At 70.8% G+C, this 57,671-nt stretch carries 46 protein-coding genes (1 of these 46 running past the window's edge); 34 read left to right on the forward strand and 12 right to left on the reverse strand.

Translation table 11 applies throughout. The annotated features are described in order from the left end of the window. Positions 1–157: 157 nt before the first annotated feature. Positions 158–1,558 (reverse strand): protoporphyrinogen oxidase, encoded by a 1,401-nt coding sequence (hemG, locus tag HG543_RS08020; protein ID WP_169344102.1) that lies wholly within the window; start codon positions 1,556–1,558, stop codon positions 158–160. A 159-nt stretch (positions 1,559–1,717) separates the two neighbouring features. Here hemG and HG543_RS08025 point away from each other — a divergent pair, with 159 nt between their 5' ends. Then, on the forward strand, positions 1,718–2,407 hold the full coding sequence (locus HG543_RS08025; protein WP_169344103.1) for an SDR family oxidoreductase: 690 nt from the start codon (positions 1,718–1,720) through the stop codon (positions 2,405–2,407). A gap of 16 nt (positions 2,408–2,423) precedes the next feature. Here HG543_RS08025 and pdxH read toward each other — a convergent pair whose 3' ends face one another. Further along, entirely contained in the window at positions 2,424–3,053 is a 630-nt protein-coding gene (gene pdxH / locus HG543_RS08030) for a pyridoxamine 5'-phosphate oxidase (RefSeq protein ID WP_343073300.1), read from the reverse strand. 33 nt (positions 3,054–3,086) lie between these two features. Between pdxH and glgA the strand changes: the two genes are divergently transcribed. Genes glgA through HG543_RS08045 form a run of 3 tightly spaced genes read left to right on the forward strand, consistent with a single transcriptional unit; the run spans position 3,087 to position 5,964 of the window. After that, a complete protein-coding gene (glgA, locus tag HG543_RS08035; RefSeq protein WP_169344105.1) occupies positions 3,087–4,520 on the forward strand; it encodes a glycogen synthase GlgA in 1,434 nt (477 codons plus the stop codon). Between the two features lie 35 nt (positions 4,521–4,555). After that, positions 4,556–5,473 (forward strand): protein kinase domain-containing protein, encoded by a 918-nt coding sequence (locus tag HG543_RS08040; RefSeq protein WP_169344106.1) that lies wholly within the window; start codon positions 4,556–4,558, stop codon positions 5,471–5,473. Beyond that, positions 5,473–5,964, forward strand: coding sequence for a hypothetical protein (locus HG543_RS08045; protein WP_169344107.1), 492 nt, complete (start codon positions 5,473–5,475; stop codon positions 5,962–5,964). The genes HG543_RS08040 and HG543_RS08045 overlap by 1 nt, the downstream gene beginning before the upstream one ends. A gap of 7 nt (positions 5,965–5,971) precedes the next feature. Here HG543_RS08045 and HG543_RS08050 read toward each other — a convergent pair whose 3' ends face one another. After that, entirely contained in the window at positions 5,972–7,375 is a 1,404-nt protein-coding gene (locus HG543_RS08050; protein WP_169344108.1) for a hemolysin family protein, read from the reverse strand. Between the two features lie 54 nt (positions 7,376–7,429). On the opposite strand from HG543_RS08050, the gene HG543_RS08055 reads away from it, so the two are divergent. Together HG543_RS08055 and HG543_RS08060 are read left to right on the forward strand one after the other, a co-directional pair. Next, the gene (locus HG543_RS08055) at positions 7,430–8,188 is read left to right on the forward strand and encodes a pilus assembly protein N-terminal domain-containing protein (RefSeq protein WP_169344109.1); all 759 of its coding nucleotides are present in this window, start codon (positions 7,430–7,432) and stop codon (positions 8,186–8,188) included. 66 nt (positions 8,189–8,254) lie between these two features. Further along, a complete protein-coding gene (locus HG543_RS08060; RefSeq protein ID WP_169344110.1) occupies positions 8,255–9,259 on the forward strand; it encodes a hypothetical protein in 1,005 nt (334 codons plus the stop codon). Positions 9,260–9,314: 55 nt separating this feature from the next. Here HG543_RS08060 and HG543_RS08065 read toward each other — a convergent pair whose 3' ends face one another. From HG543_RS08065 to sitA6, 4 genes are all read right to left on the reverse strand, one after another. Continuing rightward, the gene (locus tag HG543_RS08065) at positions 9,315–9,497 is read right to left on the reverse strand and encodes a hypothetical protein (protein ID WP_169344111.1); all 183 of its coding nucleotides are present in this window, start codon (positions 9,495–9,497) and stop codon (positions 9,315–9,317) included. Positions 9,498–9,615: 118 nt separating this feature from the next. After that, positions 9,616–10,071: a hypothetical protein gene (locus HG543_RS08070; protein ID WP_169344112.1), complete on the reverse strand. Its 456-nt coding sequence runs from the start codon at positions 10,069–10,071 to the stop codon at positions 9,616–9,618. A gap of 32 nt (positions 10,072–10,103) precedes the next feature. Then, positions 10,104–10,826 carry a SitI6 family double-CXXCG motif immunity protein gene (gene sitI6, locus HG543_RS08075; RefSeq protein ID WP_169344113.1) on the reverse strand — a complete coding sequence of 241 codons (723 nt, stop codon included), beginning with the start codon at positions 10,824–10,826 and terminating at the stop codon, positions 10,104–10,106. A 6-nt stretch (positions 10,827–10,832) separates the two neighbouring features. Then, complete coding sequence (sitA6, locus tag HG543_RS08080; protein WP_169344114.1) at positions 10,833–11,498, reverse strand: SitA6 family polymorphic toxin lipoprotein; 666 nt, start codon at positions 11,496–11,498, stop codon at positions 10,833–10,835. A 201-nt stretch (positions 11,499–11,699) separates the two neighbouring features. Here sitA6 and HG543_RS08085 point away from each other — a divergent pair, with 201 nt between their 5' ends. Then, complete coding sequence (locus HG543_RS08085; RefSeq protein WP_169344115.1) at positions 11,700–12,008, forward strand: hypothetical protein; 309 nt, start codon at positions 11,700–11,702, stop codon at positions 12,006–12,008. Positions 12,009–12,022: 14 nt separating this feature from the next. Here the strand turns inward: HG543_RS08085 and aat are convergent, their stop codons facing one another. Together aat and HG543_RS08095 are read right to left on the reverse strand one after the other, a co-directional pair. Continuing rightward, positions 12,023–12,727, reverse strand: a complete 705-nt coding sequence (gene aat, locus HG543_RS08090; protein ID WP_169344116.1) for a leucyl/phenylalanyl-tRNA--protein transferase — start codon at positions 12,725–12,727, stop codon at positions 12,023–12,025. A 12-nt stretch (positions 12,728–12,739) separates the two neighbouring features. Continuing rightward, on the reverse strand, positions 12,740–13,582 hold the full coding sequence (locus tag HG543_RS08095) for an LEA/WHy family protein (RefSeq protein WP_169344117.1): 843 nt from the start codon (positions 13,580–13,582) through the stop codon (positions 12,740–12,742). Positions 13,583–13,637: 55 nt separating this feature from the next. Between HG543_RS08095 and HG543_RS08100 the strand changes: the two genes are divergently transcribed. The 8 genes from HG543_RS08100 to HG543_RS08135 all read left to right on the forward strand — a co-directional run bounded on the left by HG543_RS08100 (position 13,638) and on the right by HG543_RS08135 (position 21,524). After that, the gene (locus HG543_RS08100; protein ID WP_169344118.1) at positions 13,638–14,276 is read left to right on the forward strand and encodes a hypothetical protein; all 639 of its coding nucleotides are present in this window, start codon (positions 13,638–13,640) and stop codon (positions 14,274–14,276) included. Positions 14,277–14,383: 107 nt separating this feature from the next. Next, a complete protein-coding gene (locus HG543_RS08105; protein ID WP_169344119.1) occupies positions 14,384–14,569 on the forward strand; it encodes a hypothetical protein in 186 nt (61 codons plus the stop codon). Between the two features lie 125 nt (positions 14,570–14,694). Continuing rightward, a complete protein-coding gene (locus tag HG543_RS08110; protein WP_169344120.1) occupies positions 14,695–16,743 on the forward strand; it encodes a TonB-dependent receptor plug domain-containing protein in 2,049 nt (682 codons plus the stop codon). A gap of 29 nt (positions 16,744–16,772) precedes the next feature. Next, on the forward strand, positions 16,773–17,447 hold the full coding sequence (locus HG543_RS08115) for an HmuY family protein (RefSeq protein ID WP_169344121.1): 675 nt from the start codon (positions 16,773–16,775) through the stop codon (positions 17,445–17,447). A 25-nt stretch (positions 17,448–17,472) separates the two neighbouring features. Next, positions 17,473–18,564 carry a hemin-degrading factor gene (locus HG543_RS08120; RefSeq protein WP_246356842.1) on the forward strand — a complete coding sequence of 364 codons (1,092 nt, stop codon included), beginning with the start codon at positions 17,473–17,475 and terminating at the stop codon, positions 18,562–18,564. Then, positions 18,561–19,523 carry a heme/hemin ABC transporter substrate-binding protein gene (locus HG543_RS08125; RefSeq protein ID WP_169344122.1) on the forward strand — a complete coding sequence of 321 codons (963 nt, stop codon included), beginning with the start codon at positions 18,561–18,563 and terminating at the stop codon, positions 19,521–19,523. The genes HG543_RS08120 and HG543_RS08125 overlap by 4 nt, the downstream gene beginning before the upstream one ends. Before the next feature lie 112 nt (positions 19,524–19,635). Continuing rightward, positions 19,636–20,724 (forward strand): FecCD family ABC transporter permease, encoded by a 1,089-nt coding sequence (locus tag HG543_RS08130; protein ID WP_169344123.1) that lies wholly within the window; start codon positions 19,636–19,638, stop codon positions 20,722–20,724. Then, positions 20,721–21,524 (forward strand): heme ABC transporter ATP-binding protein, encoded by an 804-nt coding sequence (locus tag HG543_RS08135; RefSeq protein WP_169344124.1) that lies wholly within the window; start codon positions 20,721–20,723, stop codon positions 21,522–21,524. The genes HG543_RS08130 and HG543_RS08135 overlap by 4 nt, the downstream gene beginning before the upstream one ends. Before the next feature lie 98 nt (positions 21,525–21,622). On the opposite strand, the gene HG543_RS08140 is transcribed toward HG543_RS08135, so the two are convergent. Beyond that, positions 21,623–23,935, reverse strand: coding sequence for a nitric-oxide reductase large subunit (locus HG543_RS08140; RefSeq protein WP_169344125.1), 2,313 nt, complete (start codon positions 23,933–23,935; stop codon positions 21,623–21,625). Positions 23,936–24,181: 246 nt separating this feature from the next. On the opposite strand from HG543_RS08140, the gene HG543_RS08145 reads away from it, so the two are divergent. The 8 genes from HG543_RS08145 to HG543_RS08180 all read left to right on the forward strand — a co-directional run bounded on the left by HG543_RS08145 (position 24,182) and on the right by HG543_RS08180 (position 31,889). After that, positions 24,182–24,631 (forward strand): c-type cytochrome, encoded by a 450-nt coding sequence (locus HG543_RS08145; protein ID WP_169344126.1) that lies wholly within the window; start codon positions 24,182–24,184, stop codon positions 24,629–24,631. A 34-nt stretch (positions 24,632–24,665) separates the two neighbouring features. Next, on the forward strand, positions 24,666–26,639 hold the full coding sequence (gene nosZ, locus HG543_RS08150; protein ID WP_211193797.1) for a Sec-dependent nitrous-oxide reductase: 1,974 nt from the start codon (positions 24,666–24,668) through the stop codon (positions 26,637–26,639). A 409-nt stretch (positions 26,640–27,048) separates the two neighbouring features. Continuing rightward, positions 27,049–28,284: a nitrous oxide reductase family maturation protein NosD gene (gene nosD, locus HG543_RS08155; RefSeq protein ID WP_169344127.1), complete on the forward strand. Its 1,236-nt coding sequence runs from the start codon at positions 27,049–27,051 to the stop codon at positions 28,282–28,284. After that, on the forward strand, positions 28,274–29,254 hold the full coding sequence (locus HG543_RS08160) for an ATP-binding cassette domain-containing protein (protein WP_169344128.1): 981 nt from the start codon (positions 28,274–28,276) through the stop codon (positions 29,252–29,254). The genes nosD and HG543_RS08160 overlap by 11 nt, the downstream gene beginning before the upstream one ends. A 110-nt stretch (positions 29,255–29,364) precedes the next feature. After that, positions 29,365–29,826, forward strand: a complete 462-nt coding sequence (locus tag HG543_RS08165) for a hypothetical protein (RefSeq protein ID WP_169344129.1) — start codon at positions 29,365–29,367, stop codon at positions 29,824–29,826. Further along, positions 29,823–30,665, forward strand: a complete 843-nt coding sequence (locus tag HG543_RS08170) for an ABC transporter permease (RefSeq protein WP_169344130.1) — start codon at positions 29,823–29,825, stop codon at positions 30,663–30,665. The genes HG543_RS08165 and HG543_RS08170 overlap by 4 nt, the downstream gene beginning before the upstream one ends. A gap of 20 nt (positions 30,666–30,685) precedes the next feature. After that, a complete protein-coding gene (locus HG543_RS08175) occupies positions 30,686–31,348 on the forward strand; it encodes a hypothetical protein (RefSeq protein ID WP_211193798.1) in 663 nt (220 codons plus the stop codon). A 58-nt stretch (positions 31,349–31,406) separates the two neighbouring features. Then, complete coding sequence (locus HG543_RS08180) at positions 31,407–31,889, forward strand: hemerythrin domain-containing protein (protein ID WP_169344131.1); 483 nt, start codon at positions 31,407–31,409, stop codon at positions 31,887–31,889. 2 nt (positions 31,890–31,891) lie between these two features. On the opposite strand, the gene HG543_RS08185 is transcribed toward HG543_RS08180, so the two are convergent. Then, positions 31,892–32,773 (reverse strand): fatty acid desaturase family protein, encoded by an 882-nt coding sequence (locus HG543_RS08185; RefSeq protein WP_169344132.1) that lies wholly within the window; start codon positions 32,771–32,773, stop codon positions 31,892–31,894. Between the two features lie 296 nt (positions 32,774–33,069). Between HG543_RS08185 and HG543_RS08190 the strand changes: the two genes are divergently transcribed. The 3 genes from HG543_RS08190 (at position 33,070) to HG543_RS08200 (ending at position 36,772) form a co-directional block, all read left to right on the forward strand. Continuing rightward, entirely contained in the window at positions 33,070–34,707 is a 1,638-nt protein-coding gene (locus HG543_RS08190) for a hypothetical protein (RefSeq protein ID WP_169344133.1), read from the forward strand. Between the two features lie 54 nt (positions 34,708–34,761). Then, the gene (locus tag HG543_RS08195) at positions 34,762–35,607 is read left to right on the forward strand and encodes a hypothetical protein (protein WP_169344134.1); all 846 of its coding nucleotides are present in this window, start codon (positions 34,762–34,764) and stop codon (positions 35,605–35,607) included. Positions 35,608–35,842: 235 nt separating this feature from the next. Then, on the forward strand, positions 35,843–36,772 hold the full coding sequence (locus HG543_RS08200) for a hypothetical protein (RefSeq protein WP_281404373.1): 930 nt from the start codon (positions 35,843–35,845) through the stop codon (positions 36,770–36,772). Positions 36,773–36,844: 72 nt separating this feature from the next. Here the strand turns inward: HG543_RS08200 and HG543_RS55105 are convergent, their stop codons facing one another. Next, entirely contained in the window at positions 36,845–37,480 is a 636-nt protein-coding gene (locus tag HG543_RS55105) for a hypothetical protein (protein WP_246356845.1), read from the reverse strand. A 215-nt stretch (positions 37,481–37,695) separates the two neighbouring features. Here HG543_RS55105 and HG543_RS08210 point away from each other — a divergent pair, with 215 nt between their 5' ends. From HG543_RS08210 to HG543_RS08245, 8 genes are all read left to right on the forward strand, one after another. Further along, positions 37,696–38,697, forward strand: a complete 1,002-nt coding sequence (locus HG543_RS08210) for a Rieske 2Fe-2S domain-containing protein (protein ID WP_169344135.1) — start codon at positions 37,696–37,698, stop codon at positions 38,695–38,697. An 18-nt stretch (positions 38,698–38,715) separates the two neighbouring features. Next, a complete protein-coding gene (locus HG543_RS08215) occupies positions 38,716–39,369 on the forward strand; it encodes a TetR/AcrR family transcriptional regulator (protein ID WP_169344136.1) in 654 nt (217 codons plus the stop codon). A gap of 674 nt (positions 39,370–40,043) precedes the next feature. Beyond that, positions 40,044–41,240, forward strand: a complete 1,197-nt coding sequence (locus HG543_RS55110; RefSeq protein WP_343073299.1) for a Tox-REase-5 domain-containing protein — start codon at positions 40,044–40,046, stop codon at positions 41,238–41,240. Positions 41,241–41,252: 12 nt separating this feature from the next. Beyond that, on the forward strand, positions 41,253–41,957 hold the full coding sequence (locus tag HG543_RS08225) for an immunity 52 family protein (RefSeq protein ID WP_169344137.1): 705 nt from the start codon (positions 41,253–41,255) through the stop codon (positions 41,955–41,957). A 192-nt stretch (positions 41,958–42,149) separates the two neighbouring features. Then, entirely contained in the window at positions 42,150–48,308 is a 6,159-nt protein-coding gene (locus tag HG543_RS08230; protein WP_169344138.1) for a WD40 domain-containing protein, read from the forward strand. Continuing rightward, the gene (locus HG543_RS08235; protein WP_169344139.1) at positions 48,305–50,212 is read left to right on the forward strand and encodes a metallophosphoesterase; all 1,908 of its coding nucleotides are present in this window, start codon (positions 48,305–48,307) and stop codon (positions 50,210–50,212) included. Before HG543_RS08230 ends, HG543_RS08235 begins: the two co-directional genes overlap by 4 nt. A gap of 326 nt (positions 50,213–50,538) precedes the next feature. Next, positions 50,539–51,438, forward strand: a complete 900-nt coding sequence (gspC, locus tag HG543_RS08240) for a type II secretion system protein GspC (RefSeq protein ID WP_169344140.1) — start codon at positions 50,539–50,541, stop codon at positions 51,436–51,438. A gap of 504 nt (positions 51,439–51,942) precedes the next feature. Continuing rightward, positions 51,943–57,671, forward strand: partial view of a non-ribosomal peptide synthetase/type I polyketide synthase gene (locus HG543_RS08245; protein ID WP_169344141.1) — the 5' portion only. The gene runs 5,158 nt beyond the window's last position; only the first 5,729 of its 10,887 coding nucleotides appear in the window; it begins with the start codon at positions 51,943–51,945; its stop codon lies beyond the right edge, outside the window.

The following is a 57,671-nucleotide window of genomic DNA, read 5'->3' on the forward strand; positions in this document are numbered from 1 at the left end:
TTCGAGGGGCGCGTCAGATGTTTATAAGAGACAGCTCCTGACTCCGGGAAGCATGCCTTGCCAGTCTGACGTGCTTTCCCGCGCTTTGCTGACGCCCCCGGCCCGAGCGGTCGCTACCTGACAACGAACGGTCGCCGGGCCTGTTTCCGCCCCGGACTCACCTCCCCGCCAGCGTGTCCGCGAGCTGCAGCCCGTTGCGGATGCAGTCGTTGAGGCCGATGCCCTTGAAGGCATTGCCCGTCAGGTGCAGGCCGGGCCAGCGCTGGAGCGCCGCGTCGATGGCGGCCACGCGCTCCAGGTGGCCCACGTTGTACTGGGGAATGCCCGCCGGCCAACGGATGACCTCACTGAAGGACGGGGTCGCCGTCACCCCGGCCAGCGCCTTCAGCTCCTCTCGGGCCAGCTGCGCGAGCGCCGGCTCCTCCAGCTTCACCAGCTCCGGCTGGCGCGCGCCGCCCACCATGCACGTGTAGAGCACCCGGCCGCCCTCCACGCGGAAGGGGAAGGTGGTGGACGCGTGGATGGAGCCCAGCAGGCGCCGCTTCTCCCCGGAGGGGACGAGGAAGCCGAAGCCATCCGGCGCGGGCGTCGTCCCCGCGTCGAAGCCCAGGTGCACCACCGCGATGGGCGCGTACTCGATTTCCCCCACCCTCGCCGCGAGCGTCGCGTCCAGCGGGTGCAGCAGCCGCGTGGCCACGTGCGCCGGCACCGCGAGCACCACCTGCTCCGCCGTCAGCTCCGAGCGCTGGCCGCGCTCCTCCACCGCGAGCCGCCAGCCGCCCTCCACGCGCTCCAGTCCTTCCACCCTCGCGCCCACGCGCGCCGCGTCGCCCAGCGCCGCCGTGAGCGCGCCGATGAGCGTCTGCAGGCCGCCCTCGAAGGTGCTCAGCGCGCCGCTCAGCTTCGGCGGCGCCGCGGTGCCGCCCGTCACGCCCGTGCCCGCGGGCAGCGCCTTCTGCTGTGCCCGCTGCGCCTTCTGCGTGCGGATGGCGCCGAGGATGAGGCTGCGGTGCTCGCGCTCCAGCTTCACCAGCGGCGGGAAGGTGGCCGCCACGCTGAGCCGCTCCACGTCGCCCGCGTAGATGCCCGTCTGCACCGCGTCCAGCAGCACCTCCGTCGCCATGCGCCCCAGGTGCCGGCGGCCGAACTGCGCGAGCGACTCGTCCACGCCCTCCGGCGCGCGGCCGGTGAACAGCTCGCCCATGACGCGCAGCCGCGCGCCCAGCGGGAGGATGTCCGAGCCCAGAAACGCGGGCGGCGACGCGGGCACCGAGCGCAGCCGGCCGCGCGTGTACACGTAGCGCCGCTTCGCCGCCGGGTCCGCCGCGCGGATGCGGCCCTCCAGGTTCAGCGCCGCCGCCAGCTCGCGCGTGGCCGGCTCCCGGTCCAGGAAGCTGTTGGGCCCCTGCTCCACGAGGTACCCGTCTCGCGCACGGGTTCCCACCGCACCTCCCAGCCGCGACGAGGACTCCAGGAGCACCGCATCCCTACCGCGCGAACGCAAACGGTAAGCAATGACCAATCCGGAAATGCCTCCTCCCACCACGGCGACCTTCATCGGCGGTTCCTCCCTGGCCACTGCATTCGAGTGACATTGTGCAAGCCATCCCCGAGGCGCACTGCTTCCGGTGACCAGCGTGCATTCCCCACCCGCAGTCGCCAATCGTCAACAGGCGTGTTTTGCCTGCAAGGCCCATTCGGCGCGTTAATGCCTCTCATGCGCTACGTCATCACCGGAGCGAGCAGGGGTCTTGGTTTCGAGTTCGTCCAGCAGCTCTTGCGCCGAGGAGACACCGTCGACGCGGGAGTGCGTTCTCCCGAGGGGGCACGGCGGCTGGAGCCACTGACACGGGAGGTGGGCAACCGGCTGCGAATCCATGCCCTGGACGTGGAGGACGAGGCCAGCATCCGCTCGTTCGCCGCGGATGTCTGCGCGGAGCCGGTGGACGTGCTCATCAACAACGCGGGCGTGCCCGGCGCGTGGTGTGCCTTTCCAAACGTTGATTACACGGACATGGCTCGCACCTTCGCCATCAACGCGCTGGGGCCCCTGCGCGTGACGAGCGCGCTGCTCCCCGCGCTGCGCCGCGGCGCGGCGCGGAAGGTGGCCCACGTCAGCTCGCGCATGGGCTCGCTCGCGGAGAACTCCGACGGGGGCGCCTACGCGTACCGCATGTCCAAGGCGGCGCTGAACATGGGCGTGCGCTCGCTGTCGCATGAATTGCGCGGGGAGGGCTTCGTGACGGTGATGCTCCACCCCGGCTGGGTGCAGACGGACATGGGCGGCCCGGAGGCGCCGCTGCCGGCACGGGACTCCGTGCGCGGCCTCTTGCGCATCATCGACGGGATGGGCCCGGAGCACAGCGGCCGGTTCTACGACTACCAGGGCGCGGAGCTGCCCTGGTAGCGCGGCTCGCGGCGTCTCAGGGGTAGAGCATCTCCGTGCGCCAGCCCTCGCCCTCGCGCACGTAGACGTGCCGGTCGTGGAGCCGGCTGGGGCGCATGTGCCAGAACTCGATGCGCTCGGGCACCACGCGGAAGCCGGACCAGTGCGGGGGGCGGGGCACCTCGCCTCCGGCGTAGCGCTGCTCCACCTCGGCGATGCGCGCGTCGAGGATGTCTCGGGACGGCAGGGGCCGGCTCTGGAGGCTGGCCCACGCGCCCACCTGGCTGCCGCGCGGGCGGCTGTGGAAGTAGGCGTCCGCCTCGGCGTCGGACACGCGCTCCACGCGGCCCTCCACCCGCACCTGCTCCTCCAGGGGCTGCCAGTAGAAGCAGAGCGCGGCGTGCGGGTGCGCCAGCAATTCGCGTCCCTTGCGGCTCTCGTAGTTGGTGAAGAACACGAAGCCGTGCGCGTCGAAGTCCTTCAGCAGCACCACGCGCGCGCTGGGCCGCCCGTCGTCTCCGACGGTGGCGACCACCATGGCATTCGGGTCCACGGCAATGGCCTTCTTCGCCCGCTCGAAGAGGGCCTCGAAACGCTGGATGGGGTCCGGAGGAATCTGCACGCGGTGCAACATAGGGGACGTCCGCGCCATCCGCACGTTCGCGATTGACTCGTCCCGGCCAATCGTCAATGTGCGCGCATGAAGATTCTCTTCATCTCCTCGGAGGTGGCCCCCTTCTCCAAGACGGGAGGACTGGGGGACGTCGCCGGAGCCCTGCCCGCCGCCCTCGCCGCGCTGGGTCATGACGTGAAGGTCGTCACCCCGCGCTACCGCGGCCTGCGCGACGCCGGGAAGCTCACCCCCACCGGCCAGTCGCTGGTGGCGCGCTTCCCCTTCGGGGAGGAGTCCGGGCCCATCCTCTCCGCGCGCCTGTCCGACAACCTGGAGGTGCTCTTCCTGGAGAACGAGGGCTTCTACGGAAACCGCGACGGCCTGTACGGCGACGCGTGGGGCGAGTTCGGGGACAACGCCCGGCGCTTCGCCTACCTCTCGGTGGGCGCGCTCCAGGCGGCGCAGCGGCTTCGTTTCGTGCCGGACATCATCCACGCCAACGACTGGCAGACGGGGCTCGTCCCGGTGGCGCTCCAGCGCGGCTTCCGCTCCACGCCGCTGGCCGGGGCGAAGAGCGTCTTCACCATCCACAACCTCGCCTACCAGGGGCACTTCCCCAAGGGCGCGATGGACGACCTGGGGCTGCCCTGGGACGTGTTCACCGCCGAGGGAGGCCTGGAGTTCTACGACGCCGTCAACTTCCTCAAGGGCGGCCTCGTCTTCTCCGACGCGCTCACCACCGTGTCCCCCACGTACGCCCGGGAAATCCAGCAGCCGGAGCAGGGCTACGGGCTGGACGGCCTCCTGCGCCGCCGGGCGCACCGGCTCCACGGCATCCTCAACGGCATCGACGCGGAGGAGTGGAACCCCCGCACGGACCCCTTCCTGCCGGCCCGCTATGGCCCGCTCGAGCTGGACGGCAAGGCGGTGTGCAAGCGCGAGTTGCTCGCGCGCTTCGGGCTGCCGGACGGGGACGCGCCGGTGTTCGCCATCGTCAGCCGGCTGGCGTGGCAGAAGGGCATGGACCTGCTCCTGGAGGTGCTGCCCACCGCGCTCCAGGCGGACATCCGCTTCGTGGGCGTGGGCAGCGGCGAGGGGGGCCTGGAGGAGGGCCTGCGCGCCCTGCAGGCCCGCCACCCGAAGCAGATGGCCGTCCACATCGGCTTCGACCCGGCGCTCTCCCACCTCGTGGAGGCGGGGGCGGATTTCTTCCTCATGCCCAGCCGCTACGAGCCCTGCGGGTTGAATCAGATGTATTCGCTGCGCTACGGCACGGTGCCCATCGTCCGGGCCACGGGCGGGCTGGTGGACACGGTGGAGGGGGGCCTGGACGGCAACGGCCTGCTCTTCGAGGCCTTCCACCCGGCCGCCCTGCTGGGCGCCATCCGCCGGGCCATGGCCCTCTACGCGGACCGGCCCCGGCTGGCCGAGTTCCGGCGCCGGGGCATGGAAAAGGACTTCTCCTGGAACGCCTCCGCCCGGAAATACGAGGCCCTCTATACGAGCCTCCGTGCTGAATAGTGGGTGCGGACGGAAATTCGCAGTAGGATTGATTCGTGGCGGAAGCTCCGGACCTGGGCGGTTACGAGGTGGTCGGCCGGCTGGCGGTCGGCGGCATGGCGGAGGTGTACCAGGCGCGAGCCCGGGCCACCACGCAGCGCTCGCCGGGTGAGCCGGAGGAAGTGGTCATCAAGCGGCTGCACCCGTCGTTCCGCAACGACACCGCGTACGTGAAGGCCTTCGTCGACGAGGCGAAGCTGACGGTGCGCCTGCGCCATCCGCACATCGTCCGCACCTTCCGCCTCTTCAAGGCGGGGCCGGACTACCTGATGGTGCAGGAGCTCGTGAGCGGCCGGACGCTGGGCTACATGCAGGACCTGCTGCTGAAGGCCGGCGCGGCGATGCCGCCCGAGTCCGCCTGCTACATCGCCTGGTGCCTGCTCAAGGCGCTGGACTACATCCACCGGGCGAAGGTGGGGGAGAACGGCGCCACCATCGTCCACCGCGACGTGAATCCGGCCAACGTGCTGCTGGGCGTCAACGGGGACGTGAAGCTCACGGACTTCGGCGTGGCGGAGGTGGAGGGGATGATGCGCGGCGACGCGGGCGCGCTGCGCGGCACGGTGCCGTACATGAGCCCGGAGCAGGTGCTGGGCATGCCGGTGGACGCGCGCTCGGACCTGTACGCGGTGGGCGTCATCCTCTGGGAGCTGTGGGCGAGCCGCCGGCTGCACACGGGCGACAACGAGGCGGATTTGATGCACAAGGTGCGCGACGCGCGCGTGCCGCTGCTCACCTCGCTGGCGCCGGAGCTGCCGGACTACGGGGTGCAGGTGGTGCGCAAGGCGCTCTTCGCGGACCGGACGCGGCGCTTCCAGACGGCCTCGGAGTTCCTCAAGGCGCTGGAGGCGCTGTCGCGCCGCGCGGGCTGGCCCCTGACGGTGGAGGCGCTCCAGCCTCTGCTGGGCGGCTGATGCGCGCGCGCCGGGCCGTGCTGGCGCTGCTGTGCGGCGGCGCGTTGTCCGGGTGCCTGGGCTCGGTGCCCTTGCGGCCGCGCGCCTATGACGAGGCGGTGCGCGTGGAGTCGGTGGCCGTGGACTTCCGGCCGGACGGCTCGGGCGTGTTGGACGTGGCGCTGGAGGTCACGAATCCCGCCTCGGAAGCGGCCACGGTGGCCGCGGTGGACTTCGAGCTGCGGGTGGACGGGCGCAAGGTGGCCACGGGCGCGCAGCAGGTGGCCACGGCGCTGGGCCCGGACGCGAAGCTGCCCCTGCGGGTGCTCTTCCCCCTGGCCAGCGAGCCCGCCACCGGCGCCGGTGTGGCGGAGGCGGCGCCCCGGACGGTCCTCGTGCGCGGCGGGGTGGTGCTGCGCTTCGGCGGCACGGAGCGGCGCGCCCCCTTCCAGGACGCGCGGAGGCTGACACTGGCCTTCGTGCCGCCGCCCCGGGGTCCGGACTCGGACTGAGGCTTCTTCAGCTCTTGGCGGAAGAAGAGGCGGCCTCCGGGCGCGGCTCGCGCGAGGCGGGCGGGTTGCCGCCGTCGCGAGGCTCGCGGCCGTCCTTCCCGTCCTTGCCGTCCTTCCCGTCGCGGGGGGCCAGGGACTTCAGGCGCGTCATCCGCACGCGGTCGATGCGCGGGCCCGCCTTGGTGGCCACGACGAACTGCCAGCCGTTGTAGCTGAAGCGCTCGCCCACGTCGGGCAGGTGGCCGGCGAGCGACGACAGGTAGCCGCCCAGCGTGTCGAAGTCGCCCTCGGGCAGGGGGAAGCCGAAGGCCTGGGTGAAGGCGTCCACCTCCAGCGCGGCGTCCACGAGGAAGCTGCCGTCGGCCTGCTTCTCCACGAGCTTCTCCTCCACCTCGAACTCGTCGCCGATGTCGCCGACGATTTCGCGGAGGATGTCCTCCAGCGTCACGATGCCCATGAAGCCGCCGTACTCGTCGACGACCATGGCCATGTGAATCTTGCGCTTCTGCATGTCGCGCAACAGGTCGCCAATGGGCTTGAGCCAGGGGACGAAGTGCGCGGGGCGGATGATGTCCTGGAGGACGATGAGCTCCGGGTGCTGGAGCAGGGGGATGATGTCGCGCGCGTGCAGCACGCCGATGATGTGGTCCACGTCGTCCCGGTAGACGGGGATGCGCGAGTGGTTCTCCTCGGCCAGCAGCCGCAGCAATTCGTCGGTGGAGACGGTGATGTCCACCGTGACGACTTCCGTGCGCGGCACCATGACGTCGCGGCAGCGCTTGTCGGACAGCTCGAAGATGGAGCGGATGAGCTGCGGGGCGCTCTTGTCCACCTCGTTCTTCGCGGCCTGGGCGGCCAGGAGCTTCTCCAGCTCCTCCAGCGGCGGGGGCGGGGGCTCGAAGCGCAGCGTACGGCCGAAGGTGCGCGCCACGAGGTTGAGCACGCCGAGCGTCAGCCGCATGGGCGGGTAGAGCACGGCGACCAGCAGCGACACGAGGCCCGACAGCCGCAGTGCCCAGCGCTCCGGGTTGGCGTTGGCCAGGCCGCGCAGGGTGACTTCCATGAGGCTGGCGAGCACGCCCACGAAGAGGGCGCCGGCGGCCACGGTGGCGACGGGGAGCCAGGCCGCCTCGCCATACTGGGTCATGTCCAGCATGCGCGGCGGAACGAAGGCGCCAATGGCGGCGGCGAGGAAGCCGCTGAGCAGGGTGCCCAGGCGCAGGGCGGTGGCGGTGGCCTCGCGGTGCGTCTTGTGGCGGAGCACCCGGCGGCTGGCGCCGCCCGGCTGGGACTCCGCCAGTTCCTGGGCGCGCAGGTCCGACGTCCCGTAGAGGGCGGACTCCGCGGCGGCGACCAGGGCCCGGACGAGGCACAGCGCCAGGCAGGCGACCCAGAGGGTCCAGGTAGGCATAGAGCCACTCTCTTATCCCGTGCTACGGGTACGCACCACTCCGCCGGAGCCCTGATGCCCGCTCGTATGTATTCCGTTGGAGCACTCCTGGCCTTCCTCGTCCCAGCCCTGGCCCTGGCCTGGCCGGTGGACCTGGCCGTCTCCCTGGAGGCCGGAAAGGAGCGATTTCACAAGCTGTCCGTCGTGGACTGGGTGGAGGTGGAGGACGCCTCCGTGGCCACCGCGGAGGTGCTTCCGGGGAGCAATGAACTGTTGCTCACCGGTCAGTCGCCGGGGCGGACGCTCCTCCTCCTGTATGCCGAGGGGCGCTTCGCGGTGTGGCGGCTCAATGTGGGAGTGCCTCCGGAGGACCCGGCCCCCCGGCTGGCGGCGGCGCGCAAGGCGTGCCCGGACCTGAAGGCCACGGAGGGCGCGGAGCGCGCGCTGTCCGCCACCGTGAAGGACGCGGGGTGTCGCTCGGCGCTGATGGAGCTGCTGCGGACGGACGCGTACGTGGCGCGCGAGCTGGAGCTGACGCTCGACGTGGCCGTGCTGCAGGAGCAGCTCGCGTCGATGGTGTCGGCGCTCCAACCCCTGGGGTTGGAGGCGCGCTACAGCGGGGCGGGGATGGTGCTGTCGGGCTCGGCCACGCCGGAGACGCATCGCCGCGCGCTGTGGGAGCTGTTCCGCCGCTCCGTGGGCCGGGTGCCGCTGGAGGACCGGGTGGAGGTGAAGGCGCCGGAAGCGCCGGACGCGGGGCCGGCGGTGAAGGAGGAGGCGCCGATTCCAGTGGAGGTGCTTCCGCCGCCCAAGCGCAAGCGCAAGCAGCGCTGAGGGTGGGCTCGCGCGTTGGCGTCTTGAGGTATGACGGCGGCGACTTCGTGAGGGAGGAGGAGCCCGATGGTGTCCGTGGTCCGGCTGACTTCGCAGGCGCTGGTGCTGGGCCTGTCGCTACTCATGCCCGTGGGGGCGCTCGCGCAGGATGACGGCGAGGCGGTGCCCACGCTGGAGCTGGAAGCGGAGCGCGGCTGTCCGGCGCGTCCGGACCTGGTGCCCTTCACGTCGCGCGCGGTGGTGGGGCTGCCGGGCTCGGGCTGGGTGGTGCACCAGGCCGTCATCCCCGAGAAGAAGGACACCTTCTTCCGGGGCGTCGAGGCGGACCGCGCCGGGGTGAAGCCGGTGCCGCCGGAGACGGACGCGCGCAAGCTGGGCGCGCCGGACCCGAGCGTGCCGCTGTGGGTGTTCGGCAAGGCGGACGCGGCGCCGTGCCGTGCGAAGCCCACGACGTGGTGGGCGGTGCGCATGGGCACGGACGAGGACCGCAAGACGTACCTCATGGCGGAGCTGGAGATGGAGTGCGACGTGCTGCCCCCGGGGCGGCTGTCCGGCACGCCGGTGGCGCTGCGCCAGAAGGACGCGCCCACGGGGTGCAAGCTGCGCCGGGCGAATGACAACAGCACGGGGAAGGCGGGAGTGGGGCTGCCGCTGGAGCTGGTGGACTTCGTGCCCGAGCGCGCCTGCGAGGCGCCCGAGTGCACGCGCCTGTGGGAGCGCTTCAGCAGCACGTGGACCGACGGGAGCGCGGTGCACGACCTCACGGTGTCGTGGATGGAGCGCAAGGGGAAGAAGGACCCGTGCGAGTGGGCGACGGAGGACCTCACGCTGCTGCTGCTGCGTCCTCCCGGGGCGCTGGCTCCGGCGCCGCTGAAGGGCGGCGGGCCCTACTTCGGCACGCTCTACGACGGCACGGGTCCGCGCACGGTGCTCAGCCGCCACCTGGGCGTGCTGTACGCCCACGACGTGGCGAAGCCCAAGGCGGCGCCGAAGGCCTTCCGCTACGCGAGCCCCACGGACGAGGACCTGCTGACCGCGAAGCGCACGCTGTCTCCGTGCAAGAAGCGGTGAGGCACGGAAGACCGGGGTCGTGCTCCCGCCGTGAGTAGCGGTGAGGCTCGACGTGTCACGGGCAGAGGCAATCCTGTCCGACGCACTGGGCGAGCCCACCGTTGGGGCAGATGCCGTCGCAGATGACCATGCAGGGCTGACACATGGGGCACCAGTCGGACGGGGCCGGGCGGGTGGTGAAGCCCACGGCGAACGCGAAGGTGAAGCTCGACAGTGCGACCAGGATGACTCGCTTCATGGAGGGACCTCCCGACGAGGGCGTGCTCGCGCCGCCGAGGGCATCGCACGCCGAGTGAAAGGCAATGGTGCTACAGGTGCAACGTCTCCTGGAAGCACCGGCGGTCCCTTTTCGTGCCTCAGTGGCGGGACGGCGGCTTCCTGGCCGGCCTGGATGGCTTCGGCGGGGATAGGACGCCGTGCTGCTCGGCCATGGCGGTGAACAGGCGCTTGAAGACGGTGCGGAGCTCGTCGACGAGGGCGCTCTGCTCGTCGTCCTGTTCCTCGTCCGGGAAGCAGGCCTCGGCCTCTTCGTGCACGCCGCCTTCGAGGTACATGTCCCAGACGTTGTCGAACGTCTCGTCCAGGTCCGCCTCCACCGTGCGGTAGAGCAGCTTGCCGGAGTCGACGCGCGCCTTCAGCTCGGAGATGGCGTCCGACAGGATGGCGCGCTCGTTCCGGGTGATGAGCGCGAGCACCTTCTTGCGCCGCGCCGGAGGAAGTCGCGCCAGGAGGCGCTGTCCTTTCAGGAGCTCGTCGGTGAGCAGCGAGGTGCTCTTCGGCGTGCGCTTCTTCGGTGTGCCACCGGTGGCCATGGCGCGAGGTTATCGCCGAGCCCTGCCGCGGGTCAGCGCGTGGGCAGCTCGCGGAAGGTGATGCCGTCCAGTTCGAGGCGGAGGACGGCGTCCCGGAACCGCTCGGTGCAGATGACCATCGTGGGGAGATTGGCCACGCGGAACAGGTCCCGGTCCGTGGGCAGGGAGGCCGCGTCCAGGATGGGCTCGTCGGGGCGTGTGATGTCATACCGCCCACAGGTGGTGCACCGGGGCGGCGTGTCCGGCGGGAGGCAGTCCGGGTGCAGCAGGCCCCCTGGTTCAACCTGGAGTTCCAGCAGCTCCGGCGGGTTCTTCTGCCGGAACTTCAGTGCCGTCGGACAGGCGACCAAACCCCGCGCCCCCTCTGCCTGAAGGCGCTCCAGTACCTCTCGATGCATGAGCAGTTTCTGCCCCCATACCCATGCGATGGGACCGAACTCCCCGGAAGCGCGCCCCACCAGCGGACCGAATCCCGTTCCAGGTGGCAGCTCGGCATTCGAGGGTGCCAGGGGACGCACCAACTCACGAAGACGTGCGAACTCGGAGAACGGCTCGGGCCTGGGCTTCTCGAACTCTTTTCGTTCCGGGAGTGCGGCCAGGTCAACGCACGGGTACTCGTGGCCTGCGCTACCCCATGTCACGCCGCAGGCGCCGCACATCACGCCGGGCAGCGACAACTTGTGCCATGCGTTGATGTCTCCGCCGTATCTCGCCGCGGCGACCCTGTCCTCATTCATCCAGAAGCAGCGGCTCATCCGTCCTCACGTTCCCGGACGGGAATAGTAGGGCCGAATGAGGTCTCCACTGAGCTGGAAGCGATGGATGAGCTCCCCCGCGTGTTTGTAGATCTCGGTGGGACTGGCTCCTGGTTTCGCCGTTCTGAATTCGCGCCAGGCCTGGTTCCACGGGCCTCCACGGTCTCCGCTATGAATCCGTCGATGGAGGTCGCGCGGAATCGGCATGGTGTACTGGTGAATCTTGACGCCCCGTATTGCGAACCACATCGCCAGGTCTTCGGCCTGGGGAAAGATGTGGTGCTTCTCCCAACGCCCCGCCGTGAGCTGACGTGACGGAGGGATGATTCGCTCGGGAGCGCCGTTCCAGTTGGGGAAGACCATGACGGCTCCCCCAGGGAGATTCTGCGCGCCGCCCCAGTTCCTCCGGGGACCACTGCCCGGTGCCGCACTTGCCGCCGGAGGGCGCGTGGGCGGAAAGCGCGCCAGCTCGACCTCGCCGGGCGGGTCCTCGCAGCGATAGAAGCCACAGGTATCGCCGAGGCAGAGCAGCGTGACGCACTGGTCTTCATGGGGCGCGTCGCATTCCGCCGCTGCCTCCTCCCGGTCCTGCTCCACGGAAGGGGCGACGGTGGAGCAACCCAGCCACGAGACGGAGAGCAACGAGAGCCAGCTCAGTCGAAATCCAAGCATAACCTGGATATCCTACTATTCCGGTGAGCACCTGCCGAACCTCACCTGGGCTCCGTTCCGGATGAGCTCTGCGCAGCACAGCGCCGCGCGTGCAACGAGCCACGCGGCCCTGAAGCCCGGGGCCCGCCCCCCAGCACGCCCCGCCAGCGGACGGGTACGACCTTCCGCCAGATGCATGAGCACGCCCTACCGTTAAAGGCCATGAGCCCCCTCTCCCTCAACTCGAAGCTGCGTTCCTGGCTCGGCTCGAGCCGGTTCTCCGTGCCCCTCCTCGTGGCGGTCTCCTCCTGTGGCCTCGCCGCGCCCCGGCCGCGCCGCTTGAGAGCGCTCGCGTTCGGTCCCGCGCTCCTGGGACTCACCGCCCTGGGAGTGCTCGGCTGGAGGGCCGCTCAGGCACGCATCAGGCCTTCGCGGAAGGTGCCCGCCCCCGGACGCGACACCAAGGCGCCCTTCAACTTCACCTGGCAGATGTCCGAGGAAATCACCGCGTCCGCCGCCTCCGGGCACTGAAGACGCATCGCCCCTCACGCGGGGGCCGCCACCGCCTCCGTCCACTTCCCCTGCCGCGTGGGCTCCTTCAGCGCCCGCGCGAGCGCGGCGAGGAAGCGCTTGCGCGGCCAGGACTCCGCGCCGAAGCGCGCCAGGTGCTCGGTCTCCACCTGGCAGTCGATGAGCTGGAAGCCCCACGCCGTGAAGCGCTCCACCGCGGTGGCGAAGGCCACCTTCGACGCGTCCGGCGCCAGCGCGAACATGCTCTCACCGAAGAAGGCCGCCCCCAGTGACACGCCGTAGAGGCCGCCCTTCAGCTCGCCCTCCGCCCACGCCTCCACCGAGTGCGCGAAGCCCAGCTCGTGCAGCGTGAGGTACGCCCGCAGCATCTCGTCCGTAATCCACGTGCCGTTCTGGCCCGGGCGCGGCACGCGGCCACACTCGGTGATGACGCGCTCGAAGGCCGTGTCGTAGCGCACCTCGTAGACGCCGCGGGCCATCGTCTTGCGCAGCGAGCGGCCCACGTGCAGCTTGCCCGGCTCCAGCACGAAGCGCGGGTCCGGCGAGTGCCAGAGGATGGGGTCCCCCTCGCTGTACCAGGGGAAGATGCCGCGCGCGTACGCGGTGAGCAGCCGCTCCGGCCGCAAATCTCCCCCCACCGCGAGCACGCCGCTCTTGTCCGCGCGCTCCGGAGGAGGGAACAGCTCCGGGTGCTCGTCACTCAAAAGATAGATGGGCACGAGACCCCTATTCTATCGGGACACGTTCAGCTTCACCTCACCCGTCAGGGAATAGGGCACGCGTAGCAGGGGGCCCGTCAGCTCGCCCGTCACCCCATAGGGCAATATCCCCTTGGAGATGAGCGCCTTCACGTCCGGCCCCCACGTGTCCTTCGTCACCGCCACCTCCACCGGGTACACGCCCGTGGCGGACGCATCCACACTGTCCGCCTGCGCCAGCGTGCCGCTCTCCAGCGACTTGCCCGCCACGGCGACCTGGAAGGTCAGCCCGCCCAGCTTCAGCGGGAACGGGTTGGGGTTCTGCACACCCAGCCGGAGGTTTATCTGGACCTCCTCGGGCGAGTAGCGCGCCCCGTCCAGCTCCACCACCACCACCTTCGGCAGCCGGGGCACCCGCGCCGCGCGGCTGGCCGCGAAGGGCACCTTCTCCTCCTGCTCTCCCGAGCGCACCACCAGTGTGCCCCGCAGCGCCAACAGCAGCGTGCCGCCCTGGTTGCTGAGCCGCGCCAGGTCCTCCTCGCTCTTCACGTAGGGGGCGCGCTCCTCGAAGGAAAGGTCCGCGGGGATGCCGGGCTCCAGCCGGACGTCCAGCTTCGCGGTGCCCGTCTTCACCACCTGCCCGTCGGAGACGAGCTCGTACTCCGCGCGCTCCACGACGCCAGCGGCGGGGCTGGCCACCTGGGCGCGGTAGCGCACGGTGGCCTCGGTGAGTCCCTGGGACACCACGGTGGTGTCCTGGGACGTGAGGACGGCGGGGCCAGAGGGCCGGGTGGGGGCCGAGGCACACCCCAGGCCCAGAACGAGCAGGGTGGCCAGACAAAGCAAGGGCGGGTTCGAGCGCATCACGTTGGACATTGTCGTCACCACCCGGGCCGCCCCAAGGACTTTTCCGCTAGAATGTCCACCACTCGTGGCCCGACGCCGCCCCAACTTCAACAAGGCCGTGCGCTCCCTCATCCGGGACATCGCGGCGAAGATGCCGGAGTTCGGCCATGTGAGGCCGGGCCGCATCCTGGTCGTCGCCGGAGAGGCGCGGCGGGCCTCTCGGGGCACGGTGAAGCCCTTGTGCTTCCGCGGCGGCAAGAGCACGGACCGAACCGGCCGCCGCAAGCCCGTCATCCGCATCCGCGGCAAGCGGATGCTCTACTGCATCACCCTGCGCCCGCTCTTCTTCCGCGGCTCCACCGCCCAGGCCCGCGTGGAGACGGTGCTGCACGAGCTCTTCCACATGTCGCGCCGCTTCGACGGCACGCTGCACTCCGGCCGCCGCCACGCCGTGCTGGGCAAGGGCTTCTCCCGCAAGCTGCGCCCGCTGGTGCGCCGCTACCTCAAGCTGTGCACGCCGGAGCTCCTGGCCGCCATGGCCCACTCCGGCGAGGTGCGCGTCCTCCAGTGGCTGGAGCGCCCCGGCTCCGCCTACGTGCCCGGCACCCACCGCCGCGTGCGCAAGGTCTACACCGAGGACCAGCTCTACTACGGCATCGCCCGCATGGTGACGCCCAAGCCCCGCATCGCGCGCGAGACGTCCGCCCGCGTGAAGGTCCACTGACCGACGTTCGCCTCCCAACGACGGACCCGGACGCTCGCCCGCATTCGCTGTTGACTCTGAGAATGAGTATCAATATCGTTCGCGCCGTTTCGAGCCACGGAGTCGAAATGCGCGAGGGATGCCAGCGGGAGAGTGGAGCCGGTGAGCTGCGGTGTCTGTGCGGCAGTCTCCTGGCGCGGCTGGTGCCCGAGGGCGTGGAGCTGAAGTGCCGCCGGTGTCACCGGACGCGGGTGGTGCCGCTGGAGCGGTCGCCGGAAGCGGGCGGTGAGGGCGGGCGCGACGCGGGTCGCTGAGCGCGGGGTGTGTCCAGGCCGCGAGCCTGGAGAGTGAAGTCTTTCCTGCGGCCCGAGGCCCTTGAGCCCAGCGCCCCATGGGGTCTCCCGAGGAGACCCGCCGGCCATGAGCCGGAGGACGTGGCATGTCCTGGCGCGGGTGTCTGCTCATCCTGGCGTGTGCCCTGCCCGTGGCGGCGTGGGGTGGCTCCCCGTCGGAGACGGACGGAGGCGCGGCGCCGCCTGACAGCGATGGAGTGGCTCCCGCCAGCGCCGAGGCGGACGCTGCCTCGCCCGCGTCTCCGGCCCGTGCCGAGGCGGACAAGGCCTCCCCCACGTCGCCCGCCGACACGGACGTGGACGGGCTCACCGGGCCCCGCACGGTGGTGACGGCTTCACGCAGCGCCGAGCGGCTCGGCGACAATCCAGTGGCCACGGAGGTCATCACCCGCGCGGAAATCCTGGCGAGTGGCTCGCGCAACGCGGCGGAGCTGCTCGCGGCACACCCGGGCCTGGAGGTGGTGCACTCATTCGCCGGCGCGACGCTCCAGGTGCAGGGGCTCGGCTCCGAGTACGTGCTGGTGCTGGTGGACGGCGAGCGCGTCGCCGGGCGCGTGGCCGGAGGCGTGGACCTGACCCGCCTGTCGCTCGAGGACGTCGAGCAGGTGGAAATCGTCAAGGGCCCGGCCTCCGCGCTCTACGGCAGCGACGCGGTGGCGGGCGTGGTGAACCTCATCACCCGGCGTGCCCAGCGTCCGCTCGGAGCCGAGCTGCGCGCGTCCTACGGGAGCCTGCGCCGGCTGGAGCTCGACGGCACGGGCGAGGCTCGGGGCCAGGGCTGGGGCGTGCGGCTCAGCGGAGGCCTCCAGCGGGCGGACGCGTACGACCTGGAGCCCGCGGACGTCGGCACCACCGGCAGCAGCCTGGAGGGCTTCGACCTCTCCGCCAAGGGAGACCTGCGCGCGGGAAATGGCCACGTGCTGGAGGGCAGCGCCTCCTTCACGCGGCGCACGCAGCGCGGCGTGGACCTGGGCGTCGCGGGCGCCATCTTCGACCGCGCGAGCCGCGATGACTCCATCTCCGCGCGGGTGGCTCCGTCCTGGCGCCTGGGCGACTACGCGACGCTCCGCGCGGACGGGGCCTATACCTGGTTCAACCGCCGCTACCTGCGCGACCAGCGCCGCTCGTCCGCGCTGGACACCGTGGAGGACACGCGCGACCAGCAGGCCCGGTTCGGGGCGCAGCTCGACGCAAGGCCCGGAGAGCGCCACGCGCTCGTGGTGGGCGCGGAGCTGCTGGGCGAGTGGCTCTCCTCGGACCGGCTGGACACGGGCCGCGGCCGGCGCAGCCGCGCCTCCGTGTACGCGCAGGACAGCTGGACGGTGCTCGAAGGGCCCCGGCTCGTCATCGTCCCGAGCGCGCGCGTGGACACGGACACGCAGTTCGGCTCCGCCGTCACACCCCGGGTGGCGCTGCGCCTGGACCCGCTGCGCTGGCTCACGCTGCGCGGCGGCTACGGCTGGGGCTACCGCGCGCCCGGCTTCCAGGAGCTGCTGCTCGACTTCGAGAACCCCAGCGTCGGCTACGCCGTGCGCGGCAACCCGGACCTCCAGCCGGAGCGCTCGCGCAGCGTGACGCTGTCCGCCGAGGTGCGGCCCTCCGCGTCGTCGCTGTTCTGGGCGAGCGCCTTCCAGCACTCGCTGCGGGACATGATTGGCATCACGCTCCAGCAAGGCGGCGAGTCGACGCTCTACAGCTACGTCAACGTGGCCCGCGCGAGCATCCGCGGCGGCGAGCTGGGCGTGCGGCAGCGCCTTCCCTGGCGACTCTCCGCGGAGCTGGCCTACACGCTCACCGACGGTCGCTCCGAGGAGACGGACCGCCCGCTGGAGGGACAGGCCCGCCACCGGCTCACGGCGCAGGCCACCTGGCGTCACCGCGAGTCGGGAGTGGACGCCTGGGTGCGCGGCGCGCTCGTGGGCCGCCGGCCCTTCTACCCGGACACGAACGGAGACGGCGAGGTGGAGCCGTACGACGCGCGCCCCTACGTCACCGTGGATGCCCGTGTCGGCTGGCGGCTGCGCGAGGAGCTCCAGCTCTTCGTGCTGGGCACGAACCTCGCGGACGCCGGCAATCCCACCGACCTGCCCATTCCTCCCCGCACCTTCCAGGCCGGGCTCTCCGCCCGGCTGTGATGTCTCAATCCCTACCTGAAGGAGTCCTCATGTTCCGCTTCTCCCTTCGCTCTCGCACCGCCTCGGCCCTGCTGCTCGCGAGCTTCCTGTCAGCGTGTGGTGACGACCTCGAGCCGCGGCCCGGCGACGAGCCCCCCCTTGAGGAGGAGCCCACGCCCCAGCAGCCCGAGACGCCGAACGCCATCCGGCCGGAGAACGGCACCCACGTGCGCCACCAGGACAACGGCGACGGCTCGTTCACCACCACCGTCGACGCGTCGGGCCGGACGGATTGGATTGGCCTGGACCTGGACCTCGGCAAGCAGGTGAGCGCGACGGAGGATGCCGTCTGGGACCTGGCCTTCCAGCGCTTCGGCATCCGCTCGCGCGGCGGCGTGAGCGGCACGGGTGGGGTGGAAGTGGCGGTGCTCGCCGACAAGAAGTTCGCGGAGGTGACCCAGGCGCCCGCGAGCGGCTACGCCACCGACGCGGCGGACGGCGCCGACACGGGCGAGGACCCGGACACCGTCTTCCAGGCCGGTGACGGCTGGTACGCCTACGACATGACGACGCACAAGCTCACCGCGCGCCCACGCATCTACGTGGTGCGCTCGGACGCCCGCGCGTACTTCAAGGTGGAGATGCTCTCCTACTACGACGACGCCGGCTCGCCCGCGGTGCTGAAGCTGCGCTGGGCGAAGGTGGCCGCTCCTGTCTCCCCCTGACTCCGCGACGCCCAAGGTGCCCCTCATGATGCAACAGCCTTCCTTCTCCGGCGTGGCGCCCGAGCCCGCCGTCCTCCGTCAGCGCTGGCAGGCGCTGCGGCAGTCCCAGCCCCGCACCCGAATCCGCGATGCCGCCGAACAGCTCGGCGTGAGCGAGGCACAGTTGCTCGCCACGGGGCTCGGCCAGGACGCCGTCCGACTGGAACTGCGCTTCGACGTGCTCCTGCCGCGGATGGAGTCGCTGGGCCGGGTGATGTCGCTCACCCGCAACGCGCACGCGGTCCACGAGAAGCGGGGCACCTGGCGCAACGTGGAGCTGAATGGCGCGCGGGCCCTGGTGCTGGATGAGGACATCGACCTGCGCCTCTTCCTGTCGCGCTGGCGCTTCGGCTTCGCCCTGCGCGAGCCGATGGAGGACGGCATCCGGCGCAGCCTCCACTTCTTCGATGCCACGGGCACCGCCGTCCACAAGGTCTTCCTGGAGGACCCGACGGGCACGGCGGCGTTCGAGGCGCTGGTCTCCAAGCTCGCCCATGAGGACCAGACTCCGGCGTTGGCGGTGGAGGCGGCCCCGCCGGTGGCCGTGCCCCGGCCGGACGACCAGGTCGACGGAGAGGGGCTGCGCGCCGGCTGGCGGGCGCTGCAGGACACGCATGAGTTCTTCTCACTCCTCCAGCGCTTCGACGTTGCACGCACCCAGGCACTGAGGCTTGCGGGCCGAGAGCTGGCCCGACCCGTGGCGCTCGAGTCCCTGAGCTGGGTGCTGGAGCGGGTGTCGGCGTCCGGGCTGCCCATCATGGTGTTCGTCGGCAACCCCGGGGCCATCCAGATCCACACCGGGCCGGTGCACACGGTGCGTCCCATGGGGCCGTGGCTGAACGTGCTGGACCGGGGCTTCAACCTGCACGTGCGCGGAGACCACATCCACTCCGCCTGGGTCGTGCACAAGCCCACGCGGGATGGCGTGGTCACCTCGCTGGAGGTGTTCGACGCGGCGGGCGAGAACATCGCGCTCGTCTTCGGCCAGCGGAAGCCGGGCAAGCCCGAGCTGCCGGAATGGACGGCGCTGATGCGCGAGCTGATGGAGGCACTGCCCGCGCCGGAGGTGCGCCCATGAACCGCGCGCCACGGATGTCCTGGCTCGTCGCCGCCGTGATGATGGCGGCCTCCGCGCACGCGCAAGGTCCAGGCGTCGCGCCCATGAAGGAACCTGGCGCCATGCTCGCGAAGGGGTCCGGCACCGCGCCCGCGAGCGGCCCCGGCGGCGCAGCCGGGAAACAGCCCGTTGTCGCTCCCCGGTTGGTGACGGTGGGACCGGCCGTCACCGAGACCGTCTTCGCGCTGGGCGCGGGGGCTCAGGTCGTCGGCGTGGATGACACGAGCCTGACCCTCCAGGCCGCGGCTGGCGCACCCAAGGTGGGCTACCTGCGAGCCCTCTCGGCGGAGGCCGTACTCGCCACGGGGGCCACGCAGGTGCTGGTCTCCGAGGAGGCGGGGCCTCCGAACGTGCTGGAGCAACTGAAGACCTCCGGCGTGGAGGTGGTGGTACTGCCCAACGCGCCCACCGTGGAGGCGTCACGGCAGCGCATCCGGACCCTGGCCGATCGGCTCGGCAGGCGCGAGCAGGGCGCGGCGCTCATCGCGGAGCTGGACAAGGACCTGGAGCGTGCCGCCGCGCGCGTGTCCGCGATGAAGGACGGGAAGCGGCCTCGCATCCTGGCGCTCTACGCGCGGGGAGGCGGTGTCCTCATGGTGGCGGGCACCGAGACGCCTTCCGACGCGCTCATCCGGCTCGCGGGCGGGGTGAATGCCGTGTCCCGCTTCACGGGCCACAAGCCGCTGACGGCGGAGGCAGTGGTCGAGGCCGCGCCGGACATCGTCCTGCTTCCCGCCAGCTCGGCGACCACGCTGGGCGGCGCGGAGGGACTGAAGGGCGTGCCGGGCCTGTCCCAGGTGCGCGGCTGGCGGCTCGTCACGGTGGAGGACGTCCATTTCATGTCGCTGGGCCCCTCCGTGGGCAAGGTCGTGGCGAGAGTTCAGGACGGGCTCGCCATGCCGAAAGGGAGCGGGCGATGAAGGTGGGCAGGCATCGTTCAGACACTCGTTCCTTCCGTGCGCGGAGCGGTGGGACGGCGGGATGGGCGATGCCTGCCCACTGGCAGTCGTCCGCACCCACGAGGAGTGAGCGATGAGCACCTCGGGAATCGCTCCCGTGTCCGCCAGCTTCCCCGGGCGGAGCGAGGTCCGGCGCCCCGCGCCGCGCGCGTGGATGCTCCTGACGCTGTTGCTCGCGGTGGTGGCGCTGGCCTCGCTGGCCCTGGGCGCGGTCAGTGTGCCGCCCTCGGCGCTGGTGGGCAGCCTGCTGAAGGCGCTGGGACTGGAGGCCGGACAGACGCTCTCACCGGCACAGGAGGCGGTGCTCCTGTCCATCCGGCTGCCGCGCGTGGTGCTCGGCGTCATGGTCGGCGCGGTGCTGGCCACGTGTGGCGCCGCGCTCCAGGCGCTGTTCCGCAACCCGCTCGTCGAGCCCGGCCTCCTGGGCACCTCCAGCGGCGCGGCCCTGGGCGCGGTCGCGGCCATCGTCCTCGACGTGGCCCTGGACGCGCGGCTCGGCGGGCTGCGCGCATTGGCCGTCCCGGTCTCCGCCTTCGTGGGCGCGCTGGGGGCCACGCTGCTGGCGCAGCGCCTGGGCCGTGGTGAGGGACGCACGGAGACCGCGCGCATCCTCCTCGCGGGCGTCGCGGTGAGCGCGGGCGCGAGCGCCGGCATCGGCCTGCTCACGCAGCTCGCCACGGACGCGCAGCTGCGCTCCATCACCTTCTGGAGCTGGGGCAGCCTGGGCGGCGCTTCCTGGGAGGTGGTGGCGGTCGCCGCGGCGCCGCTCACCGTGGCGCTGGTGCTGCTGTTGCGCGAGGCCCGGGCCCTCAACCTGCTGCTGCTCGGAGAGCGCGAGGCGTGGCACCTGGGCGTGGACGTGGAGCGGCTCAAGCGCCGGCTCATCCTCGCCGCGGCCCTCGGTGTCGGGGCGGCGGTGTCCGCCACCGGCATCATCGGCTTCGTGGGGCTGCTCGTGCCGGCGCTGCTGCGGCTCGCGTTGGGGCCGGACCACCGGCGGCTGCTCGGTGCCTCCGCGCTGCTCGGTGCGTCGCTGCTCGTGGCCGCGGACCTGGTGGCGCGCACGGCGGCGGTTCCCGCGGAGCTGCCCGTCGGCGCGCTGACGTCGGTGCTGGGCGTGCCCGTCTTCATCGGACTGCTGGCGCGAAGGAGGACCGTATGAGTCTGAGCGCGAATGGCGTGGAGGTCTGGCGTGGCCGGGGCCGGACGCTCGGCCCCGTGGACCTCGTGCTCCAGCCCGGCGAGGTGCTCGCCGTCGTGGGACCGAATGGCGCCGGCAAGTCCACGCTCCTCTCGGCGCTCGCGGGGGAGCTGCGCCTCGGGGCCGGGGATGTGCTGCTGGAGGGCCTTCCCCTGGACCGCTGGCAGCCGCGTGAGCGGGCCCGACGGCTCGCCGTGCTTCCCCAGGAGTCCTCGCTGGGCTTCAGCTTCACGGCCCTGGAGGTGGCGCTCCTCGGACGCAGTCCCCACGCTCGAAGGAGGGAGAGTGGCGCCGACCTGGAGGCGGCCTACGTGGCGTTGGAGGCCACGGACACGCGGCACCTCGCCTCCCGGCCGTACCCCACGCTGTCGGGCGGAGAGAAGCAGCGGGTGCAGCTCGCGCGCGTGCTGGCCCAGCTCTCCGCGCCGCTGGAGCAGGGGCATCGCTACCTCCTGCTCGACGAGCCCACCGCCAGCCTGGACCTCGCCCACCAGCACCTCATCCTCGAAGCCGCGGGACGCTTCGCCCGCGAGGGGGGTGCCGTGCTCGCGGTGCTGCATGACCTGAACCTCGCCGCGCGGCACGCGCACCGGCTGGCGCTGCTCGCCGGTGGGCGCGTGGTGGAGCAGGGGACTCCCGAGCAGGTGCTGCGTCCGGACCTCATCGCCGAAACGTTCGGCCTCGACGTCGTCATCGCCGAGTGGCCCGGAGTGCCCGGCCCGTGGGTCCTCCCGGCGAGACGGACGGACCTGTCGAGCTGAGTGGCGAATCGTTTCAGCCCACTCACCGTGGGACGGTGCCCGCGTTGTCACCCCTCCAAGGTGCGCGGGCCCGTCCCCGGTGGGCGCGGGCGCGGACTTCAGCGGCGGCGCAGCGCGACGGGCGCGGGGGCCGCGACGCCCACCGGCGTGGACGCGGCCTCCGGCTGGCGCGGCTCCGGACGGGTCGTGGCGGCGGGCTCCAGCGACCAGCCCGTCTTCAGCCCCACCACGAACCAGGCGAGGAAGCCCACGCCCAGGGCGAACACCGTGTCACCCGGCGCGCGCAGCCAGCGCAGCGTGTCCATCAGCGGCGTCTGGAGGAACTCCGCGCTGCGCGCCCACCACGTGCCCTGCTCGATGGCCGCCTGCGTCTGGAGGATGCCGATGGGCAGCATGGACAGCACCACCATCAGCACCAGGCCGCCGTTGAGGCACCAGAAGCTCCAGGCCAGCGTGCGCGTGCGCCACCGCGCCTCCGGGGCCGCCATCCGCAGCGTAAAGAGCATCAGCGCGATGCCCAGCATCCCGTACACGCCGAACAGCGCGGTGTGGCCGTGCACCGGCGTCAGGTTGAGGCCCTGCATGAAGTACAGCGCCACCGGCGGGTTGATGAGGAAGCCGAACACGCCCGCGCCCACGAGATTCCAGAAGGCCACCGCCACGAAGTAGAGGATGGGCCAGCGGTAGCGCTCCATCCACCCGCTCATCCTCGACAGGCGCAGGTGGCCCCACACCTCTCGGCCCACCAGCACCAGCGGCACCACCTCCAGCGCGCTGAACGTGGCGCCCAGCCCCAGCGCCGACGACGGCGTGCCGGAGAAGTACAGGTGGTGGAACGTGCCGATGATGCCGCCCGCCAGGAAGATGATGGTGGAGAAGAGCACCACCGGCGTGGCCACCTTTGCCGACAGCACGCCCAGCCGCACGAAGAGGAACGCCATCACCACCGTGGCGAACACCTCGAAGAAGCCCTCCACCCACAGGTGCACCACCCACCAGCGCCAGTACTCCACCATGCCCAGGTGGCTGCGCTGCCCGTACATCAGCCCCGCGCCGTAGAACGACGCGATGGCCAGCGACGACAGGACGAACAGGAGGATGAGAGGCCGGTTCTCCGACGGCTTCTTCAGCGCGGGCCAGATGGAGCGCGCCGTGAGGAACAGCCAGACGAAGAGCCCCACGAAGAGGAAGATCTGCCAGAAGCGGCCCAGGTCCACGTACTCGTAGCCCTGGTGACCGAACCAGAACCACAGGTCCCCGCCCAGCCGCTGCTGCACGCTGGCCCACTGGCCCACCATGGCGCCCGCCACGATGATGACGAGGCACACGAAGAGGAAGTTGACGCCGAAGCGCTGGAAGCGCGGCTCCACGCCGCTCACCGCCGGGCCCACGAACAGGCCCGTGGCCAGCCACGCCGTCGCAATCCAGAAGATGCCCAGCTGCGTGTGCCAGCTGCGCGTCACCGCGTACGGCAGGTACTTCGCCAGCGGCACACCATAGAAGCCGTCACCCTCCACGCCGAAGTGCGCGGTGATGCCGCCCAGCGCCACCTGCACCAGCATCAGCGCCACCACCACCAGGAAGTACTTGCCCGTGGCGCGCTGGCTCGGCGTCAGCACCATGCCCAGGAACGGGTCCTTCGCGGGCGGCGTCTCCTCGGGCTCCTCCGCCTTGCGGCTCACGTACCAGACGAGCGCGCCCACCGCGGCGAGCAGCAGCACCACGGAGATGAACGTCCACAGGTACGCGGCCGTCGTGGGGACGTTGCCCACCAGCGGCTCGTGCGGCCAGTTCTGCGTGTAGCTCACCGTGTCGCCGGGCCGGTTCGTGGACGCCACCCAGCTCGTCCACCAGAAGAAGGCATTGAGGTCCTTCAGCTTCGCGGCGTCCGTCAGCGCGCCCTCGGGGATGGCGTAGGCCTGCCGCCCCTTCGAGAAGACGTCCGTGTAGTGCGCGGCGTTGGAGCCGTACGCCTGGGCACGCAGCGGGTCCACCATCACCGTGCCCGTGGCCGCGTCATATGTATTGGTGCGAATCATCCCCTGCAGGCGCGTGCGCAGCGCGGCCTGGCGCTCGGCCGGGGCGGCCTCGTAACTGGCGAGCCCCTCCGCGCGGGCCCACGCGTCGAGGATGAAGAGGCTCTCGCGGTGCAGCCAGTCCGCGCTCCAGTCCGGCGCCACGTACGCGCCGTGGCCCCAGATGGAGCCCACCTGCTGCCCACCGATGGACTGCCACACATTCTGGCCGCGCTGGATGGCTGCTCCCTCGATGAGGAGGGTGCCGTCCGGTGTGCTCACCCGCTCGGGGATGGGCGGCAGCGTCCGGGAGATGTGCACGCCCTCCCGTCCGAGGACGAAGAACGAAGCAAGCATGACGGCGCCCAAGAGGGCCCACAGCTTCTTGTGTTTCATGGAATCGGCTCCTGCGGAGGGGTGTCGCGGTGAGGCTTCGCTTCACCCCTTGAGCAAGCGCCGTTCCACGCGCGCCTCCTCCCAGCTCACCCGCACGGAGCCGCAGTCCGTGCGGCCAGAACCCCCGTGACGCGCAAAACATGCATCGATAATGCATGTTTCAGGGCCGCTCCAGGCGAGACGTGTCCTGGCACGCCTGTCGCAGCAGGGGCTCGTGTCGGGTCGGCTCGGATTGGGAGGTCCACGATGTGGGGCAACGCCATACGAAGACAGGGATGGGCCGTGGTGCTCGCGGCCAGCGCCGCCTGGGGCGGCATCGCATGTACCGAGAAGGAAGCCGCGTCCCCGACGGGCTCCGGGACGGCCGTGGCGGCCGCATCCGCGGGAGGCGGTGAGGCGCTCACCCCCGCCGTCCGCAAGGAGGCGGAGGAGGTCTTCAACTCGCGCTGCTCGGTGTGTCACGGCCCCCGGGGCGCGGGAGATGGCCCGGCGTCCAAGGGCCTCACGCCGCCTCCGCGCAACTTCCAGGACACGGACTGGCAAGGCGAGGTGAGCGACGAGCACATCGAGAAAATCATCGCGTACGGCGGCGGCGCGGTCGGCCGCAGCCCGGCGATGCCACCCAACCCGGACCTGGCGGACAAGCCCGTGGTGCGTGGGCTGCGCGAGCACATCCGAGGGCTCGCGGCGAAGTAGCCGCGCGCACCCGAGCAGGAGCGAGGGCAGGGCCATGAAGACATCGACAGCGAAGTGGATGTGCGGCGCCGCGATGCTGCTGGCGCTGGGGTGCAACGGCTCCAACGGTGGCGGCGCGAGCGCGACGGGCTCGGCCTCCGCGAGCCTGGGCGGCAGCGGGCTGCGCGACATGATGGAGAAGCGCGGCCTGTCCGAGGCGGACGTGGTGGCCGCGCTCAAGACGTACACGCCCACGGGCAAGCACGACGAGTACTACCTGTTCGCCTCGGGCGGGCACGGAGGCAACCTCATCGTCATGGGGGTGCCGAGCATGCGCATCCTCAAATACATCGGCGTCTTCACGCCCGAGCCCTGGCAGGGCTACGGCTATGGAGACCAGACGAACGCGCTGCTGAAGCAGGGCAGCCGCGACGGGAAGATGCTCACCTGGGGGGACATGCACCACCCGGCGCTCTCCGAGACGAAGGGCGACTACGACGGTGAGTACATCTTCGTCAACGACAAGGCCAACCCTCGCATCGCGGTGGTGTCGCTGAAGGACTTCGCCACCACGCAGATTGTCGCCAGCGAGCTCATCGAGAGTGAGCACGGCGCCACCTTCGTCACCCCCGACACCGAGTACGTCATCGAGACGAGCCAGTACCCCACGCCGCTGGGAGGCCGGTTCGCGGACGTGAAGCAGTTCAATGACGAGTACCGGGGCGCGGTCATCTTCTGGAAGTTCGACCGCGCGAAGGGCCGTCTCGTCCCCGAGGAGTCGTGGGCCATGGAGCTGCCGCCGTACATGCAGGACCTGGCGGACGCGGGGAAGCTGGCGAGCGACGGCTACATCTTCATCAACTCCATCAACACCGAGCGCGCCTACGGCGGCAACATGGAGGGCAACCCGCCGCTGGAGTCGGGCGTGTCGCAGAACGACATGGACTACCTCCACGTCATTCCCTGGCGGAAGGCGGAGGCGGTGGTGAAGGCGGGGAAGACGGAGACCATCGCCGGCATGCGCGTCATCCCGCTGGAGACGGCGGTGGCGGAGGGGCTGCTGTACTTCGTGCCCGAGCCGAAGAGTCCACACGGCGTGGACGTCAGCCCGGACGGTCAGGACATCATCGTCGGCGGCAAGCTGGACACGCACGCCACCGTCTTCAGCATCGAGAAGATCAAGGCGCTCATCTCCGCCGGGACGGTGGCGGGGAAGGACCCGTATGGCGTGCCCATCCTCCCGTTCCAGGAGGCCATCCGCGGCCAGTGTGAAATCGGCCTCGGGCCCCTGCACACGCAATTCGACAACGAGGGCTACGCGTACACGTCCGTCTTCATCGAGTCGAAGGTCGCGAAGTGGTCGCTCAAGGACCTGAAGCTCGTGGACAAGCTGCCCACGCACTACAACATCGGCCACCTGGCGGCGGCCGAGGGAGACACCGTCTCTCCCGACGGGAAGTTCCTGGTGGCCATGAACAAGTGGGCCATCGACCGCTTCGCGCCCGTGGGCCCGCTGCTGCCGCAGAACTTCCAGCTCGTGGACACCACGGGGCAGAAGATGCAGCTGCTCTACGACAGCCCCATTCCGCTGGGTGAGCCGCACTACGCGCAGATGATCAAGGCGGACAAAATCAAGGCCGTCGACATCTACAAGCCCGCGGGCATCAACGCCCTGACGCACCAGAAGGACGAGCACGCGGTGGAGGGCGGCAAGGAGCGCGTGGTGCGCGCGGCGGATGGCGTCCACGTCTACATGACGGCGGTGCGCAGCCACTTCACGCCGGACATCGTCCGCGTGAAGGAGGGAGACACCGTCCACCTGCACATCACCAACATCGAGCAGGCGAAGGACGCCACGCACGGCTTCACCATCGCCTCGCAGAACATCCACCTGAGCCTGGAGCCGGGCAAACACGCCAACGTCACCTTCGTGGCCGACAGGCCGGGCGTGTACCCCATGTACTGCACGGAGTTCTGCTCGGCGCTGCACCTCGAGATGGCGGGTTACTTCCTCGTCGAACCGAAGTGACCCTCCCGGCGCCCGGGAAGGATCCACCCCCCGTCCCGGGCGCCATCTTTTCCCCTGTGTCCCCACGCCCATGGCCCTTCCGCTCCACATCGCCGCGCGTGCCGTGCTCACCGCCGGGCTCGTCCTCGCGGGCTGTGCCCGGCCCGCTGATGGCATCGGGCCCGCGGCGCCCTTCTCCGGCGCTGCTGGAGCCTCAGCGCCTCAGGAAGGTGGGCTTGCGATGCATCCCGCCGAAAGGTCGCCGCACGCTCCCTCCGTAGGAGAGCACCAGGGCGGTGGGCTCGCGGCACCGCTCACCGGCAGTGCCCGGTCCTCGCACTCCAGCGAAGAGCACAAGGGCAGGGGGCTCGCGATGCCGGTGGCAGGCAGTACCCGGTCTTCGCACTCCAGCGGAGAGCGTCAGCCTGCCGTGCTCGCAACGCCCGCTCGGCCCGACAGTTGCCGCGCGGTGGAGGCGAGCACGGCCGTGCAGCCGCTGCTCGACGCGGCTCGGGCAGGGGATGCGCTCTGCCTCGCGCCGGGCACGTACCCCGGTCCGGTGCGCATTCCCGCGCGCGTCACGCTGTGGGGACCTCGTGACGCGGTGGTGCGCTCCTCCGGCGAGGGCACCACGGTGCGGCTGGAAGGGGAGGGCGCCGTGCTGCTGGGCCTCACCGTGGACGGCAGCGGTGGCCGGTTCGACACGCTGGATGCCGCCGTCCACGTCCGCGGGAAGGGCGCCTGGGTGGAAGGCGTCACCGTGCGCAAAGCGGTGTTCGGAATCCTCGTGGAGCGCACGGAGGGCGTCACCGTGCGGGGCAACCACGTCGTGGGCTCGGGCGGCCCGTCTCTGGGGATGCGCGGGGACGCCATCCGGCTCTGGGAGACGAAGCACTCCCAGGTCGAGGACAACGTCGTGGAGGCGGGACGCGACCTCGTGGTCTGGTACTCCAGCCACAACGCCGTGCGCCGCAACACCGTCATCGGCGGCCGGTACGGCACCCACTTCATGCACAGCCACGACAACGTCGTGGAGGACAACCACTACGCGGACAACGAGGTGGGCGTCTTTGTCATGTACAGCCGCGGCATCACCCTGCGACGCAACGTCCTCGCGGGAGCCACGGGCGCGGCCGGCATCGGCCTGGGGCTGAAGGAGAGCGGCAACGTCACCGCGGAGGACAACCTCCTGGTGCGCAACACCGTGGGGCTCTACCTGGACACGTCGCCGCTGCAGGAGGGCGACGCCAACGTCTTCGAGCGCAACCACTTCCGCCTGGGCGACGTGGGCGTGGTGTTCCACAGCAGCGAGCGGCGCAACGCCTTCCGGGCCAACAGCTTCCGCGACAACCACGCGCAGGTGCAGGTGGAGGGCGGCGGCGATGCGCTCACCGTGGAGTGGCGCGGCAACGACTTCGATGACTATGCCGGCTACGACCTGGACGCGGACGGAGTCGGGGACGTGCCCTACGAGCTGCGCAGCCTGTCCGGCGACCTGGTGGCCCGCTACCCGGACCTCGCCTTCTTCCGGGGCTCGCCCACGCTGTCGCTGGTGCGCGCCGCCGGCGAATTGCTGCCCCTCTTCGCGCCCAAGCCGGTGCTACGCGACGCCGCGCCGCGCATGGCACCACTGGAACTGGAACTGGAGCCCCGTCATGCGGATTGAGCTGAGAGCGGTACGCAAGCGCTTCGGCGCGGCGGAGGTGCTCAAGGGCATCGACCTGTCAGTGCCCGCCGGGAGGCGCGTGGCCCTCATCGGCCCCAATGGCAGCGGGAAGTCCACGCTGCTGCGCTCGCTGATGGGACTGGTCGAGTGCGAGGGCGAGGTGCGGCTCGACGGGCGCTCGCCCTTCGAGGACCGGCTGGAGGTCGCGCGCCGGCTGGCGTACGTGCCACAGGTAGCGCCGCAGCTCGGCGCCACGGTGCGGGATGTCGTGTCTCTGGTGGCTCGAACACGGGAGCTGGCGCCCGAGGCCATCGTCCGGATTGCCGGGCAGCTGGAGTTGGACGTGGAGGCGCTGCGCGGCCGGCCCTTCCGCGCGCTGTCGGGCGGGATGAAGCAGAAGCTGCTCATCGCCCTCGCGCTCGCGGCGGATGCCAGCTTGCTGGTGATGGACGAACCCACCGCCAGCCTCGATGCCCGGGCGCGCGAGCGTTTCTTCGCGCTGTGCGAGGAGCTGACGCCAGGACGGACCCTGGTCCTGTGCTCGCACCGGCTGGAGGAGCTGCGTCACCTGGCGGGCCACGTGGTGTCGCTGGAGGAGGGGCGCGTCACGTACGACGGGCCCGCGGGTGACTTCCTCTCGGGCCGGGGGCTGGCGGTGGTCGAGGTGGCCACCGGCTCGCGGGAGGCGGAGGGCTGGCTCCAGGCGCGTGGCTTCCGCATGGGGCTGCGCGGCTGGTGGGTGCGCACGCTGTCCCAGGCGGAAACGCGCGCACTGCTGCCCGAGCTGGCACGAGAGCTGGGTCCCCGGATGAGCGACTTGCGCGTGCGAGACGTCGAGACGGTGGAGGTGCCCCACGGGGGTGGCACCCCGGCGTACGGGATGGTGGCTGATGCGCGAGCCGCGGGCCGGCTGAGCGCTCCGCGCGTGCGGGACGTGGAGACGGTGGAGGTGTCCCATGGTGGCAACTAGGAGGAGCCCGCGACGGCGAACCCCGGAGACCGTGGTGTGGCTGGCGCACGGGGTGGAACTCCGGATGCTTCACCTGCGCGTCAGGAACCCGGAGCGGGTGGAGGTGTCCCATGGCGACGACTGAGAAGAGCCCCTGGCGATGGCTGGTGCGCGGGGCGGTGGTGTTGGGCCTCGCGTCCGTGCTGGGCCTCGCGCTCGCCTGGACGGAAGGGCTGCCAGAGGGTCCGGTGCCCGTGGCATGGGACCGTGAGGCGTGCGCGCACTGCCGGATGCACGTGGGCGAGCCCGCCTTCGCGGCGCAGCTCCAGCTCGCGGATGGACGGGTGCTGAACTTCGACGACCCGGGATGCCTGCTGCGCTACGAGGCCGAGAAGCGGCCCGCGGTGCACGCGGCGTGGTTCCACCACGTGCGGGAGGACCGGTGGATTCCAGGGGCACAGGTGGCCTTCGTGCCGGTGAGCCCCACGCCGATGGGCTACGGCGTGGGCGCGGTGGAGGCCGGGGCCCCCGGGGCCCGCGCGCCCGCGGAAGTGCTGGCCGGGATGGTCGGCTCGCGAGAGGTGACGCCATGACGTCGCTCGCGCGAGAGGTCGCCTCGGTGGCGCGGATGGACCTCGCGGAGGTGCTGCGCTCGCGGTGGATGGTGTTCTGTGGCGCCGTGTACGCGCTGCTGGCCGGAGCCTTCGTGCTGGTGGGAATGCGGGAGTCCTCGCTCCTGGGCTTCTCCGGCATGGGCCGGGTGTTGCTGTCCTTCTGTCACGCGCTGGTGCTGCTGCTGCCGCTGCTGGCGCTCACCGCGACAGGGCAGGTGGTGAACCGGGCGCGCGAGGACGGCACGCTGGAGCTGCTCTTCAGCCTGCCCGTGCGGCGGGGGGCCTTCTTCGTCGCGGTGAGCATGGTGCGCTACGCGGCGCTGGTGGTGCCGCTGGTGGTGCTGATGGTGGCCATGGCCGTGCTGGGACGGCTTGGCTTCGGGCAGGAGGTGCCCTGGGGCTTCCTGTGGCGGGCGCTGGCGGTGAGCGCCGCGTTGCTGCTGGCCTTCGTGGGGCTGGGCATCGCGGTGAGCACGCTGGTGCGCAGCCAGGCACGGGCGATGATCTGGCTGCTCACGCTGTGGGCCCTGGGCGTGGCGCTCATCGACTTCGGGCTCGTGGGGTTGATGCTCCAGTGGCGGCTGGACCCCCGGACGGTGTTCCTGCTGGCCGCCCTCAACCCGGTGCAGGCGGCGCGCATGGCGCTCCTGTCGGGAGTGACGCCGGACCTGGCGGTGCTCGGGCCGGTGGGCTTCTTCCTCGCGCACCGCCTGGGTGGCGCGGGGCTGTTCGCGGTGGGGACGCTCTGGCCCGTGGCGGTGGGGCTCGGGGCGTGGGCCCACGCGCTGCGCCGCTTCCAGCGGAGTGACCTCGTCTGACCCACGGTGAGGAGAACGCGATGAATCAGCCGCTCCGGAAGTTCTACGCATTCCTCGACCAGCCGCTCTTCCCCCGGGCCCGCGCGGCGCTCGCGCTGCTCGTCGTCCCGCTGCTGCTCACCTTCACGGCGCCGCTGTGGCGCATCGACCTGAGCGCGCCGCAGTACCCGGATGGGCTCACCATGGACATCTGGTCCTACAAGCTGGAGGGCGGCGGGGACGGCCAGCACATCCAGGAAATCAACACCCTCAACCACTACATCGGCATGCGCCCCATCGACCGCGCGGCGCTGTCCGACCTGGACTGGCTCCCCTTCGCCGTGGGCGGGCTGGTGCTGCTGGCGCTGCGCGTGGCGGCGCTCGGCAACGTGCGCTCGCTGCTGGACCTGTCCGTCCTCACCGCCTACGTGTCCCTCTTCGGGCTGGGGCGCTTCGCCTACAAGCTCTATGTCTTCGGACACGAGCTGTCCCCGCAGGCGCCCGTGAAGGTGGAGCCCTTCATGCCCGCGCTGCTGGGGACGAAGCAGATCGCCAACTTCACCACCGCGAGCTACCCGCTCCTGGGCAGCCTGTACCTGGGCCTCTTCGCCACCGGCGTGGTCGCCCTCACGGCGTGGCACCTGCTCGCGGGGCGGCGGCGCGCGGCGCGCCAGGACGCGTCCCTGCTGTTCCTCCAGGCGTGAGCGGCCGGGGGTTGCGGCCCCGAGAACCTTTGGCGAAGGTGCGGAAGAGGTTCCCCCCATGAGCGCGCCCTTCTCCGACTTCGCCAGCCTGGCCGCCCTCCACCGCGAGCTGGAGGAACAATTCCTCCAGCACCAGGACGCGCTGCTCGACCTCGACCTGTCCCTGGCGGCGGAGCGGCTGGAGCGCTACGAGGCGGCGCTGCGCCTGCACCTGGAGGCGGAGGAGGCGCTGCTGCTGCCCGTCTTCTCGCGCGCGGAGCGCATCCGTGGCGCCTCTCCGGAGCTTTTCACCGGCGAGCATCAGCGGCTGCTGGAGTTCCTCGCGCGCTTCCGCTCGGAGCTGCGTGCGCTGGAGCCGGGCTCCCCGGGCTTGAAGCGCGGCGTGCTGCGGCTGCTGGATGCGGAGACGACCTTCAAGCACCTCTCGCACCACCACGAGCTGCGGGAGGAGACGTACTTCTTCCCCGCGCTGGACCGCGTGACGGACGCGGCGGAGCGGCGCGAGTTGCTCGCGGCCTTCACGGCGCGGGTGACGCGGTAGGGCTACGCGCTCACGCCGGGCGTGGCACCGGGCTCGGCGCCCACGCGGGTGGCCACCTGCGCGGCCCAGACGGGGCTGATGGGGGACACGTCCGTCTGGAGGTCGGCGGGGAGCTGGCCCTGTCCGTCGAGCGTCGCGGTGACCTCGGGCAGCGCGCGCCAGGGGGTCTGCGGCTTCAGGTGGTGGGCTTGATGGTAGCCGGCGTTGAAGAACCAGCGGTTGTAGAAGCGCGACGTGGACGTCACCGCGAGCCGCGAGCGCTCCCTCGCGTCCGCGCCCAGGTGCGCCGCGAGGTTGAGGTAGTGGATGCACGCCTGCGTGACGATGAGCGTGCCCAGCAGCGACAGGCCGAGCGACGGCTGCCACAGCGTCAGCGCCAGCAGCGTGCCGTCCACCACCGCGAAGTCGATGAACAGCTCCACCTTCTGCCCCCGCGTCTTGCACGCGCCCCACACCTTCTTCAGCGTGTCGAGGGGCCACAGCCACGGGGTGAGGGCCCAGCGCACGCAGTAGCGCAGCGCGCCCTCGCCCGGGTGGCGCCGTCCCCAGTCACCGTCGCCGTCGTTGTAGCGGTGGTGGTTGAAGTGGTGGAGGTAGTAGCCGCGATACGCGAAGCCACACGCCAGTCCCAAGGTACGAGACACCAGCCACTTGAGCGCCTTCGGCTTCGCGATGGGCACGTGCATGTGGTTGTGGAGCACGGCGTAGTTCCAGAACATCACCGCCCAGCCGAGCACCATGGACGCCACGCGCGCCGACACGGCCCAACTGCTCCAGAGCGCGACGGTGGCCACCAGCCACAGGGCCCAGAGCGCGTGGACCGCGAGGCTGGGGAGGTCCAGCCGCGGGTCCATCCGCGAGGCGTTCATGTCCGTCCTGTTCATGATGATGACCTGCCTGCCCGGAGGGGAATCGGGCGACTGTAACAATCATGCGGGGCGTGGCGAATGTGCCCCTCGGTTTTCTCCCGCCGCCAGACAGTGACTCCGCGCGTCGTCGTCGTTTCGACACCGTTTGAGAACAAAGGCAGACAAGCAGGCGCGCGAGCATGACCCATGTCGGGTGAAGAACACCCCATGCCTGTCGTAGCGGGCAGGCAGGGAACCCGTGGTCTCCCCGCTCCTGCCGCTCGGCGCGAGGCACGTGCTGTCCTGCCGCGATTCGCGGAGGTTCCCCGACGTTGCGTTTCGACGTGTCGCCGCTGTGGCTGGGGCTGGGCGTGCTGTTTCTCGCGTGTGGACCGGGACGAGGCGACGAGCCCTGCGACGCCGCATGTCCGGAAGGGGACGTGGCCTGCCGCGAGCGGTCCTGTGCCGACACCACCGACGAGGCGGCGCGCGCCGCGAAGGATTGCTCCGAGATGCCCGCGGGCGGCCGGTGTCTGGGCACGCGCGTGGTGGAATGGTGCGAGCTGGGCGTGTTCCTGCGCGAGGACTGCGAGCCGGGCGCGACCTGCGTGGAGGAGGGCGGAGTCGCGCGCTGCGCGGAGGGCACGGCGTGCGTGGAGGGTGTCACGCGCTGCTCGGGCGGTGGATGGGAGCTGTGCACGGACGGGCGCTGGCAATCGCGCGAGTGCGCGGCGGGCTGCGTGGAGGCGAACGGGCGTGGCTGGTGTGGTGAGCCGGGGTCCACGCTGAGCGGCATCGTTCGCTACGCGCGCCGGGGACCGGACGCGGCGTTCCGCGGCTGGACACCGGAAGCGGAGCTGGTGCCGGCGGGAGGGTTCCTCGTCGCGTCCTACCGGGACGAGTCGCTGGTGGACCTCGGCGTGACGGACGCGGAGGGGCGATTCACCGTGCGGGTGCCGGACGGAGTGGCGGAGGAGGACCGCATCGTCGTGTACGCGGCGGGGCGGGGGAGCGGAACCACGGTGACGTACGCGGTGGCGGACCCGGCGCTGTCTGGCGAGCACCGTGTGCCGGCGGTGCCCGGGGCGTCGGCGCGCATCTGGAGCTGGTCCCGCTCTCGCCGGTCGCTGGTGGAGCGGCCGGTGTTCACGATTCATGAGTCGGAGGGCTCGGGCGCCGCGGCCGTGTTCGATGCGCTGCGCGTGGCGTGGCGGCAGTCGAGGGAGCGCTACGGCCGCACGGGGCTGCCGGTGGTGGCGTGGCTCGGCTTCGGCACCACCTGGTCCTGTGGGGCGTGCTTCTCCGCGACACCGGTGACGGCGGCGGGACGGAGGTGGGAGGCGCAGGTGTGGCTCCCCGGTGACACCGACGCGGCGTGGTGGTCCGAAGCCATGGTGCTGCACGAGCTGGGGCACTGGGTGATGTCCAGCCACGGCACCACGCCCAATGAGGGCGGCCCGCACTACATCGGCGTGCCGACCTTCCCCGGGCAGGCGTGGAGCGAGGGCTGGGCCACGTGGTTCAGCGCGGACTCGCGTGGCAGCTCGCGGTACTACGACCGGCAGGGCGGGACGATGTTCTGGGTCGACCTGGAGGCGCGCAAGCCCTCGCTGGGAATGTGGTCCCGGCCGAAGCCGGGGGAGGGGCTGCTCCAGCGCATCGAGGAGAACGAGGTGGCCGCCATCCTCTATCGGCTCGGCAGGGGCACGGCGTCGCGGCAGCCGCTGTACGAGGCCCTCGCCGCTCCGGCGATGAATGCCTCGCCCTGGGCGCGCGGCTATCTGCGGCATCGCTGGCGGATGGAGAACGGGAAGGTGGTGGACGTGCGGGAGACGGAAGACCCCGCGCCGTGCCTCGCGGACTTCCTGGACGCGTTGATGTGCCAGGGCTTCCCGCGCTCGGTGATGGATGCGGCCACCGAGCCCGCCGTGGCGTACCCGTATCCCAGCCATGCGCCCCTGTGCCGGTGAGCAACTGGCGATGGCGCTGACGATGTCTTCCCCGAGGGAGGTCTCTTGCTGTTCGTGACGCGACGGAGAATCGCCGGCGTCGTGCTCGCCCTGGCGCTGGCGGGCGCGCTCTCCGCGGGAGTGGCGTCCGGCGTGGAGCGCGTCCGGGGGAGGATGCGCAAGCGGCCGGAGCCGCCGCCCCCGTTCTCCCAACGGGACAAGGTCGGGGCGCGTGGCGGCGCGGAGGAGGGCGCTCTCCCGCGTGACGCTGTCCGGCGAGGAGCTCCGGAGTCGCTGGCCGCGGACGGGCGGCCTGTTGCACTCGACGCTGCCGGCGTGTCTCGCCCCCGGGGGGAGCGGGAAGGGCGGCCCGCCGCGGTCCGAGCGAAGCCCCTCCCCCAGGCAGTAACGGACGGCGGAGCGCCGGAGGAACTGGAGTCGCACGCGGAAGTCCACGCGCAGGGGGGCCTGGCGGGCCTCACCACGCGCATTCCCGCGCCGATGCGCGTGAGCTGGACGGTGGTGGAGCCTTCCGCCGGGCGCGTGCGCCTGGTGGCGGAGGTGGAGCGGCGCCTGGGCTTCGGGGCTCCCGTGACGGTGCACCTCGCCCTGCCCGCGGACGCGAGGCTCCTCGAGGGGCCGGCGCACTTCACCGTGCCCGAGGGGCAGGGTGGGGACATCCGCGCGGTGTCGTACGTGGTCGCGTTCGGGAAGGAGGCACCGCCCTCCGAGGACCTGGTGCTGGTGGCGCATGCGGAGGGCGCGTCCTTCGGCGCGCACGCGGAGGAGCGCTACGCTTTCGGCCGTGCCCCGTCCTCCGCGCCCCGCCCCGTGCCCGTTGGCCCTGTGTTGCCAGGCTCGGTCATGACGGGTGAGGAGCACGGAACGCCTGACGGCGAGGGTGAAGACCCGGCGCCTTGAGATGGCGTCACGGCTCGGATTCGCGCAAGGACGTGGGGCTCCTCGTCGCGGATGCCGGGCGGCTCATCGCGCGCAAGAAGATCGGCCCCCGCTGACGAGCCTCGCGAGTGTTCCGTGCGGCCTCGTGCTCCCCACGGCCCGCTGTGAGCGACCGGTGCGCGCCCGAGGGCCTCGCACCCTCTGGGGAGGCATTAGGACGTCAGACGCGGCAGGTAGGGTGCCGTCGATGACTTCCATGAGGCACGAAGGGCTGCTGCTGCTGTTCCGCAACCGTCCCGCGCTGGCGGCGGAGCTGCTGCGCGATGCGCTGGGAATCGGACTGCCCGCCTGGTCCGAGGCGCGGGTGGAGTCGGCGGAGCTGACGGAGGTGGTGCCCACCGAGTACCGGGCGGACCTGGTGGTGCTGCTGTGGGAGGGCCGGCCCGTCTTCGCCATCGTGGTGGAGGTGCAGCTTTCGAGGGACGAGGACAAGCACAAGACGTGGCCGCTGTACCTCAGCAGTCTGCGCTCGCGGGTGGACTGCCCCACGGCGCTGCTGGTGGTGGCGCCGGACGCCGCGGTGGCGCGCTGGTGCGCCCGGCCGATTGAGCTGGGGCACCCGGGCTTCGTGCTCAGGCCCCTGGTGGTGGGGCCTGACGCGATACCGGTGCTGACGGACGTGCAGGAGGCGCGAAGAGAGCCGGAGCTGGCGGTGCTGTCGGCGATGGCGCATGGGCAGGGCGAGGTGGGACAGGCGATTGCCCAGGCGGTGATGGGGGCGGTGGTGGGGCTTGAAGGCGAGCGGGTGCGCCTCTACGTTGATTTGGTGGTGTCCTCGCTCAACGAGGCAGCGCGGCACGCCCTGGAGGAACTGATGCGAAGCGGCACCTACGAGTACCAGAGTGAGTTCGCCCGTCGGTACGTGGCCCAGGGCCGCCAGGAAGGGCTCCAGGAGGGTGAGAAGGTGGCCCTGCTGGAGGTGCTCGACGCACGAGGGCTCAAGGTGGATGCCGAGGCACGGCAGAGAATCCAGGAGTGCACCCGGCCCGCCCAGCTCAAGCGTTGGCTGCGCAGGGCGGTGGTGGTGCAGTCCGTCCAAGAACTCTTCGCGCGCGCTCCTGCAGCCAGATCCGCGCCCCGAAGTGTCAAGAAGCGCGGCGGAACCAAGAGCCCCCGCGGCGCTTGAGGCGCCCACCGCTGGGGCGGACTTCTTCTTCTCGTTGAACTCCCCAAAGAGCCCAGAGGGCGTGCCCCTCTGCTACGTGCCGGCGTCGGACGGCTCCGCCACGCAGCGTCCCTCCCGGCACCGGGGCTCGAAGGAGGGAACGCCGCAGCTGCCGCTGCTGATGCAGACGGGGGACGTGGTGCAGTAGCGCAGGAGTTCCTCGGCGGCCTTCGCCTCGAAGTCCTCGCGGCCGGTCCGGTTCACCATCGCCGGGGGGCACTCCCCGTAACCCGCGCAGCGGCCATCCACTTCGGCCGCCACGCAGTCACTGTCCTGCTCGCATTGGGCCCGAGCCGCGCGGAGGCTCTCCAGCGCGCAGTACACCGTCTTCAGGCGGGGGCAGTGGTAGTCCTCGTTGGCGCACCCCGGATACGTGTACAGCTGCTGGGGATGAGGCGGGAGGGTGCAGGCGGGCCACTCGGGACTGCTCGGGCACTGCCGCTTGTCCCTGGAGCCCTCCGGGCAGTTCCAGCTCCCGTCCGTGCACACCGGCTCCGTCAGGATGTCCTCACACTTCACGCAGCAGGTGGGCTTCTCGGCCGGCGTGCACTCCGCCTCGACCCGCGGGGGCTCGCCGGGCCCCGCATCCTGCCGTGAGGCGTCTTCCGACGGCTCCGCGCGGCAGCCCAACCACACGCTCCAGAGCATCAACACCAGCAGCTTGCGCATCCGCGTCCCTACCTGGTTGTCGGCCCCGTCGGGGGCATCCTGGCCAAAAAGCGCGCCACCCTACAAGCGGGACGGCAGGCAGTGTCCGGCAGGCGGCGCTACCAGCGGTCCCTTCTGGCACCCTCTCGAAGTCCTCCCATTCGGGTTGCACGCCAGCCGGCTCCGCAGCAGGATTAGACCACTGGTCTAACTACCGGTCTAAACGAGGTGCCCCGATGAGCGTTGATTCAGCGCACGCCCCCACCGAGCGGTGGGCCGCGCACTGGTATGCCGTGGCGCGAGCGTCCTCGCTCGGACCGAAGCGTCCGCTGAGCGTGCAGCGGCTCGGCAGGCGGCTCGTCCTCTGGAGGGACGCGTCGGGAACGGTCCGGTGCGCCGATGCCGCGTGTCCGCACCGCGGGGCGGACCTCGGGCAGGGACGGGTCCTCCAGGGTGAGCTGGAGTGCCTGTACCACGGCTTCCGCTATGACGGCGGTGGCGCCTGCACCCTCACGCCCTGCGAGGGCCGCGACGCCAGGCCCTCGCGGGCCCTGTGCCTGCGCCTCCACCCCGTCCGCGAGGCGCACGGCTTCATCTGGGCGTTCCTGGGAGGAACACCGCCGGAGACGCCACCGGAGCTGCCATGGATTCCGGGCGCCCCCGAGCCGGACCCGCATGGAGCGGCGACGGAGGTGCTGTGGAACGCGCGGTTCTCCCGGGTGATGGAGGGGATGATGGACCTCCACCACTTCCCGTTCGCGCACCGGCGCTACGCACCAGGGGCGTACACGCGGCTGGACCCGTACGAAGTCGAGGTGAAGGACGGCGTCATCCACACCGTGGGATGGCTGCGCAAGGAGTCTGCCGCGCCCGGGACGGGGATGCGCTTCGAAATCCACATCCGCTATCCCGGCGTGCTCTTCCTGCGCTTCTCGTCCCGGCTCCACGGCGTCGTGGTCTGCACCCCGGCGGACGCCGAGCACACCTGGGTGTCCGCGCGCTTCCACCAGGGCTACGTCCGCCTGCCGGGGCTCGGGTGGCTGGGCTCGTGGCTGGCGCTCGCCTTCGAGTTCCGGTTCATCCAGCCGGATGACTACCGGATGGTCCGCGGCAGCCTGCCGCGCTCCGGCTCGCTGGAGCACGGAGCGCTGGTGCGCGCGGACCGGGGCATCGTCGCCTGGCACCGGCTGCACGAGGCCGCGCTCGGCGGGCGGGGGGACGTCGCCGCCTCCTCCTGATAGAAGCCCTGGACTGCCATGGCCCACCCCCGCTTCAGCAGACTTGCGCCCGAGCGCCAGCAGGCCATCCTCGATGTGGCGGCCGAGGAGTTCGCGGAGCACGGCTTCGACGGCGCGTCCTACAACCGCATCATCGAACGGGCGGGCATCTCCAAGGGCAGCGCCTATTACTACTTCGAGGGCAAGGACGACCTGTACGCCACCGTGCTGGAGACCACGCTGACCGGGCTGGTGGACCGGGTAGGGACGTGGACCCGGCCCGGCGACGCGGCGGACTTCTGGCGCCAGCTCCGGCATGCGTACTTCGGGATGCTCGACTTCGTGATGAGCGACGAGCGCTCCGCGCGACTCATCCGCGGCATGGCCCAGGCGCGCGCGAATCCGAAGCTCCAGGAGGTGTGGCTCCGCTTCGAGGCCCCGCTCAGCACCTGGCTCGGACGCGTGCTCGCGGATGGGCGCAGGGTGGGCGCGGTGCGGAGAGACGTCCCGGAGGACCTGCTCCTGGTGGCCCTGACGGGAATGGCCCAGGCCACCGACTTCTGGCTGCTCGAACGGTGGGAGCGCCAGGGCGCGAACGCCTCGCGGCGGAGCGCGGAGCAGGTGTTCGCCCTCATCCAGGACCTCGCAACCGAGCGCCCCACCGGGAAGGCGCCCCGCGCGAAGAAGTCATGAGCGGAAAGCCGGCTCACCCCACCACGCCCCCCGGGCGGCCCGACGGGGCCACGCGCCGCTCCCGCGCTCCGTCGAGCGCCTACGCCAGGCGCGTGCGGAGTTCCAGCCGGGCCACCATCGCGCTGACCACGGATTTGGAGCTGCTCGAAAACGCGTCCCACCTGCACCAAGCTCACAGGGCGCTGCTCCGGGGAGAGGGTTTCACCTCGACCAGCCTATCCGCGCTGCACGAGCTGTCATGGTAGTGACGGCTCCATCACTGGTCCTTGAAAGAGCGCTCCATGCACGAGCCACGACGTAGAGCGGAGAGTCCGACCTGGAGTCCGGTGGTCAGTGCGCTGCTTGCGCTGGCGGTAGTGTTCAGCGGCTGTGGCACTGACGGACCGCTGCCGGTAGACGACCCTCTCTCCTGGCATCTCCGTAAGGGCACGCTGTCCCAGTCACAGTTCCTGCACCAACGTGCGGCGGAGCAGCAGCGCACACAAAGTGGACTCGGTCCTATCGAGTCATCGCTCGTCGATGTTGACTGGTTCCAGGGCCTGATGGTGCGAGCGGGAGTACCACCTTCGCTGCTTCCAAAGGACGGACGGAAGCTGACGCCAACACAGGCGGCTTCACTGCTGACACGAATGCTGGAAGTGGAGGTGCCGCTACGAGAGTGGGGCCCACGCCGTGTGTCGGCGCACCTGCTGGTGGGCGTGGTTCAGGCCGGCAAGCCGGTATCACGCAAGGAGTTGCACGTACGCATGCGGCGATATGCGAAAACGCTCCTCCTTCGTCCCGACGGCTACCTGGTGAAGGCAACCACGGGCGAGGCGGTCCAGTACGCGGGAGAAGTGCAATTGCGTGACGGCACCCTTCGCGCGGAAGGCTTCGAGGTGGGCCCCTTCTACGCCACGCGCGGCGATGCGTACCTGTACCGGCTGGAGGACGACCTCGGGCACCACCCCGACGCGCGCGTAGCGGGCCGCTACATTCCGGATACGGGCACCGTGGGGCCCGCGGTGGAGGGAGTGGGCCGGGCGGTAGAGGATGTGGTGGACGGCGTGGTGACGCTGGTGTTGGAGCCGGTGGAGAGCATCGCCGGACTGGCGAAGTTGCCAGCGGCGGTGCGGACGCTGATTGAACACAGCCCCGAGTACTGGGAGAAGTACCGCGCACTGCCACACGGCGAGCAGGTACGGCAGGCCTCCAGGTTGCTGACGAACGTGCTGCTGACGTGCGGAACGGCGGGCGCGGGCAGTGCACGCATCGCCTCCGCCGGCAGCCGGCTGGGGCAGTTGGGTGTGCCCGTGCTCTCACTCGCCACCGATGGCACCCTGGCGCTGCGCGCGGTGGCGGTTCCAGCCGGGCGGCTCGTGACGGTTGCTGGCGAGGGTGCCAGTGCCCTGTATGTCCTGCATATGGCCAGCATCGGGTCTGGCGGCGGGAACGGTGGTAATGCAATGCGGCCCTGGCCCCCGCCTCCGCGCGGCCCTGGACGGTGGGAACAGAAGAACGAGGTCATGAAGCCGCCTGCGCGGAAGTACCAGGCCCAGAACACGGGTGCACCGGAAGGCTGGGTCTACCGCATCCGAACCGGCAGTGGCCCCCGGGACTACGTGGACTTCGATGGCTTTGATGACGTCGTACTCCTCGAAACAAAAGGCCCGAACATCGCGAAGTTCATCGATGACGACCTGGAACCCCTCTGGTTCTTCGAGGGGATCGACGGCATCCTCTCGCAGGCAGCAAGGCAGCTCGACGCCGCCAACGGAGTCCCCGTACGGTGGGTTGTCGCGGAGAAGAGATTGGCTGACTATCTCCGCAAGTTGTTCGACACGAACGGCCTCGGAAAGATCGAGGTCATCCACATCCCAGCGCGGCCCTGAGGAGCGCTCCACATGACCGACGGCTACTACGCTGGCGTCTACTGGCCTGCTCGCAAGGAGTCAGCCGAGGCCTGTGCCCGACGTGCGGAGTCCCTCTTCCAGGGTCTTGCCCCCCTGGAACCGACCTGGGCGAATTGGTACGGCACAGACAAAAGTCGTGAGGAAGCACTGGAGCGACGCCTCGCTCCTCACGCATCGACCTTCGAGCAACTCTTCGCGAGCAGGAAACACCAACTGCTCGGTGGCTTCAGTCTTACGGCCTGGAACGGAGAGCCGCAGGGAAGCGCCACGGGAATCCTGCTGCGATGCGGACTGTCCTCCACGAGCGTTGGCAACTCGTGCACGCTCAATCCTCCACGACAAGGTCCTGTTGCCCAGCGGGTCACCACTGCCGAGGTGATGACCCGAGCGCTCCGCACCATGGCACTCGCCTGGGAGCCGGCGTGGGGCGTCGCCACTTCGGATACCCATCGAGCCGAAGTTCTCAAGGCCTCCGAGCCGGGGACCTTCGTCGGCTGGGTCATGTACTTCTCGCGCAGCCAAGGCACGATTCCCGCCCTCCCCGCTCCGGTCCGCGTCGAGTCCGTAGAGGACAAGGGCTCGCTCGTCATCCTCACTCCGGAGCGCTTCACCGCCACCAACGCCGAGCACGTCAGCCTCGCCGCCTCCGTGAGGGAGCTTCTCGACCGGGCCGGGTTGCTGGGTCCGCTTCGCTGACGGACGACCCGCCACCACCGGCCGGGAGCATCGCTCGGGCGGCCCTGTCAGGGGCCCTTCTCCGCCCCTCTGCCCCCTCCCTCTCCTTCTCCTCGGGACCCTGGTACTTCGAGGAGGGTTGCAGCATGATCGGAGGCTCCGTGGGGGAGATTCGCCGCAGGGAGCAGCGCCTCCTCGACGGACCTCCACGCCATGGCCTCCACGCCCACGAAGCCGGCTTCGCCCCGCCCTCCGGACCCCGCGCTCACCGAGCTGCGCGAAGCCTACGAGACAGGCAACCTCGTCATCTTCGCTGGCGCCGGCGTCTCGGCCGCCGCCGGCCTGCCAGGCTGGAAGCGCCTGGTGGAGCAACTGTCCGAGCATGCCCGCAACCGCGACGCGCTCCCCGCCGCGCTCGACGAGATTGCCGAGCTGACCGCGTCGCGCCAGTACATCGACGCGCTCTCGGCCCTCAAGGCCTGCCTGGGCGGCCCCGAGTTCTACCAGTTCATCGAGCGGCGCCTGAACGACGAGCGCGTGGAGGAGCCTCCGGAGGTGGCTCGCGCCATCGCCGCTCTCGCGCCCAATCTGCGCGCCGTCCTCACCACCAACATCGACCACCTGCTTGAGAAGGCCTTCGCCGGCCGGTGGCCCACCCTGGCGCGCGCCACGGGGGACATCGCCCACCGCAAGCGCTTCATCCTCAAGCTGCACGGCACGCTGCTGGACCGCTCGGGCTGGGTCTTCACCCGCGAGGAGTATGACCGCGCGATGTTCGCCGACGCGAACCTCCGGGACGCCTTCACGGCCTTCTTCCACGCCGTGCCCCTGCTGTTCGTGGGCTACGGCCTGGCCGATGATGACTTCGACCTGCACCTGGGCCGCGTTCGTGCCTTCGCGGGGGCCCAGCCTCCGCGCCACTTCGCCCTCGTCGCGGCCGACACCGTCACGCCGTACCGGCGCAAGAAGCTGGAGGACGCAGGCGTGCGGCTCATCCCCTACGACAACCCGGATGGCCGGCACACCGCGGTCGTGGAGATTCTCCGTCAGCTCGCCCTACCCTCCGTTGCTCGCGGCGGCAGCGGCAGCGCACGGGCCCGACCGTTCTCCTCCGCGGACGCGCTGGGGGTGCTCGCCAGCGAGGGGCTCGAGTTCACCCCGGAGCCTCCTCGTGGGTCCGCGTCCGCGCGGCAGGTGGAGCTGCTGCTTCGGGTCCTGCGCTGCCTGGGCGTGCCGGGCTCGGCCATCGGGCTGGGGCCCCGCGCCGAGGGGGCGTCGCGCCCAGAGGGAGGACTCGCCGCCGCCCTCACGCTTCCTCCAAGCGGGGGCTTCGCGCTCTACGTCGCGGCCGAGTCGCTGGACGCCTCCGCCCGGGCGCGGCTTTCCGAGCTGTCCACCCGGCTGGGCCCGAGGGGGGGCTCCGTGCGGGTCTTCGGGAAGACGATGCCGGAGGAGTCGCTCGCGGCGGGGATGGAGCGCCTGGGGCTACGAGAGTCGCTGGATCCACTGGCGCGCGACGCGTTTCGGACCCACGCCCAGCGCTGCCTCGCGGCCTGGACGGACGCGGATGAGCAGGGCTTCGTCGCCACCCGGGCCCGGCTCCAGTCCACGGGCGAGGTGCTGTCAGTCTCCGACGCGCTGGACCGGGCGCTGGCCGAGCGCGGGCGGGCGCTCGTGCTGGGGGACTTTGGGACGGGAAAGTCCACGCATCTCCGCCGCCGCGCCGCGCTCATGGCCAAGGCCGTGCTGGAGGGGACCGAGGGGGCCGCGGCGCCCATGCTCCTGCCGCTGCGAGGCATGGCGCTGGATCTGGACTCGCTCGCGGCGGCGCACCTGCCGGGGCTGACGGGAGACGTCTTCCGACTGGCCGTCGAGCTGGGAATCGCGGTTCCGCTCTTCGACGGGCTGGACGAGATGCGGCTCACCCCGGAGCAGCTCGATGGGGCCCTGGAGGTGTTGCTGGGCGCGTTCTCGTCGGATGAGGCGCGCGGTGTGGTGACCTCGCGCAAGACGCTCTTCCCGGACCTGGAGCGTTTCCGGGAGCGACGGCCGGGGGCCCTGGCCTCGCTGGCGCTCATCGAGCTGGAGCAGTTGGACCGGTCCGAGGTCATGGAGTTCGTGTCACGGCACACCCCATCCGATGAAGAAAAGGGTCGTGTGCTGGAGAAGATTCGCGGCACCCATGACCTGACGAGCCTCTCCACACGACCGGTGCTGCTGGACCTCATCGTGCGGAGCCGCGAGCGGCTCTCCAGCGGGGAGATGAACGCGACGCGGCTATATGAAGTGGCGGCGGAGGACTGGCTGGAGAGCCGCAAAGAGGGCGAGGGCAGCGTGCCGCGCGAAAAGCGGCTGGCGTTCGCTCGCGCACTGGCGCGAAGTCTCTTCGAGTCGGGCAAAGATAGCGCCAAGTACAACGAAGTATCGAAGCTCGTGCTCGAAGTTTACCGCGAAGAGGCCCTGCTGACCATCAACGAGGCGGTGCAGGAGGTCCGGCTGGCGGTCTTCCTGGCCCATGATGAGGACCACTGGGGCTTCCAGTTCGCCCACCGCTCGTTCCTGGAGTACTTCCTCGCGGTGGATATGTCCGCGCGTCTGGACGAGGGGCACGAGGATGCCCTGGCGCTGCCGCACCTGACACCCGAGGTGGTATCGTTCCTGGTGGGAATCGAAGGCTGGGAGCGCCGCAAGCCATTGCTGCGGCGGGTGCTCACGACGGAGTACCGGCCGCGCGTCAGCGAGAACGCGCTGCTGGTGCTCTACCTGGCCACGCGAGAACGCGAGGGTGTGGGAGAGGCCCTGGGGAAGCGGCTGGAGGAGGAATTGCCGGCACGGGCACGGCTGGCGAACGCGCGGCTGGCCAGGGTTGAGCTTCCCTGGGTATCCCTGCAGGGTGCCGACCTCTCCGGGGCGGACCTCTCCGGGGCGCAGCTCGATGTGGCCGACCTGCGAGGCGCTCGGCTGGACCGTGCCAGGGTGGACCATGTCGCCTTCGACGGAGCGCTTCTAGATGGCGCACGCTTCAGGGAGGCGGATCTCTTCCGGACGTCCATCGTGGATGCGTCGATTCAGGACGCACAATGGGATGGCGCGGAGTGCGAGGGGCTGGTCGAGTTGCACGCCGAGCCAGCGCGGCGCAATGGCCCCAGGGAATTCCCAGCCCCGCGCCCCGTGCTCCACACTCGGAGTGGAGCCGTCAACGTAGCTGCATGGTCGCCCGATCGCAGGCACCTGGCCTCCGGTGCGGAGGACGGGACGGTGCGCCTCTGGGACGCCGCCACCGGCCAGTTGCTGCACGCGCTGGAGGGACACTCGCTTGGGGTGCGCGCACTGGCCTATGCGTCCGACGGTGCCCGGCTGGCCTCTGGTGCAGAAGACGGGACGGTGCGCCTCTGGGACGCCGCCACCGGCCAGCTGCTGCACGCGCTGAAGGGGCACTCGCTTGGGGTGCGCATGCTGGCCTATGCGCCCGACGGCGCCCGGCTGGCCTCCGGTGCGGAGGACGGGACGGTGCGCCTCTGGGATGCCGCCACCGGCCAGTTGCTGCACACGCTGGAGGGACACTCGCTTGGGGTGCGCGCACTGGCCTATGCGCCCGACGGCGCCCGGCTGGCCTCCGGCGCGGAGGACGGGACGGTGCACCTCTGGGACGCCGCCACCGGCCAGTTGCTGCACGCGCTGAAGGGGCACTGGCTTAGGGTGCGCGCGCTGGCCTATGCGCCCGACGGTGCCCAGCTGGCCTCCGGCGCGGGGGACGGGACGGTGCGCCTCTGGGATGCCGCCACCGGCCAGTTGCTGCACGCGCTGGAGGGACACTCGCGAGGGGTGAGCGCGCTGGCCTATGCGCCCGACAGCGCTCGGCTGGCCTCCGGCGCGGACGACAGGACGGTGCACCTCTGGGACGCCGCCACCGGCCAGTTGCTGCACGCGCTGGAGGGACACTCGCGAGGGGTGAGCGCGCTGGCCTATGCGTCCGACGGTGCCCGGCTGGCCTCCGGCGCGGACGACGGGACGGTGCACCTCTGGGACGCCGCCACCGGCCAGCTGCTGCACAGACTGGAGGGGCACTCGGAATGGGTGCGCGCGCTGGCCTATGCGCCCGACGGTGCCCGGCTGGCCTCCGGCGCGGGGGACGGGACGGTGCGCCTCTGGGACGCCGCCACCGGCCAGTTGCTACACGCGCTGAAGGGGCACTCGCTTAGGGTGAGCGCGCTGGCCTATGCGCCCGACGGTGCCCAGCTGGCCTCCGGCGCGGAGGACGGGACAGTGCGCCTCTGGGACGCCGCCACCGGCCAGTTGCTGCACAGACTGGAGGGGCACTCGGAATGGGTGCGCGCGCTGGCCTATGCGCCCGACGGCGCCCGGCTGGCCTCCGGCGCGGACGACGGGACAGTGCGCCTCTGGGACGCCGCCACCGGCCAGTTGCTGCACAGATTGGAGGAGCACTCGGAATGGGTGAGCGCGCTGGCCTATACGCCTGACGGTGCCCGGCTGGCCTCCGGCGCGGGGGACGGGACGGTGCGCCTCTGGAACGCCGCCACCGGCCAGCTGCTACACGCGCTGGAGGGACACTCGCTTGGGGTGCTCGCGCTGGCCTATGCGCCCGACGGTGCCCGGCTGGCCTCCGGCGCGGAGGACGGGACGGTGCGCCTCTGGAACGCCGCCACCGGCCAGTTGCTGCACAGACTGGAGGGGCACTGGCTTGGGGTGCGCGCGCTGGCCTATACGCCTGACGGTGCCCGGCTGGCCTCTGGTGCAGAAGACGGGACGGTGCGCCTCTGGGACGCCGCCACCGGCCAGTTGCTGCACGCGCTGAAGGGGCACTCGCTTGGGGTGAGCGCGCTGGCCTATGCGCCCGACGGCGCTCGGCTGGCTTCCGGTGCGGAGGACGGGACGGTGCGCCTCTGGGACGCCGCCACCGGCCAGCTGCTGCACGCGCTGAAGGGGCACTCGCTTGGGGTGCGCGCACTGGCCTATGCGCCCGACGGCGCCCGGCTGGCCTCCGGCGCGGACGACGGGACGGTGCGCCTCTGGAACACCTCCGCCGAACAACACCCCATCATCCTGACAAGCAGCGCCGATGGATGGGTATCGCTCCTTGCCGGAACGCCTTTCTACGCAGGAGCAGGTGATACATCCCAATTGCTGCATTACGTCTCCGGAGCCTGCGCCATGCCCGCCGCGCTCTGGGCGCCCCTCTTCCACCGTCCCGACCTCATTCGAGAGACACTGGCGGGCAAGCCCCTCGCTCCAGGCGCGCCCGCCCTGAACGACTTCGCCACCTGCGCCGCCGCGCTCCTGGTCGAGCGCAAGAAGCAGGGGCTCGTACAACGCCGCACCTCACAGACGAAGTGGCATGCCGAGGAGCCCACCCTTCCTCGGCCTCCCTACATCGTCGGCGTGCCCATCCACCATCCCCGGGACTTCCACGGCCGCGAAGCAGACCTCCACCGCATCCATCGCGAGCTCGAGACCCAGGCCGTCGCGCTCATCGGCGAGAAGCGCATCGGAAAGACTTCGCTCCTCTACCAAATCGAGCAACGCCTGAGTGGGAGCTGCCACTTCATCTCTCTCCAGGGAGACAAGGACAACCTGGAGAACCTGCCGCTCCGCATCGCCGCGTCCGTCGCACCAGGAGAACACCTGAAGGGCCGCCCCCATGAAGTGCTGGACCAGGCCATCCGGCTGCGCCTGGAGGAGCGCGTGCGGTCGCGAGGCCCCGGCGCACGCCTCACCCTCCTACTGGACGAGGCCCAGTTCCTCGCCCGGTCTCCCGGCATGGCGCACGAACTCCGGAGGCTCTTCCAGGAGCGCCACCGGGACGGGCTGCGCGTCCTGGTGGCCGGGCCGACGCACGAGATGCGCGCGCTGGACAATGACCCAGATGGCTCCCCCTTCCTGAATATGTTCTATCGCCACCGCCTGGGCTCCATGAGCGTCCAGGAACTGGCCCGCCTGCTGCGCGCACCGCTGGGCGACGACTACACGCTGACGGACGAGGCGGTCACTCGCGTCACCGAAATCTCCGGAGGACGACCGCTCATCGCCCAGGCCCTGGGCAAGCAGGCCCTGGAGACGTGCCAAGACGAGCGGCGCTTCCGAATCGACGTAGAGGACGTCGACCGGGCCTTCCAGGACAAGGTGTTCGAGGACGTCATCGGCATGTATGGGTATGAAAGCCGGTGGAGCCGGCTTCCCGGCGACGTCCAGAAGATCCTTCGCGCCCTGGCCAGCCGTCCGGCTTCCGAGCATGAGGGACTCGACAGGCCCACGCTGCACCTGCTGGAGGCGCAGGGGATCGCGGACGTCTTGAAGAAACGGCTCGACGTGGAGCCGCCCTTCCTCCGCTGGATTCACGAGGTGAAGTCATGAGCTGGTACTACGGAGGCTGCGTCCCCGCGGAGCACGACTACCGAGACCCTGCTCTCATCGACACGCTCATCCAGGAAGCGCGGCGCGGCATGGTGCTGCTCGGAACCAGCCGCATCGGCAAGACGAGCCTGCTCGCGCGCATCCACGAGAACCCTGCCCGGAAGAGCTGCGCCCCTCTCCACGTGCTCGACGGCGCGGACAGGGTCCTCAGCAAGCTGACGGAAGTTGATGAACTGCTCCTCTTCGATGAAGCCCAGGGCCTCGTGAAATGGACCGATAACGAGCTGCGCGAGCTGCGAAGGCGGATTGATGGCCGTCCCTTCATCCTGGCCGCCTGGCCGACGTTGATGGCGAGCCAGGTGCCCGATGAACTCTCGCGGCTCCTGGAGGATGCGTGCCGGGAGTGGCTCCGCCCGCTCGGGCGCGAAGAGGCCGCGAGGATGATTCGCCGGGAACGGAGCATCTCCCCCACGGCCTGCGAGGAGGAAGTCGTCAATGCCATCTACCGGGCCACGGCGGGCTTTCCGAACCTCATTGCCGGACTCTGCAGGTTCCTGATGGACAACGGCACCACGCTATGGGCGCCCACTGAGGAGAACCTCCGAGGATTCATCGATTCCGGCTTCTACTCGGGGACCTTCAGGGACATCTACCGCTCCCTTCCCTTGAGGATGCAGGAGGTGCTGGACGAGAGCTGTCGCGGCATGAAGACGCGCCTGGATACCCTGCGTGGACAGGGGCTCGTCACCGGCAATCCTGCTGCGTTCAGCGGCACCCTCTTCGAGTACGTCTGGGGTTCCGGAGGTGACTGGAAGCTGCTCGCCCTACAAGAGGAACGACGCCCGAGCAGACCTCCGCGCCCGCCCCGTCCCGCGCTCACCTGGCTTCATGTCTCGGACCTGCACTTTGGCGCAGGCCCCCAGTCACACCGGTTCAACCAGGAGACCATCACCGAGGAACTCCTCAAGGACGTGAGGGCACGCCGTCCCTGGGACCCGGACTTTCTCTTCGTCACCGGCGACATCGCGTTCAGCGCCAGCCCTACGCAGTACGAGAAGGCGAGCGCGTGGCTGAAGCAGCTCGTCGAAGCCGCCGGTACTACTCCAGAGGCCCTGCGACTCGTGCCTGGAAACCACGATGTCGACCGGGAACTCGCCAAGCGATGCGGCGATATCCATGCGGCCATCCGTGGCCACCCGGGAGAGGATTCGTTCGAGCTTCCCCCCGCGCGCCTGGATGAGCGACTCCATGACCCGGCGATTCGTGAGGCACTGCGCGAGAAGCTGAAGGCCTACGCAGGATTCGTGAACAGCCTCGCCAGCAACCACCCGAAGGCAGACGATGGCACACCGCTGGACTGGTGCGAGTCCCTCGAACCCACGCCGCAGCGCCCCGGCCGGCTCTGGTTGGTGGGACTGTGCTCGGTCTGGGTGAGCGACAAGGGCGACGCGGAGCGGAGGCTGGTGATGGGCGAGAAGCAGCTCCGGACGTTACAGGAGGTGCAGGAGGATGACTTGGTGTTCCTGCTCACGCACCACCCTCCAGGCTGGCTGCATCCGACCGCCGAGGAGCTGCTGCTGGAGCGACTGGCGGAGCGGGCCCACCATGTCCACCTGTGCGGGCATGTCCATGCGGCCTCGGCCCGGGCCATGCGGGGGCTTGGAATGCCGCGCGACTCGCTGCGCCTCGTCGCGGGAGCGGGGCACGGGGAGTCCTCGGGAGAGCATGGTTATGCCTGGGGCGCGCTGCGTTGGAGCCGGGACCGCTGGGAGATGGGCTGGGCGCCGCGCATCTTCGAGCGTGGCAGGGGCGTGAGGCCGGACCGCAACCGCTACGACCTGGACGATGAGGGCTTCGCGTGGGAACCCCTCCCTCGGCTCCAGTGGAAACCCCCTCCCGCCTGAGGCCCTCGTAGCCCGGGGTCAGGCCCCACCAGTAGGGCATGAGCTATTCCGGGTCGGGCGGGTTGCGGCGTCATTCGGCGAGTTCCTGGAACGTGCGCTCCGCAGCGGCAACCCGTTCTTCGGGTTGAACGAGTAGAGCGCCAGCACGGCGCTGGCGCCCTCCCCTTCAACCATTCGCCCGCGCGTGACACGTTGTCAGGCGCGATGTGACGCGGTGACAGCAAGTCCCATGACGTCCCGTGCGCTCCGCTTCGCCACACTGTGAGCGCCACCCTGGCACCGTGCTTGCTCAAGGCCTTCGTGTTCCTCAAAGGAGGCAAGACACGATGGCCCTCATCCTCCGCAAGTACTTCTGGCTGGTGAACGCGACCTTCATCCTGCTCGTGGCGCTGCTGGCGGCGCGCACGGTCAATCTCTTCACCGAGGAGGCGCTCGCTCCACCCATCCCCGGCACGGAGTCAACGCCTCGTCGCGTCGCGGCCGTCGCGCAAGCAGCCCCCACGCCGCTGGACGGCGCGCGACTCGGGAAGCTCACGGGCCTGAGCTTCGGAAAGGAAGAGCCCGTCGTCAAAGAGCCGCCCGTGGAGGTCGCCACCGGCCCCGTGCGCAGCTCGCTGCGCGTGAAGCTCCTGGGCACGCTGGTGGCGAACGACGCGCAGTGGTCCCTCGCGTCCATCCATGACCTGGAGACCCAGCGCGCCCGGAGCCTGATGGTCGGCGACGAGCTCATGGGCGCGCGAGTCCTCTCCATCGAGCGAGAGCGCGTCCTCCTCGCCGCCAACGGCCGCGAGGAGTTCATCGACGGCGAGGCCACCCCCGGCCTCAACACCATTCCCGCCCCCGCGCTGACCCGCGCCGCTCCTGGCGCTCCCCCCAAGTCAGAAAGCGGCATCCGCGCCGTGGGCGAGCACACCTACGAGGTCCCCGAGACGGAGCTCCAGAACGCGCTGGCGAACCCCACCGAGCTGCTCACCCAGGCGCGCGCGTTGCCGGCGGTCGAGGATGGCAAGACGGTGGGCTTCAAGCTCGCGTCCGTCCGGCAGAACTCGCTCTACACGCGAATCGGCCTCCAGAACGGAGACGTGCTCAAGCGCATCAACGGCCTGACGCTGGAGACTCCCGAGCGCGCCCTGGAGGCCTTCGCGAAGCTGCGCGAGGCCCGGCACATCGAGCTGGACATCGCCCGGAACGGCACCCCCCTCCGCAAGGTCTACGACGTGCGCTGAACCCGAGCTGTCAACACCGGAAATGTCGTCCCCGCCCTGACGCACAACGTCGAAATCGCCGCCAGTTGGGTGAGGCCCACACCACCCACCAACTCGGGGCCATTTAGCAAGTGCGTCAAAATCAAGAATAACAGGAAGTTGGAACCACGCCTCCCGGCCAAGAGGGCTTCGCCTCCTGGCCGGGAGGTTTACTTTCGCGCAATACTCCAACTAAACCGTAATGTCCGTCAGGTGACCGTGACGCGTTGGGGCGGCGTGAAGAACGCATTCGAGGACACAGCACCGGGATGGCCAGATGACGTGGCCGCACCTTTTCAAGGGTGCCGGACACGTCCTCGCCGGTCCGGAACCCTTCCGAGAAATTGGGAATGTCACGTGGAGCCGTGCCCGCTCCCGTGGAAATCGGGTCCATCTGGACACGCGTGCCTTCCGGGCTGACGCCCGCGGAGTTCCCCCGACAGCGCGGCAGCAGTCAGCAAACCATTAGGAATTGGTGAGAAACACATGGCCGGAGACTCATCCAACGCGGGCACCACGGGGCTGGAGATCGCCATCATCGGAATGGCGGGGCGCTACCCGGGGGCCCGGGACCTGGAGGCCTTCTGGCGCAACCTGCGCGATGGCGTGGAGTCCATCACCTTCCTGAAGGACTCGGAGCTGGAGCCGAGCGCGCTGGAGTCGCCTTCCGTCCGCGGTGAGCCGAACTACGTGAAGGCCGCCGCCTTCATCGAGGACGCGGACCGCTTCGACGCGGGCTACTTCGGCCTGTCCCCCAAGGAAGCACAGGTGATGGACCCGCAGCACCGCGTCTTCCTGGAGAGCGCGGTGGAGGCCCTGGAGAACGCGGGCTACGACGCCGGGCGCTACAAGGGCCGCATCGGTGTCTACGCGGGCGCGCGCACGGACACGTACGTCTTCAACCTCTTCTCCAACGCGGACGCGCTGGGCGGGTTGGACCCGTTCGAGCTGGGCCTCGGCAACGACCTCGCCTTCCTCACCACGCGCGTGTCGCACCAGCTCAACCTGCGCGGTCCGGCGTACTCCGTCCACACGGCCTGCTCCACCGCGCTGGTGGCCATCCACCTGTCCTGCCAGGCGCTGCTCGCCGGCGAGTGCCAGATGGCCATCGCGGGCGGCGTGGCCATCAACATCCCGCAGAAGGTGGGCTACCTCTACCAGCCCGGCGGCATCGCCTCTCCGGACGGGCACTGCCGCGCCTTCGACGCGAAGGCGGCGGGCACCATCTTCGGCAGCGGCATCGGGCTCGTCGTGCTCAAGCGGCTGGAGGACGCGCTGGAGGACGGCGACACCATCCACGCCGTCATCAAGGGCTCGGCCATCAACAACGACGGCTCGGTGAAGGCCAGCTTCACCGCGCCCAGCGTGCAGGGCCAGGCCACCGTCATCAAGGATGCGATGGCCGCCGCCGACGTCCCGGCGGACACCATCTCCTACGTGGAGGCGCACGGCACCGGCACCGCGCTGGGCGACCCGATTGAAATCCGCGCCCTCACCCGCGCCTTCGGCAACAAGACGCGCGGCAAGCGCACGGTGGCCATTGGCTCGGTGAAGACGAACATCGGCCACCTCGACGCGGCGGCCGGCAGCGCCAGCCTCATCAAGGCCGTGCTGGCGCTGAAGCATCAGCAGCTGCCCCCTACCCTGCACTTCGAGTCTCCGAACCCTCAAATCGACTTCGACAGCGGGCCCTTCTACGTCAACACCACGCTCCAACCGTGGCCGGCGGGCAAGACGCCCCGGCGCGCGGGCGTGAGCGCGTTCGGCGTGGGCGGCACCAACGCGCACATCGTCCTGGAAGAGGCACCGCCCGCGCGTCCCTCCGCGCCCGGCCGCCCGTGGGAGCTGCTGGTGCTGTCGGCGCGCAGCCCCGCGGCGCTCGACAACGCCACGGCCCGGCTCGCGAAGCACCTGGAGGAGCACCCGGAGCTGCCGCTGGCGGACGCGGCGTACACGCTCCAGGTGGGCCGGAAGACCTTCCCGCACCGCCGCATCGCGGTGGTGGAGGGACGCGAGCATGCGCTGCGCGTGCTGCGCGGCGAGGAGCCCGAGCGTCTCGTCAGCGCGAGCCAGGAGGCGCAGACGCGCCCGGTGGTGTTCCTGTTCCCGGGTGGCGGCACGCAGTCCGCGGGGATGGGCGCGGGCCTGTACCGCACGGAGCCCACGTTCCGGGCGGAGGTGGACCGGCTCGCCGCGCTCTTCCAGCCGCACGTCGGCCTGGACCTGCGCACGGTGATTCGCGCGGAGCCGGGGCGCGAGCTGCCCGAGCTGTCGCGCAACGTGGTGGCCCTGCCCTCCATCTTCCTCATGGAGTACGCGCTGGCGCGGCTGTGGATGTCCTGGGGCGTGGAGCCGGAGTCGATGATCGGCCACAGCCTGGGCGAGTACGCGGCAGCGTGCATCGCGGGCGTCATGTCCGTGGAGGACGCGGTGGCGCTGGTGGCGCTGCGCGGCCGGCTCATGGACACGCTGCCCAAGGGCGCGATGCTGAGCGTCACGCTGCCGGAGGAGGAGCTGCTGCCGCTCCTGGGCACCTCGCTGGACCTGGCCGCGGTGAACGCGCCCGGACAGTGCGTGGCCTCCGGGCCCGTGGAGGCCATCGAGGCGCTGGCGGCGACGCTGACCGCGCGCGGCGTGGAGCACCGGCGGCTGCACGTGGACGCGGCGGCGCACTCGCGGATGCTGGACGGGCTGCTGCCCGCGTTCCGCGAGAAGGTCGCCTCGCTGAAGCTGAAGGCCCCGGAGCGGCCCTACGTGTCCTGCCTCACCGGCCGTCCCGTCACGGCGGAGGAGGTCACCCGGCCGGAGTACTGGGTGGAGCACCTGCGCCGCCCGGTGCGCTTCCGCGACGGCCTGAAGGAGCTGCTCGCCTCACCCACCCGCGTGCTGCTGGAGGTGGGCCCGGGCCAGTCGCTCACCGCGCTGGCGCGGCTGCAGGGCGAGGACCCGCGGGCGCGAATCATCATCTCCTCCAGCCGCCACCCCAAGGACTCGCAGCCCGACGAGGCCTTCCTCCATGGCGCGCTCGGCCGGCTGTGGCTGGCGGGCGTGGAGGTGGACTGGCAGGAGGTGCACGCCGGTGTCTCGCGGCGCCGCGTGCCGCTGCCCGCCTACCCCTTCGAGCGCGAGCGCTACTGGATTGGCCCCGCCGAGCGCGCCACGACGGCGCTGGCCACGACGACACAGCCCCAGGATGCGCGGGCTCCGGCCTCGCAGTCCACGGAGCCGACGCAGGGCGCGCGGGGCAAGCAGGCGGACGTGGCGGACTGGTTCCACGTCGCCTCGTGGCGGCGCACCGCGCTTCCGGCCACGAACCGCGAGGTGCTGGCGGAGCGCCGCTGCTGGGTGGTCTTCACCGACGCGCTCGGCGTGGGCGAGGCGCTGTGCCGCCTTCTGGAGCAGGCCGACCAGGACGTGGTGCGCGTGCGCTCGGGCAGCACGTTCCAGCGTGAGTCCGCGCGCGTGTTCACCCTGGACGCGCGCCAGCCCGCGGACTTCGTGCTGTTGTGGAAGCACCTGTCAGACCAGGAGCTGCACCCCGCCACCGTCGTGCACCTGTGGAGCCTGGGCTCCGAGGGCGCGGGCACTTCCGGACCGGAGCTGTTCCGGCAGGTCCAGGAGACGGGCTACTACAGCCTGCTGAACCTGTCGCAGGCGCTGGCCACGGGCGACACCCTGCGGCCCGTGCGCGTGGAGGTCATCACCAACCACCTGTACGACCTCGATGGCGAGCACCACGCGCTGCCGGAGAAGGCGCCGCTGCTCGGACCGTGCAGGACGCTCCCCCGCGAGCAGCCGCACGTCACCGTGAGGACCGTCGACATCGCCGCGCCCACCGGCAAGGCCGTGGCGGAGACGGCGGCGCGCCTGCTGGCGGAGCTGAGCCAGCAACCGAAGGACGCGGTGGTGGCGTGGCGCGCGGGTCAGCGCTACGTGCAGTCGTGGGTGCCCTCGCGGCTGGACGCGGAGGGCGAGCCCCCGTACCCGCTGCGCGAGCAGGGCGTGTACCTCATCACGGGCGGCCTGGGCGGCGTGGGTCTCGCCCTGGCCGCGTATCTCGCGGAGACGGTGAAGGCGCGGGTGGCGCTGGTGGGCCGCTCGGCCCTGCCGGAGCGCTCCGAGTGGGACGCGTACCTGTCCGCGCACCCCGCGGATGACAAGGTGGCCCGCCAGCTGTCGCGCCTGCGCGAGCTGGAGGAGCGCGGCGCCGAGGTGCTGGTGCTCCAGGCGGACGTGGCGAAGGTCCCGTCGCTGGAGTCCGCGGTGGCGCGCGTGGAGGCCCGCTTCGGCGCGCTGCACGGCGTGGTGCACTGCGCGGACCTCCCGGCGTCCAGCACTTCGACGGACACCGGGCGCGAGGCCTCCGAGCAGCGCTTCGCCCCGAAGGCCCACGGCACCTACGCGCTGGAGCGCGTGCTGCGCGAGCGGGCCGCGGACTTCGTGCTGCTGTTCTCCTCCAGCGCGTCGGTGCTCGGCGGACAGGGCGAGGTCGCCTCGGCGGCGGCCAACAGCTTCCTGGACGCGTTCGCCCAGGCGCGCGCGGGTGAGACCGGCACGCGCTGGGTGAGCGCCTCGTGGGACCCGTGGCTCGTGGAGTCCCGGACTCCCGGCGCGGAGCTGGCCCCGTACGCGATGACGCCCGAGGAAGGCGCGGAGGCGGTGCGTCGGCTGGTGACGCTCGGGCTGTACGGCCACGTGGTGGTGGCCACGGGCGACCTGACCCACCGGTGGCGGCAGTCGACCCAGGTGACGCGGCGCTCGCCCATCGAGGAGAAGCTGTCGCGCATCTTCTCGCTGGTGCTGGGCGTGCCGTCCGTGGGCGTGCACGAGAGCTTCTTCGAGCTGGGCGGACACTCGCTGCTGGCCACCCGGGCCGTCGCCCGCATTCGCAACACGTTCGGCATCGACCTGCCCATCCGCGCGCTGTTCGACGCGCCGACCATCAGCCGGCTCGCGCCCCGGGTGGCGGCGAAGGTCCGCGAGCAGGCCGGCCGCGTCGCGCCCCCGCTGCTCCCCACGCCGCGCACGAGCGCCCCGGTCCTCTCCTTCGCGCAGCAGCGCCTCTGGTTCATCGACCAGCTGGACCCCAACAGCGCGAACTACAACATGCCTTCCACGGTGCGCCTGGAGGGCGTGCTGGACGTGCCCTCGCTGGAGCGCGCCTTCACGGAGCTGGTACGCCGGCACGAGCCGCTGCGCACCACCTTCATCGAGGGTGAGGACGGACCGGTCCAGGTCATCCACCCGCCGGTGGCCTTCCCCCTGGCGCGGGTGGACCTGACCACGGTGGAGCCGGCCGCGCGCGACGCCGAGCTGCGGCGCATCATCACCAACGAAATCCTCCGACCGTTCGACCTGGGCCGCGGGCCGCTGCTGCGGGTGACGTTGCTGCGCATGAGCGAGCGGCAGCACGTGCTGGTGCTCGTCATGCACCACATCGTCACGGACGCCTGGTCCTTCGGCCTGCTGGTGCGCGAGATGGCGGCGCTGTACCTGGCCTACACCGCCGGCATGCCGTCGCCGCTGCCGGAGCTGCCCGTGCAGTACGCCGACTACAGCGTCTGGCAGCGCGGGTGGCTGCAAGGGGCCGTGCTCGACGCGCAGCTCGAGTGGTGGAAGAAGCGCCTGGACGGCGCGCCGCGCGCGCTGGAGATTCCCACCGACTTCCCGCGCCCCGCGATGCAGACCTTCCGCGGCGCCGCGGTGCCCATCCAGATTCCGCCCCGCGTGACGGCGCTCCTGCGCGCGTACTGCCGGAAGGAAGGCAGCACGCCCTTCATGGCGCTGCTGGGCGCGCTCCAGGCCGTCCTCGCGCGCTACTGCGGGCAGGATGACTTCATCATCGGCTCCCCCATCGCCGGCCGCCGCTTCGCCGAGCTGGAGGAGATGATTGGCTTCTTCGTCAACACGCTCGCGCTGCGGGCCCGGCTGGAGGGCAATCCCTCCTTCCGCGAGCTCATCTCCCGCGTGCGCGAGGAGAACCTGGAGGCCTACGCGCACCAGGACGTGCCCTTCGAGAAGCTCGTCGAGTCGCTCGTCACGCGCCGCTCGCTCGACAGGACGCCGCTGTTCCAGGTGCTCTTCGCCCTCCAGAACACGCCGGGCACCATCCCCACGAGCGCCGACCTCACGCTCCAGCCCTTCACGCCGGAGACCAACACCACCCGCTTCGACCTGGAGCTCAACATCTCCGAGCTGACGGACAGCTTCGCGGG

The organism is Pyxidicoccus fallax, assembly GCF_012933655.1.
Taxonomy (GTDB): Bacteria; Myxococcota; Myxococcia; order Myxococcales; family Myxococcaceae; genus Myxococcus; species Myxococcus fallax.

Coding starts and splice junctions, on each gene's coding strand:
- HG543_RS08140 (WP_169344125.1), bottom strand. CDS start 23,935: ATGAAACACAAGAAGCTGTGGGCCCTCTTGGGCGCCGTCATGCTTGCT.
- HG543_RS08120 (WP_246356842.1), top strand. CDS start 17,473: ATGATGCAACAGCCTTCCTTCTCCGGCGTGGCGCCCGAGCCCGCCGTC.
- HG543_RS08045 (WP_169344107.1), top strand. CDS start 5,473: ATGCGCGCGCGCCGGGCCGTGCTGGCGCTGCTGTGCGGCGGCGCGTTG.
- HG543_RS08025 (WP_169344103.1), top strand. CDS start 1,718: ATGCGCTACGTCATCACCGGAGCGAGCAGGGGTCTTGGTTTCGAGTTC.
- HG543_RS08065 (WP_169344111.1), bottom strand. CDS start 9,497: ATGAAGCGAGTCATCCTGGTCGCACTGTCGAGCTTCACCTTCGCGTTC.
- gspC (WP_169344140.1), top strand. CDS start 50,539: ATGGCCCTCATCCTCCGCAAGTACTTCTGGCTGGTGAACGCGACCTTC.
- HG543_RS08145 (WP_169344126.1), top strand. CDS start 24,182: ATGTGGGGCAACGCCATACGAAGACAGGGATGGGCCGTGGTGCTCGCG.
- HG543_RS08135 (WP_169344124.1), top strand. CDS start 20,721: ATGAGTCTGAGCGCGAATGGCGTGGAGGTCTGGCGTGGCCGGGGCCGG.
- HG543_RS08125 (WP_169344122.1), top strand. CDS start 18,561: ATGAACCGCGCGCCACGGATGTCCTGGCTCGTCGCCGCCGTGATGATG.
- HG543_RS08070 (WP_169344112.1), bottom strand. CDS start 10,071: ATGGCCACCGGTGGCACACCGAAGAAGCGCACGCCGAAGAGCACCTCG.
- HG543_RS08105 (WP_169344119.1), top strand. CDS start 14,384: ATGCGCGAGGGATGCCAGCGGGAGAGTGGAGCCGGTGAGCTGCGGTGT.
- HG543_RS08210 (WP_169344135.1), top strand. CDS start 37,696: ATGAGCGTTGATTCAGCGCACGCCCCCACCGAGCGGTGGGCCGCGCAC.
- HG543_RS55105 (WP_246356845.1), bottom strand. CDS start 37,480: ATGCGCAAGCTGCTGGTGTTGATGCTCTGGAGCGTGTGGTTGGGCTGC.
- HG543_RS08230 (WP_169344138.1), top strand. CDS start 42,150: ATGGCCTCCACGCCCACGAAGCCGGCTTCGCCCCGCCCTCCGGACCCC.
- HG543_RS08115 (WP_169344121.1), top strand. CDS start 16,773: ATGTTCCGCTTCTCCCTTCGCTCTCGCACCGCCTCGGCCCTGCTGCTC.
- HG543_RS08110 (WP_169344120.1), top strand. CDS start 14,695: ATGTCCTGGCGCGGGTGTCTGCTCATCCTGGCGTGTGCCCTGCCCGTG.
- HG543_RS08200 (WP_281404373.1), top strand. CDS start 35,843: ATGAGGCACGAAGGGCTGCTGCTGCTGTTCCGCAACCGTCCCGCGCTG.
- HG543_RS08225 (WP_169344137.1), top strand. CDS start 41,253: ATGACCGACGGCTACTACGCTGGCGTCTACTGGCCTGCTCGCAAGGAG.
- sitA6 (WP_169344114.1), bottom strand. CDS start 11,498: ATGCTTGGATTTCGACTGAGCTGGCTCTCGTTGCTCTCCGTCTCGTGG.
- HG543_RS08165 (WP_169344129.1), top strand. CDS start 29,365: ATGGCGACGACTGAGAAGAGCCCCTGGCGATGGCTGGTGCGCGGGGCG.
- glgA (WP_169344105.1), top strand. CDS start 3,087: ATGAAGATTCTCTTCATCTCCTCGGAGGTGGCCCCCTTCTCCAAGACG.
- HG543_RS08055 (WP_169344109.1), top strand. CDS start 7,430: ATGCCCGCTCGTATGTATTCCGTTGGAGCACTCCTGGCCTTCCTCGTC.
- HG543_RS08185 (WP_169344132.1), bottom strand. CDS start 32,773: ATGAACAGGACGGACATGAACGCCTCGCGGATGGACCCGCGGCTGGAC.
- HG543_RS08215 (WP_169344136.1), top strand. CDS start 38,716: ATGGCCCACCCCCGCTTCAGCAGACTTGCGCCCGAGCGCCAGCAGGCC.
- HG543_RS08060 (WP_169344110.1), top strand. CDS start 8,255: ATGGTGTCCGTGGTCCGGCTGACTTCGCAGGCGCTGGTGCTGGGCCTG.
- HG543_RS08095 (WP_169344117.1), bottom strand. CDS start 13,582: ATGTCCAACGTGATGCGCTCGAACCCGCCCTTGCTTTGTCTGGCCACC.
- sitI6 (WP_169344113.1), bottom strand. CDS start 10,826: ATGAGCCGCTGCTTCTGGATGAATGAGGACAGGGTCGCCGCGGCGAGA.
- nosZ (WP_211193797.1), top strand. CDS start 24,666: ATGAAGACATCGACAGCGAAGTGGATGTGCGGCGCCGCGATGCTGCTG.
- HG543_RS08180 (WP_169344131.1), top strand. CDS start 31,407: ATGAGCGCGCCCTTCTCCGACTTCGCCAGCCTGGCCGCCCTCCACCGC.
- HG543_RS08050 (WP_169344108.1), bottom strand. CDS start 7,375: ATGCCTACCTGGACCCTCTGGGTCGCCTGCCTGGCGCTGTGCCTCGTC.
- HG543_RS08175 (WP_211193798.1), top strand. CDS start 30,686: ATGAATCAGCCGCTCCGGAAGTTCTACGCATTCCTCGACCAGCCGCTC.
- hemG (WP_169344102.1), bottom strand. CDS start 1,558: ATGAAGGTCGCCGTGGTGGGAGGAGGCATTTCCGGATTGGTCATTGCT.
- HG543_RS08235 (WP_169344139.1), top strand. CDS start 48,305: ATGAGCTGGTACTACGGAGGCTGCGTCCCCGCGGAGCACGACTACCGA.
- HG543_RS08085 (WP_169344115.1), top strand. CDS start 11,700: ATGAGCCCCCTCTCCCTCAACTCGAAGCTGCGTTCCTGGCTCGGCTCG.
- HG543_RS08130 (WP_169344123.1), top strand. CDS start 19,636: ATGAGCACCTCGGGAATCGCTCCCGTGTCCGCCAGCTTCCCCGGGCGG.
- HG543_RS08170 (WP_169344130.1), top strand. CDS start 29,823: ATGACGTCGCTCGCGCGAGAGGTCGCCTCGGTGGCGCGGATGGACCTC.
- HG543_RS08160 (WP_169344128.1), top strand. CDS start 28,274: ATGCGGATTGAGCTGAGAGCGGTACGCAAGCGCTTCGGCGCGGCGGAG.